This is a genomic window from Solirubrobacter phytolaccae, from assembly GCF_027587195.1.
GTDB classification, from domain to species: Bacteria; Actinomycetota; Thermoleophilia; order Solirubrobacterales; family Solirubrobacteraceae; genus Solirubrobacter; species Solirubrobacter phytolaccae.
Genome location: NZ_JAPDDP010000014.1, coordinates 57,672 through 112,768, shown reverse-complemented (window position 1 = coordinate 112,768; position 55,097 = coordinate 57,672). Strand labels below are relative to the sequence as shown.

General features: G+C 72.2%; 57 protein-coding genes (2 of these 57 cut by a window edge). 26 read left to right on the top strand and 31 right to left on the bottom strand.

Features of this window, described 5'->3' with window-relative positions:
* Positions 1–403, top strand: the end of a protein-coding gene (locus OJ997_RS10160; protein WP_270024973.1) for an extracellular solute-binding protein. 758 nt of this gene lie to the left of the window's left edge; only the last 403 of its 1,161 coding nucleotides appear in the window; its start codon lies beyond the left edge, outside the window; it ends in the stop codon at positions 401–403.
* A gap of 7 nt (positions 404–410) precedes the next feature.
* Here OJ997_RS10160 and OJ997_RS10155 read toward each other — a convergent pair whose 3' ends face one another.
* The 3 genes from OJ997_RS10155 to OJ997_RS10145 form a co-directional block, all read right to left on the bottom strand.
* Positions 411–1,079: a response regulator transcription factor gene (locus tag OJ997_RS10155; RefSeq protein ID WP_121250983.1), complete on the bottom strand. Its 669-nt coding sequence runs from the start codon at positions 1,077–1,079 to the stop codon at positions 411–413.
* Between the two features lie 92 nt (positions 1,080–1,171).
* On the bottom strand, positions 1,172–2,491 hold the full coding sequence (locus OJ997_RS10150) for a sensor histidine kinase (RefSeq protein ID WP_270024972.1): 1,320 nt from the start codon (positions 2,489–2,491) through the stop codon (positions 1,172–1,174).
* Positions 2,488–3,966 carry an HDOD domain-containing protein gene (locus OJ997_RS10145; RefSeq protein ID WP_270024971.1) on the bottom strand — a complete coding sequence of 493 codons (1,479 nt, stop codon included), beginning with the start codon at positions 3,964–3,966 and terminating at the stop codon, positions 2,488–2,490. Before OJ997_RS10145 ends, OJ997_RS10150 begins: the two co-directional genes overlap by 4 nt.
* Before the next feature lie 214 nt (positions 3,967–4,180).
* Between OJ997_RS10145 and OJ997_RS10140 the strand changes: the two genes are divergently transcribed.
* From OJ997_RS10140 to OJ997_RS10130, 3 genes are read left to right on the top strand one after another with little or no spacing between them, the layout of a single operon-like run.
* Positions 4,181–5,809 carry a putative manganese-dependent inorganic diphosphatase gene (locus tag OJ997_RS10140; protein WP_308213571.1) on the top strand — a complete coding sequence of 543 codons (1,629 nt, stop codon included), beginning with the start codon at positions 4,181–4,183 and terminating at the stop codon, positions 5,807–5,809.
* A gap of 36 nt (positions 5,810–5,845) precedes the next feature.
* Positions 5,846–6,109, top strand: coding sequence for a hypothetical protein (locus OJ997_RS10135; RefSeq protein WP_270024970.1), 264 nt, complete (start codon positions 5,846–5,848; stop codon positions 6,107–6,109).
* A gap of 8 nt (positions 6,110–6,117) precedes the next feature.
* Positions 6,118–7,371, top strand: coding sequence for a family 20 glycosylhydrolase (locus OJ997_RS10130; protein ID WP_270024969.1), 1,254 nt, complete (start codon positions 6,118–6,120; stop codon positions 7,369–7,371).
* A gap of 7 nt (positions 7,372–7,378) precedes the next feature.
* Here OJ997_RS10130 and OJ997_RS10125 read toward each other — a convergent pair whose 3' ends face one another.
* Positions 7,379–8,116 carry a Type 1 glutamine amidotransferase-like domain-containing protein gene (locus OJ997_RS10125; RefSeq protein WP_270024968.1) on the bottom strand — a complete coding sequence of 246 codons (738 nt, stop codon included), beginning with the start codon at positions 8,114–8,116 and terminating at the stop codon, positions 7,379–7,381.
* Positions 8,117–8,138: 22 nt separating this feature from the next.
* Entirely contained in the window at positions 8,139–8,936 is a 798-nt protein-coding gene (locus OJ997_RS10120) for a Type 1 glutamine amidotransferase-like domain-containing protein (protein WP_270024967.1), read from the bottom strand.
* A 67-nt stretch (positions 8,937–9,003) separates the two neighbouring features.
* On the opposite strand from OJ997_RS10120, the gene OJ997_RS10115 reads away from it, so the two are divergent.
* Positions 9,004–10,149, top strand: coding sequence for a carboxylate-amine ligase (locus tag OJ997_RS10115; RefSeq protein ID WP_270024966.1), 1,146 nt, complete (start codon positions 9,004–9,006; stop codon positions 10,147–10,149).
* A 305-nt stretch (positions 10,150–10,454) separates the two neighbouring features.
* On the opposite strand, the gene OJ997_RS10110 is transcribed toward OJ997_RS10115, so the two are convergent.
* Positions 10,455–11,372: an endonuclease/exonuclease/phosphatase family protein gene (locus OJ997_RS10110; protein WP_270024965.1), complete on the bottom strand. Its 918-nt coding sequence runs from the start codon at positions 11,370–11,372 to the stop codon at positions 10,455–10,457.
* Between the two features lie 108 nt (positions 11,373–11,480).
* Between OJ997_RS10110 and OJ997_RS10105 the strand changes: the two genes are divergently transcribed.
* The 3 genes from OJ997_RS10105 to OJ997_RS37495 are packed head-to-tail and all read left to right on the top strand — an operon-like array spanning position 11,481 to position 13,064.
* The gene (locus tag OJ997_RS10105; RefSeq protein ID WP_270024964.1) at positions 11,481–11,996 is read left to right on the top strand and encodes a FixH family protein; all 516 of its coding nucleotides are present in this window, start codon (positions 11,481–11,483) and stop codon (positions 11,994–11,996) included.
* Complete coding sequence (locus tag OJ997_RS10100) at positions 11,993–12,355, top strand: c-type cytochrome (protein ID WP_270024963.1); 363 nt, start codon at positions 11,993–11,995, stop codon at positions 12,353–12,355. Before OJ997_RS10105 ends, OJ997_RS10100 begins: the two co-directional genes overlap by 4 nt.
* A 4-nt stretch (positions 12,356–12,359) precedes the next feature.
* Positions 12,360–13,064, top strand: a complete 705-nt coding sequence (locus OJ997_RS37495) for a VOC family protein (RefSeq protein ID WP_270024962.1) — start codon at positions 12,360–12,362, stop codon at positions 13,062–13,064.
* A gap of 25 nt (positions 13,065–13,089) precedes the next feature.
* Here OJ997_RS37495 and OJ997_RS10090 read toward each other — a convergent pair whose 3' ends face one another.
* Positions 13,090–15,558, bottom strand: coding sequence for a bifunctional aminotransferase class I/II-fold pyridoxal phosphate-dependent enzyme/GNAT family N-acetyltransferase (locus tag OJ997_RS10090; protein WP_270024961.1), 2,469 nt, complete (start codon positions 15,556–15,558; stop codon positions 13,090–13,092).
* Between the two features lie 84 nt (positions 15,559–15,642).
* Here OJ997_RS10090 and OJ997_RS10085 point away from each other — a divergent pair, with 84 nt between their 5' ends.
* Positions 15,643–17,826, top strand: coding sequence for a putative bifunctional diguanylate cyclase/phosphodiesterase (locus tag OJ997_RS10085; protein ID WP_270024960.1), 2,184 nt, complete (start codon positions 15,643–15,645; stop codon positions 17,824–17,826).
* On the opposite strand, the gene OJ997_RS10080 is transcribed toward OJ997_RS10085, so the two are convergent.
* Positions 17,810–18,301: a DUF2269 family protein gene (locus tag OJ997_RS10080; protein WP_270024959.1), complete on the bottom strand. Its 492-nt coding sequence runs from the start codon at positions 18,299–18,301 to the stop codon at positions 17,810–17,812. The genes OJ997_RS10085 and OJ997_RS10080 overlap by 17 nt on opposite strands.
* The gene (locus OJ997_RS10075; protein ID WP_270024958.1) at positions 18,298–18,942 is read right to left on the bottom strand and encodes an HAD hydrolase-like protein; all 645 of its coding nucleotides are present in this window, start codon (positions 18,940–18,942) and stop codon (positions 18,298–18,300) included. The genes OJ997_RS10080 and OJ997_RS10075 overlap by 4 nt, the downstream gene beginning before the upstream one ends.
* A 61-nt stretch (positions 18,943–19,003) precedes the next feature.
* Between OJ997_RS10075 and OJ997_RS10070 the strand changes: the two genes are divergently transcribed.
* From OJ997_RS10070 to OJ997_RS10055, 4 genes are all read left to right on the top strand, one after another.
* Positions 19,004–19,285: a hypothetical protein gene (locus OJ997_RS10070; protein WP_270024957.1), complete on the top strand. Its 282-nt coding sequence runs from the start codon at positions 19,004–19,006 to the stop codon at positions 19,283–19,285.
* The gene (locus OJ997_RS10065; RefSeq protein WP_270024956.1) at positions 19,282–19,812 is read left to right on the top strand and encodes a ferric reductase-like transmembrane domain-containing protein; all 531 of its coding nucleotides are present in this window, start codon (positions 19,282–19,284) and stop codon (positions 19,810–19,812) included. Before OJ997_RS10070 ends, OJ997_RS10065 begins: the two co-directional genes overlap by 4 nt.
* A complete protein-coding gene (locus tag OJ997_RS10060; RefSeq protein WP_270024955.1) occupies positions 19,809–20,720 on the top strand; it encodes an FAD:protein FMN transferase in 912 nt (303 codons plus the stop codon). The genes OJ997_RS10065 and OJ997_RS10060 overlap by 4 nt, the downstream gene beginning before the upstream one ends.
* A gap of 175 nt (positions 20,721–20,895) precedes the next feature.
* Positions 20,896–22,188: a TolB-like translocation protein gene (locus tag OJ997_RS10055; protein ID WP_270024954.1), complete on the top strand. Its 1,293-nt coding sequence runs from the start codon at positions 20,896–20,898 to the stop codon at positions 22,186–22,188.
* On the opposite strand, the gene OJ997_RS10050 is transcribed toward OJ997_RS10055, so the two are convergent.
* Complete coding sequence (locus tag OJ997_RS10050) at positions 22,115–22,720, bottom strand: DUF2238 domain-containing protein (protein WP_270024953.1); 606 nt, start codon at positions 22,718–22,720, stop codon at positions 22,115–22,117. The two genes, OJ997_RS10055 and OJ997_RS10050, sit on opposite strands and share 74 nt — an antisense overlap.
* Before the next feature lie 21 nt (positions 22,721–22,741).
* Between OJ997_RS10050 and OJ997_RS10045 the strand changes: the two genes are divergently transcribed.
* Positions 22,742–23,491, top strand: coding sequence for an SDR family NAD(P)-dependent oxidoreductase (locus OJ997_RS10045; protein ID WP_270024952.1), 750 nt, complete (start codon positions 22,742–22,744; stop codon positions 23,489–23,491).
* Here OJ997_RS10045 and OJ997_RS10040 read toward each other — a convergent pair.
* The 7 genes from OJ997_RS10040 to OJ997_RS10010 form a co-directional block, all read right to left on the bottom strand.
* Positions 23,488–23,946 (bottom strand): CYTH domain-containing protein, encoded by a 459-nt coding sequence (locus OJ997_RS10040; protein ID WP_270024951.1) that lies wholly within the window; start codon positions 23,944–23,946, stop codon positions 23,488–23,490. The genes OJ997_RS10045 and OJ997_RS10040 overlap by 4 nt on opposite strands.
* The gene (locus tag OJ997_RS10035) at positions 23,946–24,767 is read right to left on the bottom strand and encodes a CHAD domain-containing protein (RefSeq protein ID WP_270024950.1); all 822 of its coding nucleotides are present in this window, start codon (positions 24,765–24,767) and stop codon (positions 23,946–23,948) included. The genes OJ997_RS10040 and OJ997_RS10035 overlap by 1 nt, the downstream gene beginning before the upstream one ends.
* Before the next feature lie 9 nt (positions 24,768–24,776).
* A complete protein-coding gene (locus tag OJ997_RS10030; protein WP_270024949.1) occupies positions 24,777–25,901 on the bottom strand; it encodes a GAF domain-containing sensor histidine kinase in 1,125 nt (374 codons plus the stop codon).
* Between the two features lie 14 nt (positions 25,902–25,915).
* The gene (locus tag OJ997_RS10025; RefSeq protein WP_270024948.1) at positions 25,916–27,181 is read right to left on the bottom strand and encodes a bis-aminopropyl spermidine synthase family protein; all 1,266 of its coding nucleotides are present in this window, start codon (positions 27,179–27,181) and stop codon (positions 25,916–25,918) included.
* Entirely contained in the window at positions 27,178–28,305 is a 1,128-nt protein-coding gene (locus OJ997_RS10020; RefSeq protein ID WP_270024947.1) for a coiled-coil domain-containing protein, read from the bottom strand. The genes OJ997_RS10025 and OJ997_RS10020 overlap by 4 nt, the downstream gene beginning before the upstream one ends.
* 333 nt (positions 28,306–28,638) lie before the next feature.
* A complete protein-coding gene (locus tag OJ997_RS10015; RefSeq protein WP_270024946.1) occupies positions 28,639–29,412 on the bottom strand; it encodes a class I SAM-dependent methyltransferase in 774 nt (257 codons plus the stop codon).
* A complete protein-coding gene (locus OJ997_RS10010; protein WP_270024945.1) occupies positions 29,388–30,170 on the bottom strand; it encodes an LLM class F420-dependent oxidoreductase in 783 nt (260 codons plus the stop codon). The genes OJ997_RS10015 and OJ997_RS10010 overlap by 25 nt, the downstream gene beginning before the upstream one ends.
* Positions 30,171–30,201: 31 nt before the next feature.
* Between OJ997_RS10010 and OJ997_RS10005 the strand changes: the two genes are divergently transcribed.
* The 7 genes from OJ997_RS10005 (at position 30,202) to OJ997_RS09975 (ending at position 37,752) form a co-directional block, all read left to right on the top strand.
* Positions 30,202–30,711 carry a hypothetical protein gene (locus OJ997_RS10005; RefSeq protein WP_270024944.1) on the top strand — a complete coding sequence of 170 codons (510 nt, stop codon included), beginning with the start codon at positions 30,202–30,204 and terminating at the stop codon, positions 30,709–30,711.
* Positions 30,712–30,761: 50 nt separating this feature from the next.
* A complete protein-coding gene (locus OJ997_RS10000; protein ID WP_270024943.1) occupies positions 30,762–31,457 on the top strand; it encodes an SDR family oxidoreductase in 696 nt (231 codons plus the stop codon).
* Entirely contained in the window at positions 31,454–32,314 is an 861-nt protein-coding gene (gene sigJ / locus OJ997_RS09995) for an RNA polymerase sigma factor SigJ (RefSeq protein WP_270024942.1), read from the top strand. The genes OJ997_RS10000 and sigJ overlap by 4 nt, the downstream gene beginning before the upstream one ends.
* A complete protein-coding gene (locus tag OJ997_RS09990) occupies positions 32,311–32,709 on the top strand; it encodes a hypothetical protein (protein ID WP_270024941.1) in 399 nt (132 codons plus the stop codon). The genes sigJ and OJ997_RS09990 overlap by 4 nt, the downstream gene beginning before the upstream one ends.
* A gap of 168 nt (positions 32,710–32,877) precedes the next feature.
* Positions 32,878–33,573, top strand: a complete 696-nt coding sequence (locus tag OJ997_RS09985) for a GntR family transcriptional regulator (protein WP_272599579.1) — start codon at positions 32,878–32,880, stop codon at positions 33,571–33,573.
* Between the two features lie 33 nt (positions 33,574–33,606).
* Positions 33,607–35,454 carry a S8 family serine peptidase gene (locus OJ997_RS09980; protein ID WP_270024939.1) on the top strand — a complete coding sequence of 616 codons (1,848 nt, stop codon included), beginning with the start codon at positions 33,607–33,609 and terminating at the stop codon, positions 35,452–35,454.
* 111 nt (positions 35,455–35,565) lie between these two features.
* The gene (locus tag OJ997_RS09975; RefSeq protein ID WP_270024938.1) at positions 35,566–37,752 is read left to right on the top strand and encodes a S8 family serine peptidase; all 2,187 of its coding nucleotides are present in this window, start codon (positions 35,566–35,568) and stop codon (positions 37,750–37,752) included.
* 187 nt (positions 37,753–37,939) lie between these two features.
* Here OJ997_RS09975 and OJ997_RS09970 read toward each other — a convergent pair whose 3' ends face one another.
* From OJ997_RS09970 to OJ997_RS09960, 3 genes are all read right to left on the bottom strand, one after another.
* A complete protein-coding gene (locus OJ997_RS09970) occupies positions 37,940–38,464 on the bottom strand; it encodes a CAP domain-containing protein (protein WP_270024937.1) in 525 nt (174 codons plus the stop codon).
* A gap of 85 nt (positions 38,465–38,549) precedes the next feature.
* On the bottom strand, positions 38,550–39,170 hold the full coding sequence (locus OJ997_RS09965) for a response regulator (protein WP_270024936.1): 621 nt from the start codon (positions 39,168–39,170) through the stop codon (positions 38,550–38,552).
* A gap of 74 nt (positions 39,171–39,244) precedes the next feature.
* On the bottom strand, positions 39,245–40,030 hold the full coding sequence (locus OJ997_RS09960) for a hypothetical protein (RefSeq protein ID WP_270024935.1): 786 nt from the start codon (positions 40,028–40,030) through the stop codon (positions 39,245–39,247).
* 75 nt (positions 40,031–40,105) lie between these two features.
* On the opposite strand from OJ997_RS09960, the gene OJ997_RS09955 reads away from it, so the two are divergent.
* Together OJ997_RS09955 and OJ997_RS09950 are read left to right on the top strand one after the other, a co-directional pair.
* The gene (locus tag OJ997_RS09955; protein WP_270024934.1) at positions 40,106–40,669 is read left to right on the top strand and encodes a hypothetical protein; all 564 of its coding nucleotides are present in this window, start codon (positions 40,106–40,108) and stop codon (positions 40,667–40,669) included.
* Positions 40,670–40,687: 18 nt separating this feature from the next.
* Positions 40,688–41,053 carry a response regulator transcription factor gene (locus OJ997_RS09950; protein ID WP_270024933.1) on the top strand — a complete coding sequence of 122 codons (366 nt, stop codon included), beginning with the start codon at positions 40,688–40,690 and terminating at the stop codon, positions 41,051–41,053.
* Here OJ997_RS09950 and OJ997_RS09945 read toward each other — a convergent pair.
* From OJ997_RS09945 to OJ997_RS09915, 7 genes are read right to left on the bottom strand one after another with little or no spacing between them, the layout of a single operon-like run.
* Positions 41,043–43,235 (bottom strand): PAS domain-containing sensor histidine kinase, encoded by a 2,193-nt coding sequence (locus tag OJ997_RS09945; protein ID WP_270024932.1) that lies wholly within the window; start codon positions 43,233–43,235, stop codon positions 41,043–41,045. The genes OJ997_RS09950 and OJ997_RS09945 overlap by 11 nt on opposite strands.
* A complete protein-coding gene (locus OJ997_RS09940; protein WP_270024931.1) occupies positions 43,232–43,618 on the bottom strand; it encodes a response regulator in 387 nt (128 codons plus the stop codon). Before OJ997_RS09940 ends, OJ997_RS09945 begins: the two co-directional genes overlap by 4 nt.
* Positions 43,619–43,664: 46 nt before the next feature.
* A complete protein-coding gene (locus tag OJ997_RS09935) occupies positions 43,665–44,027 on the bottom strand; it encodes a YidH family protein (protein WP_270024930.1) in 363 nt (120 codons plus the stop codon).
* Positions 44,028–44,040: 13 nt separating this feature from the next.
* A complete protein-coding gene (locus tag OJ997_RS09930) occupies positions 44,041–44,862 on the bottom strand; it encodes a hypothetical protein (protein ID WP_270024929.1) in 822 nt (273 codons plus the stop codon).
* Between the two features lie 4 nt (positions 44,863–44,866).
* The gene (locus OJ997_RS09925) at positions 44,867–45,178 is read right to left on the bottom strand and encodes a Dabb family protein (protein WP_270024928.1); all 312 of its coding nucleotides are present in this window, start codon (positions 45,176–45,178) and stop codon (positions 44,867–44,869) included.
* Between the two features lie 10 nt (positions 45,179–45,188).
* Positions 45,189–45,608, bottom strand: a complete 420-nt coding sequence (locus OJ997_RS09920) for a hypothetical protein (RefSeq protein ID WP_270024927.1) — start codon at positions 45,606–45,608, stop codon at positions 45,189–45,191.
* The gene (locus OJ997_RS09915) at positions 45,608–47,209 is read right to left on the bottom strand and encodes a GMC family oxidoreductase (RefSeq protein ID WP_270024926.1); all 1,602 of its coding nucleotides are present in this window, start codon (positions 47,207–47,209) and stop codon (positions 45,608–45,610) included. Before OJ997_RS09915 ends, OJ997_RS09920 begins: the two co-directional genes overlap by 1 nt.
* Before the next feature lie 32 nt (positions 47,210–47,241).
* Here OJ997_RS09915 and OJ997_RS09910 point away from each other — a divergent pair, with 32 nt between their 5' ends.
* Positions 47,242–48,204 (top strand): LacI family DNA-binding transcriptional regulator, encoded by a 963-nt coding sequence (locus tag OJ997_RS09910; protein ID WP_270024925.1) that lies wholly within the window; start codon positions 47,242–47,244, stop codon positions 48,202–48,204.
* Here the strand turns inward: OJ997_RS09910 and OJ997_RS09905 are convergent.
* Genes OJ997_RS09905 through OJ997_RS09895 form a run of 3 tightly spaced genes read right to left on the bottom strand, consistent with a single transcriptional unit; the run spans position 48,201 to position 51,216 of the window.
* Positions 48,201–48,992: a sugar phosphate isomerase/epimerase family protein gene (locus OJ997_RS09905; protein ID WP_270024924.1), complete on the bottom strand. Its 792-nt coding sequence runs from the start codon at positions 48,990–48,992 to the stop codon at positions 48,201–48,203. The genes OJ997_RS09910 and OJ997_RS09905 overlap by 4 nt on opposite strands.
* Positions 48,989–50,122, bottom strand: coding sequence for a dihydrodipicolinate synthase family protein (locus OJ997_RS09900; protein WP_372517886.1), 1,134 nt, complete (start codon positions 50,120–50,122; stop codon positions 48,989–48,991). The genes OJ997_RS09905 and OJ997_RS09900 overlap by 4 nt, the downstream gene beginning before the upstream one ends.
* Complete coding sequence (locus OJ997_RS09895) at positions 50,119–51,216, bottom strand: Gfo/Idh/MocA family protein (RefSeq protein WP_270024922.1); 1,098 nt, start codon at positions 51,214–51,216, stop codon at positions 50,119–50,121. Before OJ997_RS09895 ends, OJ997_RS09900 begins: the two co-directional genes overlap by 4 nt.
* A gap of 257 nt (positions 51,217–51,473) precedes the next feature.
* Here OJ997_RS09895 and OJ997_RS09890 point away from each other — a divergent pair, with 257 nt between their 5' ends.
* Positions 51,474–52,049, top strand: a complete 576-nt coding sequence (locus OJ997_RS09890) for a type IV toxin-antitoxin system AbiEi family antitoxin domain-containing protein (protein WP_270024921.1) — start codon at positions 51,474–51,476, stop codon at positions 52,047–52,049.
* Positions 52,046–52,930, top strand: a complete 885-nt coding sequence (locus tag OJ997_RS09885; protein ID WP_270024920.1) for a nucleotidyl transferase AbiEii/AbiGii toxin family protein — start codon at positions 52,046–52,048, stop codon at positions 52,928–52,930. Before OJ997_RS09890 ends, OJ997_RS09885 begins: the two co-directional genes overlap by 4 nt.
* Before the next feature lie 94 nt (positions 52,931–53,024).
* Here OJ997_RS09885 and OJ997_RS09880 read toward each other — a convergent pair whose 3' ends face one another.
* Positions 53,025–55,097 carry the 3' portion of an OmpL47-type beta-barrel domain-containing protein gene (locus tag OJ997_RS09880; RefSeq protein ID WP_270024919.1) on the bottom strand. The gene runs 3,978 nt beyond the window's last position, so 2,073 of the gene's 6,051 nt are visible here — the last part of the coding sequence; its start codon lies off the right edge, out of view; it ends in the stop codon at positions 53,025–53,027.

Below are 55,097 nucleotides of genomic sequence, written 5' to 3'. Positions count from 1 at the left end.
GCCGTTCGCCGAGCGCCGGCGCGTCAGCGTGCTCAGCGGAGCCGCGCTCGTGATCCCGACGACGACCGCCAACCGCGACGCGGCCGTCGCGCTCCTGGACTTCCTGACGAGCGACCCCGCCTACGCGGACCTCGCGCGCGACCACGGGTACGCGCCGCCCACGCGAGCCGCGTGGGCGTCCATCGACGGGCAGATCCCGAACGGCGAAGCCGTCAAGGCCGCGCTGGAGATCGCCCGGCCGTTCCCGCCGTCGCCGCAGCCCGGGCTGATCTCCGAAACCATCGCCAAGGCCGTCTACGACACGGTCTCCGGCCGCGCCGCGCCGGCCGAGGCGCTGAAGACGGCCTCGGCCGAGATCGACGCCGCGCTCGAAGACACGGCGCCGCCGGGTGACGTGAGCTGAGCCCCGCTCAGTCCTTGAGGCGGTAGCCCGCGCCGCGCACGGTCTCGAGCTGCGTGACGCCGAACGGGCGGTCGATCTTGTCGCGCAGGTAGCGGACGTAGACGTCGACGATGTTCGAGCGGTTCTCGTAGTCGTAGTCCCACGCGTGCTCGAGCAGCTGGTAGCGCGAGAGCACCTCGCCGGGGTGACGCATGAACGTCTCCAGGAGCTGGAACTCCTTGGCGCTGAGGTTGACCTCGGTCTCCTCGCGCCAGACGCGGCGGGCGGCCGGGTCCAGCTTGAGCGTGCCGACCTCGAGCACGGCCGGGCGCTCGACCGGGCCGCGCCGGGCGAGCGCGCGCAGACGCGCGAGCAGCTCGGCGAAGGAGAACGGCTTGGCGAGGTAGTCGTCGGCGCCGCCGTCGAGGCCGGCGACACGATCCTCCACGCTGTCGCGCGCGGTGAGCATGATCACCGGCGACCAGATGCCCTCTTCACGCAGACGGCGGCACGTCTCGAAGCCGTCGATCCCCGGAAGCATGACGTCGAGCACGATCGCGTCATATCCGGTGGAACCGGCCATCCACAGGGCATCCTCGCCCTTGATGGCCACGTCGGCCGCGAGCCCTTCGGAGCGCAGACCGCGCCGAATCAGGCTTGCCATCTTGATCTCGTCCTCGACCACTAGCACACGCATGAAACTGACCTCACCTTAGGGTTGGTGAGGATGGTGCCCGCTGGCCATGAGTCGAAGATGAGAAGATGAGAATCCTTTCATGAGAACGGTCTTCATGTTGACGGAAGCGAAATCCACACGTCGGCGCCGGGGTTTCCGTTGGCCGCATGAGCCGTCCCACCGTGCGCCGTGGCGATCGCCGCCGCGATCGCCAGGCCGAGCCCGGTCCCGCCGCGCGTGCGCGCCTCGTCGGCTCGGGTGAAGCGCTCGAACGCTCGCGGGAGGAACTCCTCGGGGAAGCCCGTGCCCTCGTCGCTCACGTGCACCTCGACGAACCCGTCGACCCTGCGCGCCCACAGCCGGACCGTGCCCTTGCCGTGGTGCAGCGCGTTGTCGACGAGGTTCGCCAGCGCCTGCTCGATCCGCGCCGGGTCGGCGTCCAGCGTCACGCCCGGGGAGGGATCGGGCTCCAGCGGCCGGCCCTCCGCGCGAGCCCGGGTGCGGAAGCGGACGGCGACGCGCGCGAGCAGCTCGCCCGCCTCGATCGGCTCGGGCCGGACGGGCAACCGGCCCTGGTCGGAGCGGGCGATCACGAGCAGGTCCTCGGCGAGCCGCGAGAGCCGCTCGGACTCCTCGGCCGCCGAGCGCAGCGCGTCCTCGAGCTCCTCGCGCGTGTGCTCCCCGCGCAGCGCGAGCTCGAGCTCCGTCCGCAGGATCGCGAGCGGTGTGCGCAGCTCGTGCGAGGCGTCGCTGACGAACGCCCGCTCGCGCTTGAAGGCCACCTGCAGGCGGTCGAGCATCTCGTTCAGCGTGCGGCCGAGCCGGCCGATCTCGTCGTTGGCGGGCGGGACGGGCAGGCGCTCGCTCGTCTCCGCGGCGGTGAACGCGGCCGCGTGCCGGCGCATCCGCTCGACCGGGCGCAGCGCGGCGGAGGCCAGCGCGTAGCCGACCGCCGAGGCGATCAGCAGCGCGAGCGGGCCGCCGATCAGCAGCAGCGCGTGCAGCGCGCCGAGCGCCTCCTGGCGCTGGAGCAGCGGCTCGCCCACGACGAGGATCTGCTCGCCGCCGTCGACCCGGCTCGCGAGCAGGCGCAGATCCGTGTCGTTGCGGCGCGAGGTCACGATCACGTCGCCGGCCTGGGTCCGCTGCACGTCGGCGGGCTCGAGCAGCGGCCTCCGGCCCGCCTCGCGCGTCGTGTACCGCACGCGGCCTTCGAGATCGAGCACCTGCGCGTACGGCTCGCCCGTGTCGCTGAGCGTGCGCGTCCTGACCAGGGCCGAGGCGTCACGTGCTCGCGCGCGCAGGCCTTCGTCGATCGTCTCGTCCAGGCTCCCGGCGACCAGCACGCTCAGCGCGATCCCCGCGGCCGTGAGCAGCACGGCCATCACGCCCGTGAACGCGAGCGTGAGCTTGATCCGCAGCGGCAGCTTCACGCGAGCCAGCGTCCGGTGTCGTCCGCCCAGCGCAGCGCGTCCAGGTAGGCCTCGGCGAGGTCGGCGGGGTCGGCGGCGTCCGTCGGGAAGCGGCCTTGCTCGTAGCGCAGCACCGTTCCCAGGATGCGCCCTCGGCGCCCTTCGTGACGCAGCAGCGCGCCCGTGATCTCATCTGAGAGCGGCAAAGCGGCCAGCACCTGCTCCATCGGCGCGTCCAGCAGGGCGTCCGCGACCGAGAACAGGCCGACGGTGAAGAGCCCGTCGCGGTCGTCCTCATTGGCGCCGAGCAGCTCGCACATGCGGGCGCGCAGGAGCGCGAGCGCGATGACCTGGTCAGGCACGTCCGCGGCAGCCGTGAGCGCGACCACCGTGGCCCAGCGGCGCACGGCGCGGGTGCCGAGCAGCGTCAGCGCCTCGCGCACGCTGTCGATCTTGCGCGGGAGCGCGAAGTAGGCGGAGTTCACGTGCCGGATGAGCGCCAGCGAGAGCCCGACGTCGGCGCCGATGATCCGCTCGAGGTCCTCGAAGGACGCGTCGGAGACGGTCAGCTCCCCGAGCGCCTGCAGCGACGCGAGCGCGCCCGTGCCCGGTCCCTCGCCGCCGCGGGGGCGGGCGAAGAACGCCCCCTGGAAGTGGCTGAAGCCGAGCACGCGGCAGCGCGTGAACTCGTCCGCGTCGTCGACGTCGGTGGCCACGAGCGTCAGCCCCCGCGCGGCAGGCTCGGCGATCAGCGCCTGCAGCGCCTCGTCGGACCGGCCTTCCGCGCGTACCTTCACCGTCGCGCACTCGTCGAGCAGCGGCGACGGGCCCTCGTAGCCGTCGAGCGCGAGCGTGAACCCCGCCTCGCGCAGGTGCCGCGCGTGCGCGACCGACGTGTCCGCGGTGAGCTGGAGCGTGAGCCCGTGGGCGGCGAGCGCCGGCGCGGGATCGCCGTCCAGGCTCAGCCACAGCGGACGGCCGGCCGCGAGCGCGACGAGCTCCTCCGGCGGGAACGACGACAGGACGCTGCCGTCCCCGACCAGCTCGTACCCGACCACCTCGCGGCGCCCGTCCACGACCGGCCGCCGGACGACCGCGACCCGCGCGGGCACCGCTTCGGTCATGTCGCGGTCCACGCCGAGCCAGCCGCCGTCGAGCGGCACCGACCGGGTATCGACGGTGCGCTCGCCGCGCCGGACGACGCCCGCCCGGCCCGGCTGCTCGACCGTGCTGCCGACGGGCAGCGCGGGCGTGTTCGCGTAGGTGATCGTGCCCTCGCCGTCGGCGGTCCAGATCCAGTCCGGGGCCTGCTCGACCCGCGCGCGGAACGGCTTCAGCTCCGCCAGCTCGCGCTCCTTGCGCATCAGCTCCGCGATCAGCCGCGCGTGCTCGGCCTCGGCCGCGTCGGCGCGCGCGCTCTCACGCCGCAGGCGCTCGCCGACCACGGCCAGCACCGCGGCGAGCACCCCGGCGATCACGAGCGCGGCGACGAGCACGGAACGGATGGTCCCATCCGCAGCGGCGTGAACCTAAAGAGGGACTGTCCCTCTTTATGTTCGAACCCGTGCGAGGCGGGGTGCGTATGGCGCGGCGAGGACCGGAACAGGCGCCCGCTCGGGACCCCCCTCCTGTCAAGGGCGTCACCTTCTCCCGCGGCTCGGCCAGGATGGCCGAGCCGCTCGGAGAGCCGCGCTCGTATGCTGATCGGCCATCGCCGCTCTTCCTGTCATCTACGTCACGGGTCACCGCAACCCGGACACGGACTCGATCGCCGCCGCGGTCGGCTACGCCGAGCTCATGGGCCGCGTGGATCCGCACAACGCCTACGTGCCCGTGCGCCTGGGCGACGTCAACACCCAGACGCGCTGGGTGCTGGACCGCTCGAAGGCGAAGGACCCCGAGTTCCTGCCCCACGTGATGCTGCGGGTGCGCGACGTGATGCGCCGCGACTCGCCGCTCGTGGACTCGACCGAGCCCGTGCGCGAGGTCGGCCGGCTGATGGCCCGCGAGGACCTGGACCTGGTGCCGATCGTCGGCGCCGACGGCACGCTGTCCGGCGTGATGACCGAGCGCGCGCTCGCCCGCCGCTACATCCGCGAGTCGCGCGAGCCGTCCGAGCTGGACGCGCCCACGAACGTGAGCGCGATCGTGCGGGTGCTGCAGGGCGAGCTCCTGACCGGCGACGACGCCGAGGTCTCGGGCCAGATCTGGTGCATGGCGATGGACATCGGCGCGCTCCCGTCGGAGATCGGGCCGGGCGACGTCGCCGTCGTCGGCAACCGTGAGGCGGCGCAGCGGGCGGCGATCGAGCTCGGCGTCGGCCTGCTCGTGGTCTCCAACGGCGCGCGCCCGGAGGCCGATACGATCGCGCTGGCCGACAAGCGCGGCGTGCCGATCGTCGCCTCGCCGCTGGACAGCTACGTCACGGCGCGCATGATCACCCTGTCGGCGCCGTGCCGCGCGCTGATGGACCCCGAGCCGCTGACGGTCCGCCCCGACGACCTGCTCTCCGACGTCGCCGACGAGGTCAAGGAGGTCCACTACCGGGCCGCCGTGTGCGTCGACGCCGCGCGCAAGCCGATCGGGCTCGTCACGCGCACGGACCTCGTCTCGCCCCGGCCGCGGCGCGTGCTGCTCGTCGACCACGCCGAGCAGGCGCAGAGCGTCGAGGGCGTCGAGCAGGCCGAGATCGTCGAGATCCTCGACCACCACCACATCGGCTCGATCGAGACGACGGTGCCGGTCCGCGCGACCTTCGACCCCGTGGGCTCCACGTCCACGCTCGTGATCGAGCGCTTCCGTCAGAACGGCATGGAGCCGAGCCGCTCCTCCGCGCTGCTGCTGCTCGGCGCGATCATGTCGGACACGGTCATCCTGAACTCGCCGACCACGACCGAGCGCGACTGGAGTGCCGTCGAGTACCTCGGGCGCGTGCTCGCGATCGACCCGATGCAGTTCGGGCGCGAGATGTTCGAGGCCACTTCCGACCTCGAGGGCGTCGAGGCCGACGCGATCGTCTCGCGAGATCTCAAGGAGTACGAGGTCGGCGGCGGGCACACGATCGGCATCGCGCAGGTCGAGACCGTCGGCCAGGGCCTGGACGGCCGCAAGGCCGAGCTGATGGAGGCGATGGAGCGCGTCCGCGAGCGCAACGGCTACGCGGTCTACGCGTTGATGGTCACGGACATCCTGGCCAAGGACACCGACCTCTACGTGAGTGGCGACTCCGGCCCGCTCGAGCACGCGTTCGGCCAGACGGCCGAGGACAACGTGATCCCGCTGCCCGGCGTGATGAGCCGCAAGAAGCAGGTCGCGCCGAAGGTGCTCGCTGCGCTCTAGGTGCTTGCCCGGGGGCGATCGGGGTAGTTTCTCCAGATGGCCCTCAGAAAGCAGAAGAGCCGCAAGCAGCAGGTCGCTGAGCTTGCGGTCGACTACCTGAAGATCAAGACCGCCACCAAGGCGGCGAAGGGCGGCGCCAAGGGCGCCCGGAAGGCCGCGAAGGGCACCGCCGTCTACAAGGTGGCCAAGAAGACGCCGATCGTGAAGCGGATTCCGGTCGTCGTCGGTGCCGGTGTGGCCGCGCTCGTGGCGACGAAGGTCGTCAAGGGCCGCGGCGGCAACGAGCCGTCCCCCGCCTAGGAGCCCGTGTGCTGATCCCCTCCCCGGCCGTGCTCGAGGCGCGGCCGGGCGAGCCGGTCGCCCTGCCGGTGGACGTCGAGTGCGTCCGCTCCGAAGGGCGGCCCGAGAGCTACTGGATCGAGATCGGCGCTTCCGGCGTGACCTTCGGCGCCGCCGACGCGGCCGGTGAGGCGCGCGGTCGCGCGACCCTGCTCCAGCTCGGCGAGACGTCGACGCCGCTGCGGATCGAGGACGCGCCCCGGTACGGCTGGCGCGGGCTGATGCTCGACGTCGCGCGCCACTTCTTCGGCGTGGAGGACGTGCTGCGGCTGATCGACTTCGCCGCGCTCTACAAGCTCAACGTCCTGCACCTACACCTCACCGACGACCAGGGCTGGCGGATCGAGATCCCGGGCTGGCCGAACCTGACGACCGTCGGCGCGGAGACCCAGGTCGGCGGCGGCGCGGGTGGCTGCTTCACGGCCGCCGACTACCAGCGGATCGTCGACCACGCCGCGCAACACTCGATCACGGTGGTTCCCGAGGTCGACGTGCCCGGCCACGTGAACGCCGCGCTGCGCGCGTACCCCGAGCTGTGGGGCAAGCCCGCGCCGGAGCCGTTCACGACCTGGAGCAGCCCGGGCCATTCGCTCGACGTGCGCGCCGAGGTCGTCCATCGCTTCCTCGGAGACGTCGTCGCGGCCATCCCCGGCGAGTACTTCCACCTGGGCGGCGACGAGGTCGAAGGCCTCGAGCACGAGGACTACGCGCAGTTCATGTGGGACGCGTGCTCGCTCGTGCTGTCCCACGGCAAGCGGCCGATCGTCTGGGAGGAGGCCGGTGTGGCCAAGCTCCCGGCGGGCACGATCGTCCAGCACTGGTCCGACGCGAAGCCCGCCCGCGCGGCGGCGGAGCAGGGCCTGCCGCTGATCATGTCGCCGGCGCCGCACACCTACCTGGACCAGAAGTACGACGACCAGACGCGGCTCGGCCTGACGTGGGCGGGCGCGGTCGAGGTCCGCGACGCCTACGACTGGGACCCGGACGCCGTGATCGACGGCGCCGAGGTGGTCGGCGTGGAGGCCGCGCTGTGGTCGGAGACCACCGAGACCCGCGACGACCTGGACGAGATGATCTTCCCGCGGCTGCTCGCGACCGCCGAGGTCGGCTGGTCGGGCACGCGCGACTGGGAGGACTTCCGGGGACGGCTCGCCGTGCACGGAGCGGCGCTCGACACCCTCGGCGTCAAGTTCCACCGCTCCAAGCAGGTCGACTGGTCCTAGTGCCCCGCTAGTGACGCATGGCCCGCACGGCCCGGAACTCGGCGATGTCCGCCTCGTCGCCGAACCGGTCCGGACGGGCGAGCAGGCGCGGCGTCAGCGGCTCCTCGGTCCCGTCGGCGGCGATCCGCACCGCCTGGCGGTTCGGGCGCGAGGACACGACCTCGTCGAGCGCGTCGCCGCGGAACACCAGCGCGACACCGTCGTCGGCGGCGTAGCCGGCCGGGATCGAGCCGTCCGCGATCGCCGTGCGGAAGACCGGCAGGCGCGCGGGCTCACCGTCCATGTGCACGGACAGCGACCCGCCGAGGAACCCGAGCCCGGGTGAGGGCGCGGGCGAGCCCAGCGAGGACGTCACGCCCCACTCGAACCAGCACATGGCGCCGGCGCTCAGCCCGGCGAGAATCACGCCCGACTCCCAGCACTCGCGCAGGATCTTGTCGAGCCCGAGCGCGCGCCAGACGGCGAGCAGCCCGAGCATCGAGCCGCCGCCCACGTAGACGATGTCCTGCTCGAGCAGCGTCTCGCGTAGCGGGATCGGCCGGCTGCCGAGGCGGAAGAGCGAGATGTGCATCGGCTCGCAGCCGCGCCCGCCGAAGGTGGCGTGAAACTGCCGGATCTGCGCTTCCCCATCGCCCGAGGCGGTGGGGAGCAGGCAGATCTTCGGCACTTTCGCGCTCGCCAGCCCGAGCACGTAATCGTCGAGGGCGGGGTTCTCCGGCTCCATGGTGAAGCCGCCCCCGCCCATCGCGAGGATCGTGGGCCGCCTCTCAGGCAGCTGCGACTGCGAGTTCGAGCTTGGGTCGCTCGCCGAGATAGGTGGCCTCCAGCGGATGCTCGACGACGTCCTCGCCCGCGACCTCGACCCGATAGGCGCGAGCCTTCGGGCGCGAGAGGACCACGCGATGCAGGTCGTCACCGATGAAGTGCAGGGCGGCTCCGTCCGAAGCCGCATATCCGCCGGGCATCCCGTCTCTCAGCGCCTGGTGGTAGGCCGGGCGCCGATCCGACTCCTCGTCGTAGTGCACCGCGTTCGAGTGCGAGAGGAAGCCGAGGCCTTCGTACGGCTTCGCGTCATGGTGGTAGGCGGTGAGGCCTGAGTTGAACCAACAGAGCGAGCCGGCGGACACGCCGACAAGGATGACACCCGCTTGCCAGGCAGCGCGCAGATCCTCGTCGATGCCGTGGGCGCGCCAGACGCCCATCAGCGACAGGATCGATCCGCCACCGACGTAGATGATGTCCTGCTTGAGCAGGTGCTCACGCACCGATCCCGGTCCGCAGTCGCGCCGGAAGAGCGAGATGTGCGACGGATCGCAGATCTCGCTGGAGAAGTGCCTGTAGAAGCGCACGACGTAGTGATCAGCGTCCCCACTGGCGGACGGAAAGAAGCAGACCTTCGGCTTCTTGCGTCGACTGAGCCCGAGAACGTACTCGTCGAGGAGTGGATTGTTCGGCTCCATGGAGAAGCCGCCTCCTCCATAAGCCACGATCTGTGGTGGACGTCCACGCTTCATGGCTTCGAATGTACGATCGCTCGGGCACCTCGGCCACGACCGCTCGTACAACGTTCACCCGCGAACTCTGGACCGCAGGGTGGAACACGCGGAGCCGCCCCCGCATCACCCTGCGTAGATGGCTTCGGCATCGTGGGCGAACTGGAAGACGACCGCAGCACCGTGGACGGTCGGTGTCGAAGAAGAAGTGATGCTGCTGGAGGTCGACGGGTCGCCCGCCTGGCGTTCGGAGGACGTGCTGCGCATCCTCCCGGAGGAGCTCGTCGAGCACGCGCGCGGTGAGACGCACGGTCTCGCGCTGGAGCTCGCGACCCAGCCGCACGCGCGGGTGAGCGACGCCGCCGCCGAGCTGCGCTCCATGCGCGCCGGGCTGGCCGGGGTCGTGCGGTCGCTCGGGCTGCGCGCCGCGGTCGCCGGCATGCATCCGCTCGTCACCGCCGACGAGGTCGAGGTCTCCCCGGGGGCGCGGTACCAGTTCCTGCACCAGTCGCTCCGGGAGCTCGCCCGGCGCGAGCCGACGTTCGCGCTGCACGTACACGTCGCCGTGCCCGACGCCGAGCTCGCGGTACGCGCGCTGAACGGCATGCGCGCGCACATCCCGGTGCTGCTGGCGCTGTCGGCCAACTCGCCCTTCACGCGCGGGCGCGACAGCGGGCTGGCTTCGGCGCGCACCCCGGTCTTCCAGGCCTTCCCGCGCACGGGCATCCCGCGCGAGTTCTCCTCCTACGCGGAGTACGTCGACGCGATCGACATCCTGATCCGCTGCGGCGCGATCCCCGAGCCGACGTTCATCTGGTGGGACGTGCGCCTGCAGCCCAAGCTCGGCACGCTCGAGGTGCGGGTGATGGACGCGCAGACGCGGATCCGCGACACGGCGGCTCTGGTCGCGCTCGTCCAGTGCCTCGTGCGCTGCGAGGCGCTCGGCACCTGCGCGGAGCCCGAGCTCGCGCACGCGCCCGAGGTGCTCGACGAGAACCGCTTCCTCGCCGCGCGCGACGGCATCCACGCGCAGCTGCTCGATCCGCACCGGGACCGCTGCGTCCCCGCCTCCGGGCGCCTGGCGACGCTGGTCGACGCCTGCTGGCCGCACGCGCGTGAGCTCGGCTGCGAGCGCGAGCTGCAGCTGCTCGCCCACCTGGCGGGAGACCCGGGCGCGACGCGCCAGCGCGCGATCGCCACCGAGCCGGCCGGCCTGCGCGGCCTGCTGCACACGCTGCAGGCGGAGTTCTCCCCGCCGCGCCCGCAGCTCGCGCTCGCCGCCTAGAGCGTCCCGGGGCGCTCCGCCGCTCCGGGGATGGACGGTTAAACGAAAACGGGGCCCGTCCCGGGGCCCCGTCGTCGTTGCCTTGCTGTCCACCTCGGTGTCTGTGATGCGGAGTCCCCGGCCAGGTTGTCCAGGCCTGGCCGGGGAGAGTCCGCCACCGGAATCCGAATCCCTGGGAGGAGAAGCCGGGATTCGGAGTGTGTGTGCAGCACCCTTTCTCCTGAGGAGGATTCTGCTGACCGGAGGGCCTCCGTCCTACCGACCGCGTGTCGGAAGCGAACCGACTGCGCGTCGAACGACCGTTCTCATCCGGCCGGGAGCCGCAGTACCGCGATCACCGCGCGATGGTCGCTGCGGGGGACGTCGACGACCGTGACCTTCTCGACACGCACGCGCGTGTCGACCAGGACGTGGTCGATCGTCAGCGGCAGCGCGCGGTCGGACTTGGTCCCGGCCGGCCAGGTGTGCGTCCAGCCCTCGCCGGTGGCGTCGGCGGCGTCGGTGTACCCACGGTCGAGCAGCGCGCGCAGCTCCGGGTGGTCGAGCGTGGCGTTGAAGTCGCCGGCGAGGATGCGCACGTCGCCGGCGCCGTCGGAGCTGGGCAGCGCCTCGATCGCCCGCCGCCAGTCCGGCGCGGCCGAGAACGTCACGGGCGGCCGCGGGTGGACCGCCTTGATGCGCACGGGCGGCGCGCCCTCGACGGTGAACACCGCCTCCGGCTGCAGCTCACCGCCGGACGACGCGAGCGGGTACTTCGACAGCAGCCCCGCGCCGGCCGCGCCCGCGTCGGGCAGCAGGATCCGGTGCGGGAACTGGCCGGACTCGAACTTGGGCAGCATCTTCGGCCGCAGCTCCTGGACGCTCAGCACGTCCACGTCGTGCTCGCGCGCGATCTCCAGCACGGCCGGCACGTTCGCCCGCCCGAGCCACAGGTTCGACGTCATCACCACGAGCCGCGGCCCCTTCGCCTCGGGCTGCGGCCCGGCCACGGCGCGCGGCACCATCGCGAACGCCAACGCCAGCGCCGCCACCCCGGACACGATCGCCACGCCCTTGCGCCGCAGGATCAGCGCGAGCACGACGGGCAGCGGCGAGGTCAACGCCGCGTAGGGCGTGAACGCGATCGCCGCCACCAGCGGGAACGGCACCTCGACCCCGACGGTACGCAGCAGCGCCCACCCGATCCAGGGCAGCGCGAAGAGCACGGCAATGACAGTCCGCATCCCTACGAACTTAAACGTCCAGGACGTTTAAGTTCGGGCGGATTCCGTGCAGGGAACCTCTCGGGCGCGGTGGGCGTATAGGGGGTGTTCGAGGAAAGGAGGCGCACCGTGCGCCGTCTGCTGATCGCTCTTCCCCTGCTCGCGGGGCTGCTGTTCGCGTCGACCGCGCTCGCCGGCGGGTGGGCCACGGTCGGGTTGAGCTCGACCCCCGCCGGGGTGCAGCCCGGGGCCCCGTGGAACGTGCAGCTGACCGTGCTCCAGCACGGAAGGACGCCGCTGGACGACCTGCAGCCCACGCTGACGATCCGCAACGGCGACGCGAGCAAGACGTTCGCCGCCAAGCCGACCGGCACGCCGGGCGTGTACGCCGTCAGCGTGACGTTCCCGACCGCCGGGACGTGGAGCTACGAGGTCGACGACGGGTTCATCTCCCACCTCCACACGTTCCCGCCGGTGAAGATCGGCGAGCCCGTGAGCGCGCCGGCCGCCGCGCAGACGCCCGCCGACGACGGGGGCTTCAGCGTCACCTGGCTCGTGCTCGGCGGCCTGGCCTTCGCGCTGGCCGCGCTGCTGTTGCTGGCGCGGCGCCGCAGCGAGCACTCCCGCGAACCGCAGGCGGCGTGAGAGCCACCACCCTCGCCGCCGGTGGCCTCGCCTGCGCGGGGGCGGCGATGACGATCGCCGCCTTCGCGGGCGGAGGCGAGTCCGCGACCACGACCGCCGCGAGCACGCGCCCCGCCCGGAGCGGCCTGGACGTCTGGGTCGCGAACGGCTGCGGCGGCTGCCATGCGTTCAAGTCCGCCAACTCGGAAGCGCCGATCGGGCCGGACCTCAGCCTCTCGCTGCAGGGCAAGGACCGCGCCTACGTCGTGGCCAAGATCGTCGCCCCCACGCGCGGCGGCCTGATGCCGGAGGACTTCGCGACCCGGATCAGCCCGCCCGACCTCGACCGGTTAGTGGACTTCCTGCTCAGCGCACAATAGGTGCGTGATCGATCATGTGGGAATCCGCGTCGCGGACCGCGGCGCGTCCGAGCGGTTCTACGACACCGTCCTGTCCGTCCTGGGCCTGGAGCGCTACGACGATCCCGAGTACGCCGAGTGGGGTGACTTCGCCCTGGGCACCGACGGCCCGGTGACGCGCAACCTCCACGTCGCGTTCTACGCGCCGACCCACGCGCTTGTCGACGCCTTCCATCGCGCGGGCGTCGCGGCCGGCTACGAGGACGCTGGCGCGCCCGGCCCGCGCCCGCAGTACCGCGACGACTACTACGGCGCCTTCCTGCGCGATCCCGACGGCAACAGCGTCGAGGCGGTCCACACCGGCCGGAAGCTCGAGACGGGCGCCATCGACCACCTGTGGCTGCGCACGAGCGACGTCGCCGCCGTGAAAGCCTTCTACCTGGCCACCGGGCACCAGCTCGGCGTCGACGAGCCCGACCACGTCCAGGTCCTCACCGACGGCGGGTCGGTCTCCTACGTCAGCGGCACGCCGGTGACCGAGCACGTCCACATCGCCTTCAGCGCGCCCACGAACGCCGCGGTCGACGCGTTCCACGCGGCCGCCACGGAGGCGGGCTACAAGGACAACGGCGCGCCCGGAGAGCGCGCCGTCTACCACCCCGGCTACTACGGGGCCTTCGTCTTCGATCCCGACGGCCACAACGTGGAGGCCGTCAACCACAACCGCTGAACTTAAACGTCCAGGACGTTTAAGTTCAGGCGCCGTGTGAGTCGGCGGCCAGCGCCGCCAGCACCTCGGAGGAGTAGTGGTCGCTCGCCTGCGCGAAGGCGACGCGGTCCTGCACGTGCGCGCCGAAGCGGGTCTTCTCGAACGTCGCGCCCATGCCCAGCAGCACGCGCTTGGAGCCCAGCTCCCGCGCCCGCAGGACCGCGTTGCGCAGCGCCTGGCGGTAGGCGCCGTGCGAGCGCGTGTAGTCGTAGTCGAGCCCGACGACCATCGGCGCGTAGTGGCGCGTGCCGACGAAGTGCGCGCCGAACGCGACGACCGCGCCGGTCTCCTTCAGCCGCAGCGTCATCAGCTCCCACGAGGTGTGGGTGAGCATGTCGCGCAGGAAGCCCTTGGGCAGCGGGAACGAGTTCAGGTCGCGCCCGCGTGCCTGCACGGCGAGGTAGAGCCCGTACAGGTGGTCGAGCTCGGCGTCGGTCACCTCGCGCCCGCCCGCGCGCAGCCACTCGACCTCGTAGGCGTCGTCGAACGGCAGCACGGCCTTGCGCTGGTGCACGCGCGCCTTCACGGAGAGCTTCGAGAGCCACTCCTCGTCGCCGCCGTCCACGGGCTCGTACACGAGCGACTGCGGGAGGGACGTCTTCACGTAGCCGCGCTCGCGCACCGCCTCGGCCAGCTCGATGTCGGCCGCGTAGAGGTCGCGGAACACGATCGTCCCGGCGCCGGCCACACGCGCGTCCTCCGACACCGCCGCCATCAGCAGGTCCAGCGCGCCCTTCCAGTCCGCGTTGCGGTCCAGGTACAGGTGGTCGCCCTCGGTCAGCAGCGAACCCATCGCGAACGTCGTCGAGGTCAAGTAGTACGGGTCCTCGGCGCGCCGCTGCTCGACCAGCTCCGACACGGCGGCCGAGGCCATCATGTCGTCCTTCCACAGCGCGGCGGTGAAGAACGTGGCCAGCACGGCCTTGCCGGCGCGGTCGCGCACGACGTAGTAGTGGAACGCCCACTGGTCCTCGGGCCGCTCGCCGGGGGTGCCGAAGGCGCGCTCGAGGAACTGCAGGCCGTCGACGGTGAACGTGCCGCGCTCACCCAGGAGTGCGTTCCACTCCGCCTCGTTCAGCGCGGACGCCGCGGTGTGGTGCTCGATCGCGAGCGCCGGGCCATGCTCGCCCACGATCTTCGCGTGACGGCGCTGGGCGGCCTCGCCCGCGCGCTCCAGCGCGGCCGGGACGTGCTTCGCCAACGACGCGACGAGCCCGCGGATGTCCGCCTCGGTGTGGTGCAGCGTCAGCGTGATGCGCACGCCGGCGTGCTTCATCGGCACCGCCGGGAACGTGCCCAGGTTCGTGTAGTAGCCGTCCGCGAGGATCTCCTTGATCACGTCGTGCGCGACGACCGGCAGGCCGAGCGGGACGTAGCGGATCGGCGTGATGTCGTTGGTCGCGAGCGGGATCCCGTGATCGGCGCACAGCGACGTGAACAGCGCGACGCGCTCGCGCAGCGCGGCCTGCAGCTCCGGCAGCTCGTCCGAGAGGTGGATCTTGGCCGACTCGATCGCCGCGCCCAGCAGCGGCGGCTGGATCGGGCCGGAGAACATCATCGGCCCGCCGCCGGTCTTCACGCGCCGGCGCAGCTCGGCGTCGGGGAAGACGATCGCGCCACCGGCGGCGCCGAAGGACTTGTTCAACGAGCAGGCCGCGATCACGCGCGGGTGGCCGCCGAGGACGTCGAGCGCCGGGCCGCGCCCGTGCTTGCCCGCCCAGCCGACGCCGTGCGAGTCGTCGACGTAGAGCATCAGCTGCGGGTACTTGTCCAGCAGCGCGCGCAGCTCGGTGAACGGCGCGAGGTCGGCGAACATCGAATAGACGCCGTCGGCCATGTACCAGACGCGGTCATGATCCTTGGAGAGGCGCTGGATCATCGCCTCCAGCCGCTCCATGTTGTTGTGGCGGACCAGGTCGACGGTCGTGCCCTTCACGCGCAGCTGGTTGGCCGCCATCTGCACCGAGGCGTGGACCTGGTGGTCGAGCAGTACCGCGTCGGTGGAGTCGACGAGCACCGGGAGCGTCGACAGGTGCCCGAGCGACGTCGTCGGCGTGACGAGCACGTGGCCGCCGAACAGCTCGCTCAGCAGCGCCTCCAGCTCGATGTACTGCGGCGAGGAGAGGTACCCGCGCGAGCTCGAGAACTGCGTCCCGTAGCGCAGGACGGCGTCGATCGTCGCCTGCTTCATGCGGGGATCGAGCTCCAGGCCGAGGTAGCTGCAGGAGCCGAAGCTCACGACCGAGCGACCGTCGAGCGAGATCGTGCGACCGTCCAACGGCCCGTCGTCGTCGGGCGAGAGCTGCAGCAGGCCCTTGCCCGCGGCCTCCGTCAGCACTTCATCCAAGATCGCCAGGCGCTCTTCAGCAGTCGGCATGTTCGTCCCCCACCAGTTGGTCGCGTTCACGCACCCATCGACCGACCACTGAGAGAACTTGAATGTGATTTCGGTCACGCTCGACAGAAAAGTGGACGGGACCGGTCCAAATCGCACGTTCGACTAAAGACCTCGGCCATTTGTCCGAAACCTTTGAACAAGGTGATCCGCCCGTCCGCCATCAAGCTGCCGCAAACGCCGTTCTCGCGTTTCCGGTTGCTCTTCCTCGTGTTCGCCGTGGCGGGCGCGGTCCTCGCGGCGGTCGCGATCCCCACGGGCCACGCGAGCCCCGCGGCCAAAGCCGGCGGCATCGTGCTCTCGGTCGCCCTCGGCGTGTACTGGATCATCGGCTACCGACGGCGCAGCTTCGTCCTCGCGCTGGAGCCGTTCGAGGCCTACGCGATCTTCTTGATCCTGCACGTGGCGCCGGGCGACCCGATGCTGCCGCTGCTCGGCCTCCTCTTCCGCAGCCTCTACGGCGGGTTTCCGCGCGCGATGGCGCGCTGGGCGCTGTGGATGGCCGCGCTCCTCGGCGCGCACGCCGGTCGCGGCGAAGCGCAGTTCGAGGCCGACCTGGCCCGCGTCGCCGCCGTGGCGCTCGCCCCGATCCTCGTCCAGGCCCTGCTCGTCGCGCTGCGCGCGTCCGAGACGATCCAGCGCCGCCTGAACTCGATCGTCCAGAACTCCACCGACGTCGTCACGATCGTCGGCGACGACCAGCGCGTGCGCTGGCAGGCCGAGTCGATCCGCGGCGTGCTCGGCCATGACCCGGCCGCGATCGTCGGCACCCGCGTCCACGACCTGGTGCACCCGGACGACCGTCCCGCGCTCGACAGCTACTTCGCCGACGCCGCCGGCAAGCCCGAGCACCGCCGCAGCCTGACGCTGCGCCTCGCGCACGGCGCGGGCGGGCACCGCCACTTCGACGTCGTCGCCGCCAACCGCCTGCACGACGCCAGCGTCGGCGGCTTCGTGCTCAACATGCGCGACGCGACCGACCGTCGCGAGCTCGAGGATGAGCTGCGCGCGCTCGCCGCCCAGCGCGAGCACGACGCGCTGCACGACCCGCTCACCGGCCTCGCGAACCGCCGCAAGCTGTTCGCGCGCCTCGACGAGTCGACCACCGCCGCGCGCGCCGCCAAGACCAAGCTCGCGCTGCTGCTGATCGACCTCGACCACTTCAAGGAGCTCAACGACACGCTCGGCCACCAGGCCGGCGACCGGCTTCTACGGGAGATCGGCCCGCGGCTGGAAGCGGTCGCGCCCGGCGCCGGCCTCGTGGCCCGCGTCGGCGGCGACGAGTTCGCCGTGCTGATGCCGCTCGACACCACCGTCGAGGCCGCCGAGGTGATGGCGAGCAAGCTCGGCGAGGCGATCGAAGAGCCGTTCCGCTTCCAGGGCATGACGATGCTCGTGCGCGCCAGCGTCGGCATCGCGATGTTCCCCGAGCACGGCCGCGACGTCGAGTCGCTCATGCAGCGCGCCGACATCGCGATGTACTCGGCCAAGAGCCGCGGCGTCGGCTACGAGGTCTACTCCGCTTCCCGCGACGGCCACTCGCGCGCCCGCCTCGCCCTCATCGGCGAGCTGCCGGACGCGATCGAGTCCGGCCAGATCGTCGTGCACTACCAGCCCAAGTTCGATCTTCAGAACGGTGGCGTCCGCGGTGCCGAGGCGCTCGTGCGCTGGGAGCACCCGCAGTTCGGCCTCCTCGGCCCGGGCGCGTTCCTGCCGCTCGCCGAGCAGACCGGACTCATGCGCCCGCTCACGCTCCGCGTGCTCGACGACGCGCTCGGCCAGTGCGCCCGCTGGCAGGCCGCCGGCCTCCGCCTCCCGGTCGCCGTCAACCTCGGCGCCCCGAACCTGCTCGACCTCGGCCTGCCGGTCGACGTCAAGGCCCTGCTCGAGAAGTGGGAGCTGGACCCGTCGATGCTGCTGCTGGAGATCACCGAGACGATCGTCGCCGCCGACCCGGTGCGCGTGATCGAGATCATGAGCAAGCTGGGCGAGCTCGGCATCGAGCTCTCGCTCGACGACTTCGGCACCGGCTCCTCGTCGCTCTCCTACCTGCGTGAGCTGCCGGTCCAGGAGCTCAAGATCGACAAGTCCTTCATCCTCGGCATGGACGAGGACCCCGAGGCCGCCACGATCGTGCAGACGATCGTCGACCTCGCCCACAACCTCGGCCTGCGGGCCGTCGGCGAGGGCATCGAGACCGAGGAGGCGCACCGCCTCCTCACCGAGAGCGGCTGCGACTACGGCCAGGGCTTCCTGATCGGCCGCCCGATGCCGCCTGCCGAGCTCGCCGCGCTGGCGCTCAAGTCGCCAGTTACGCGCCTGGCTTGAACACCATCACGGCGACGGTCGCAAGCACGAGCAGGCCGGTGAGCGCGCCCATGCTGCCCTCGCGCTGCGCCTCCTGCTGATACTCGGGCGAGAGCTCCGTCGCGCCGCCCGCCAGCTCGCTCTCGATCTGCGCCGCGAGCTTGCGGTCGGTCTTCGTGAAGTAGGCGCCCTGGATGCCGCCGATGATGATCACGAGCACGAACGCGATGCTGATCCACGGGTCGCCGAAGCCGATGAAGTCGCTGTCCAGGACCTGCACGATGCCGGTGATGAGGATGAGCCCGAGCGCCGGGCTGGCCAGCTTCGTGATCACCTCGAGGTTCAGCTTGTGCATGAACAGCAGGTGCCGTGGGTCCTTCATCCGCAGCGCGAGCGGGAACGCGATCGAGAGCGCGAAGGTCGCGCCGAGGCCGACGATGGCGGCGCTGATGTGGAGGAACAGCGAGACCGTGTACAGGTTGAACGTCGCAATCACGGGCGGGACATTACGCGCAGGGCCGGATCGAGCTCAAGCGGATCGTCGATGATCGCGTCGGCGCCGGCCGTCTCGAGCTCCTCCCGGGTGCCGATGCCCCAGGTCACGCCGATGCACTGGATGCCGTTGGCGTGGGCGCCCTCGACGTCGAAGCGGCGGTCGCCGATCATCACCGCGCTGGTCGTGCCGAGCAGCTCCAGCGCGCGGGTGACGGTGACGGCCTTGGGCTCGTCGCGAGCGGCGAGCTCCGGGCCGGCGATCGCCGCGAAGTGGTGGCGCAGGCCCAGTGCCTCCAGCAACGGCTCGGCGAACGCGCGCGGCTTGGAGGTGGCGACGGCGAGCGGTTCGCCGTCCAGGCGTTCCAGGGCCTCGGCGATGCCCGGCGCGACCGTGGTCTCCTCGAGCGAGGCGGTCGCGTAGCGCTCGCGGTAGCCGTCGATGAGCGCGTCGACCTGTGGATCGTCGGGCGCGACGCCGAGCAGCCCCGGGAAGGCGACCTTGAACGGCGGGCCGATGTACGGGTACAGCGCTTCGGGGTCGCGCCGCGGCAGGCCGAGCTTGTCGAAGGCGTAGTTGAGGCTCGTGAGGAAGGGCGCGCGCGAGTCGACCAGCACGCCGTCGAGGTCGAAGAGGACCGGCATCCCCAGCATCCTCTCAGGCTCTTCGCAGAGCGCTCTCGGCCGGCGTGACGAGTCTGGGTGCATGACCTCACGTGCCCAGGAGCTGCTTGCCGCCCGCGCGCGCCGCGTCAACGCGATCCGCCAACGCGTGATCGCCGCCGTCGTCGCCTCCTTCGTCCTCGCCTGGGGCGTGGTCGCGTGGAACGGCTCGATGGGCGCGGACACGTCCAGCGCGGCCCAGACGACGACGCCCGCGGAGACGACGACCCCGACGGACTCCACCGACACGTACTCCGAGGACACCTACTCGGACGACTCGACGTCGTCCGACGACGGCGCCTCGCTCTCCACGGGCCAGTCATGAGCGAGCACTTCTTCTGGATCACGAGCCGCGCGGCGGGCATCTCCGCGCTGCTGGCGGCGAGCGCCGCCGTCGCGCTCGGGTTGCTGATGGGCGGCCGGATGAGCAAGCGCAAGGACCTGCGGGTCATGCACGAGGCGCTGTCTCTGGGCACGCTCGTCGCGTTGGTGGTGCACGCGCTCGCGCTGCTGGGCGACAGCTACCTCAAGCCGTCGCTGGCGGACATCACGATCCCGTTCATGATCGACTACCGGCCGTTCTGGAGCGGGCTCGGGATCGTCGGCGGCTGGATGCTCTTCCTCCTCGGCGTGTCGTACTACTTCCGCACGAAGATCGGCGTCGCGCGCTGGCGCATGCTGCATCGCTGGACGGCGCTCGCGTGGGTGTTCGGCGTCGTGCACGCGGTCGGCGCGGGCACGGACGCGGGCGAAGCCTGGTTCCTGGTCGCGCTCGCGATGGTCGTCCTGCCGACGGCCGCGCTGCTCGTGCGCCGGATGACGCCGGCCACGCCGAAGGCGGTGACGTCGTGAGGTTCGACTGCTTCGGCTCGCGCTGCGGTGTGTGGGGCGGCGACGAGCTCGCGGCGCGCCGCCGACTCGAGGCCTGGCACCGTCAGTTCTCGCGCTTTCGCCCGGACTCCGAGCTCTCGCGCCTGAACCGCGATCCCCGCGAGGTCGTGCCGATCAGCGCCGACATGGCGCGGCTGCTGACCGCGATCCACGACGCGGCGGCCGCGACCGGCGGCCTCGTCGACGGCACACTGCTGCACGAGATCGAGGCCGCCGGCTACCGGACGGACCTCGGCACGCCCGTCCCGCTGGACGTCGCGCTCGCGCTGGCGCCGCCCCGCCAGCCCGCCCGGCCGCGGTCGGAGCGACCCGGCTTCACGCTCATCCGCTCGCTGGACTCGTTCTTCGTGCGCCGTCCACCCGGGCTCGCGTTCGACTCCGGCGGGCTCGCCAAGGGGCTGTTCGCCGACCTGCTCGCGGAGGCCGCGGACGGTCCGTTGGCCGTGGACTGCGGCGGCGACCTGCGCTTCGCCGGGCGCCGGCGCACGCTCGAGGTCACCGACCCGTTCGGCGGGCCGGGCCTGCACGTGTTCGAGGTCCACGATGGCGCGGTGGCGACGAGCGGGATCGGCACGCGGTCCTGGCTGGACGCGGCCGGCCGGCCCGCGCATCACCTGCTCGACCCGGCGACGGGATGGCCGGCGTTCACGGGCGTCGTCCAGGCGACCGCGCTCGCGCCCACGGCGGTCGAGGCCGAGTGGCGCGCGAAGGCGACGTTGCTCAGCGCGGACCCGTCGTGGCTCGTGCACGGTGGGCTGGTCGTGCTCGACGACGGCCGTCACGAGCTCGTGCCGGCACGCTCCCGGGCGGCAGGACTCGGCCCGAATGCGTCGAAGGTCCAGGCGGCTCGCGGAGCGCTCATGACCTGACGCAACCCGCCCGATAAGGGCGATGAAGCGCCGAGCGAAACGCCCTCAGGCGCCACCAGCAGCTCGTAGGAACGCACCCGATTCGCGCCGGCGGAACAACTCGCCGGCGCGGGGGTGCGGCCTCGACAAGACGCGGGCAACCTCCGGGCAAGCCTCACGCCGCACGATCGGCGCCATGTTGCGCCTTTCGCTGCTGACCGCCGCTCTGACCCTCGCCGTCGCCAGTCCCGCGTTCGCCGACTCGATCGCCTACGTGCAGGGCGGGAACGTCTTCCTCGCCACGCCCGACGGGGCGCGCACGGTCCAGGTCACGACCACCGGGCTGTACTCGTCCGTGTCGCAGGCCGACGACGGCACGATGATCGCCCTCGCGCCCGGGGAGCGCCTGCACAAGCTCTCCCGTGACGGCAAGGTCCTGGCCGACTTCCTGACGCCGATCTCGGACGGCGCCCCCACGCCCGGCCCGGTCAACAAGTTCCACGGCCCCTTCAACCCGCAGCTCTCGCCCGACGGCACGAAGGTCGCGTACGAGTACTTCAACGACAGCTACGAGAGCGCGCCAGGCTGCAACGAGACGACCGTGCCGCCGTGCGTCGCCTACAAGCTCTCGCACGGCACGCTGGTCTCCAGCAGCGACGGCTTCACGCCGTTCGAGACCTACGGCCTGCTGTCGGGCTGGATGTGGCCCAGCTGGCTCGACGACGACACGCTGCTGCGCTCGGACCCGTCGGGCATCCTCAACGACGACGCCGTGCTCACGGAGCTCGGCGGCCCGAACCCGCCCGTCGACCCGTGGTTCTACGACGACCAGCAGGGCCTCGGCGTGATCGCGATGGACCTGGGCCGCGACCTGCAGTACGCGATCGGCATCGCCGGCTTCTCCGACGAGAAGCTGCGCGTCTACCGCACCACGATGAGCCCGTTCGGCGCGCCCAACTGGGACCACACGCCGTTCACCAACCACCCGAACGTCCGCACCGCCGAGCAGTGCTGGGAGCTCACCGGCAGCAAGTTCCGCAGCACGACCATGGCCCCGAGCGGCCGCGCGTTCGCCTACGGCACCGACGACGGCGTCTACGTCACGAGCATCCCCAACAGCTGCGCGCCGGGCGCGCCCGGCGTCCTGCTCGCGGCCGGCGCCAAGCACCCGGACTGGGGCCCCGCCGACGTCCCCGTCCCGACCGCCGCGCCGCAGCCGCCGACGCACACGCAGCCCACCTCCGCCGGCGGGTCCAAGACCGCGTCCACGCTCAAGCTCAAGCTCGCCAAGCGCAAGGGCGGTCTGCGCGCGACCCTCACCACCGGCGCGTCCGGCAAGGCGACCTTCAAGCTCGGCGCCACGAAGAAGACGGCCAAGGTCGGCAGGTCCGGCAAGGTCGCCGTCGACTTCAAGGTCAAGAAGGGGAAGCGCGTGACGGTGAAGGCGACGTTCGCCGGTACGACGGTGAGCGCGAAGCTACGAGCGTGACGATCAGCGCGCCGGTGAGCGACCCGCACAGGCTGAGCGTCAGGTCGCCGAGCGTGTCGCGGTAGGCGGTCGCCTCCTCCGGCCCGCCGCGGATGAACGTGACGAACTCGCCCAGCTCCCACAGGATGTGCGTGACCGCGCCGAACCCGAGCACGACGCCGAACAGCGCCCAGCGCGGGATCGGCGGCGCGAACGTCACGAGCGCGAGCCCGAACGCCGTCACCCACGGCACCCAGTTCAGGTAGTGCATGGCGTCGTCGAACCACTCGACGGCGCCATAGAGGTCCAGCGCGTTGCCGGCCGTGTCGAGCAGGAACGGCGCGACCAGGCAGAGGTCGATGGCGTGCGGATACGGCCGCTTCGGCCGCAGCACGAGCCAGACCAGCGGCAGCAGCACGGCCGAGAAGCCGAACGTGAACAGCCGCGCGGTCATCGCCTTGCCCGCGAACTGCGGCAGGTCGGGGCGGATGACCGCGAACAGCAGCAGGCCGATCAGGGCGGCCTTCGCCGCGAGGTTCACGAGACGGAGCACGGCGCGAAGTAGAACATGGTCATGGCTCAGGCACTGCAGGGCACCGTCGCGCTCGTCACGGGCGCGAGCAGCGGGATCGGCGAGGCGACCGCGCGGGCGCTGGCGGAGCGCGGCGCGCAGGTGGCCGTCGCCGCCCGGCGCAAGGACCGGCTGGACGCGCTCGCGGACGACATCGGCGGCCTCGCGATCGAGGCCGACGTGACCGACCGCGAGCAGGCGGTCGGCGCGATCGAGACGACGGTCAAGGAGCTCGAGCGGCTCGACATCGTCATCAACAACGCCGGCGTGATGCTCCTCGGCACCATCGTCGACGCGCCCACGGAGGAGTGGGACCGGATGTTCGACCTCAACGTCAAAGGGCTGATGTACGTCGCGCACGCGGCGCTCCCGCACCTGATCAAGGCGGCGGAGAACGAGCCGCGGCGCGTCGCGGACCTCGTCAACGTCAGCTCCGTGGCCGGCCGCCGCGTCGGCGTGGGCGGCGGCGTCTATCAGGCGACCAAGCACGCAGTCGGCGTGTTCAGCGAGGCGCTACGCCAGGAGGTCACCGAGCGCCACGTGCGGGTGGCGCTGATGGAGCCCGGTGCGGTCGCGACCGAGCTCACCCACCACATGCGCCCGGAGATCCGCGACGCGCTCAGCTCCGCCGCGCTCGGCAACGAGATCCTCCAGAGCGAGGACATCGCGGACGCGATCGCCTACATGGTCACGCGCCCGCGGCACATGGGGATCAACGAGATGCTGATCCGCCCGACCGAGCAGGTGCGCTAGCTCGGCAGGCCCTCGACCGCGAGCACGCGGTTGCCGTAGCGCTTGTCCTCGGTGACGTCGCGCCCGAGCCAGTCGGGCGCGACGAACGCCTGCGCGCTCGCCTCGTCGGCGAACTCGATCTCGGCGGTCAACAGGCCTTCGAGCTCGCCCTCGTACACGTCGAGCTCCACCGTCTCGCCGTCGAGCGGGATGAAGTAGCGCGTCTTGAGCACCCGGCGACCCGCGGTGAGCGGCCACAGCGCGTCGAAGTTCGCGATCTCCCACTCCTCCTCGCCGCGCACCAGCCCGCTGCCGGTCTTGACCGTCATCACCGACTTCGCCCCGTCCTTGCGCCGCACCCGCACCTCGGCGCCCGCCGGATCAATCGCGAGGTAGCCCTGCTCGAACCGCTGCGAGCGGTGCTCCTCAAATCCGGACGGGGGCGAGTCCAACACCCACTTGCGCTCGATCTCCATCAGACGAGTTCTACATACCGCCGCAGTCGGCGTGCGAAATGCTTGGGACGTTCCGCGTACACACGGCGCCCGCGCTTGCGCGCCTGCTTGAGGAGCTGCTTGCGGCGGCGCGCGATCAGCGGCCGCAGCTCGTCCCCGTCCAGCGACGGATCGGTGCGCAGCAGCTCGTCGAGCACCGCGAGGTCGTGGTCCTCGCCCAGCGTCTTCGAGAGCTTCTTGGCCTCCTTGGCCTGCGCCTTCATCACGCCCGGCCAGACCTCCTCCAGCAGGTCCTGCTGGTACCAGAGGTCCTTCACGCGCTTGCGCCACTCGTGCAGGTGCTCGGCGGTCGGCTGCTTGTCCGCGACCTTGAAGGCGTCGCGGCCGCGCGCGTAGGTCTGCTTGAGCGAAGCCGTCAGGTCCACGTCCCGCACCACCCACGCGTCGGACAGGAGCGGGCCGAGCGTGTCGGCGCTGCCCTCGGGCTCGGTCGCCGCGGCCCGCGCCGCCAACGGCGCGCGCACGCGCTCGAACGCCACCTTCGGCAACCGGCCGGAGAAGCGGTCGGCGAGGTCCTCGACCGTCTCGGCCATCACGTCCGCGTCACGGGCGCCGGAGAGCGCCCGCCCGGCGTCGCGCAGCTTCCGGTTGTGGCGCTTGAAGCGCTCGGGGCGCGAGAGCCGCAGCAGCGAACGCGTCTTCTTCAGCCGCTTGCGGGCGTCGTGGATCGATTCGGTGGACAGCTCCTCGCGGAGGCCGTCGAACGCGGCCTCGAGCTGCTCGCGGCGAACGCGCTCGATCGCCACTTCGGGCGGATCGTCGAGGCTCAGGGTGTAGCTCACCGGAGTGACCTACCCCGCGGTGGGGATCTCGATCCGCACCGCCGTGCCGCCCGCCCGGCTCTCGACGAGGAACGTGCCGCCGAGCGCCGCCGCGCGGTCGGCGATGCCCTCCAGGCCGCCGCCGGGGCGCAGCGCCGCGCCGCCGATGCCGTCGTCGCGCACCTCGACCACGAGCACCTCGCCGCGGTCGTCGGCATGCAGCCAGCACTCGTGCGCGTGGGCGTGCTGCACCGCGTTCGCGAGCGCCTCCGCCGCCATCAGGTAGGCCGTCGTCTCGATCACCGCCGAGTGGCGCTTGCCCGGGAGCGCACGCAGGTTCACCGGCAGCTCGGAGCGCGCCGCCACGGCCTGCAGCGCGGCCGCGAGCCCGCGCTCGGAGAGCACCGCGGGATGCAGCTGGCGCGCGATCTCGGACAGCTCGCCCGACGCCTCCATCGCGTCGGCGAGCGCGTCGCGCAGCACCTCGGCCTCCGCACCGGCCGGGTCGGTGCGGCCGATCCCCACGCGCAGCTTGAGCGCGAGCGCCACGACGTGCTGCTGTGCGCCCTCGTGCAGGAGCCGCTCGAGCCGGCGGCGCGTCTCGTCGCCGGCCTCGAGGAGCCGAGTGCGGGAGGCGGCCAGCTCGGCGCGCCGCGCGTCGTTGACGATCGCCTGCGCGATCAGCTCGGCGAGCGCGACGAGGCGCAGCTCGTGCCCGGGCGGGAGCGACTCCTCGTCCGGCGCGGTCCCGACGATCGCGCCCCACGGCTCGCCGTCGACGAGGATCGGCGTGGCGATCGAGACGTTCATCCCCATCGACCGCATCACCGCCGGCAGCTCGCCGCGCGAGCGGTCATAGGAGGAGACCCGCGCGGGCGCCTTCGTGGTGCTCGCGACGCCGAGCGCGCTCTCCGCCCGGTCGAAGTCCAGCTCGGCGTTCACGGGCAGCATCCGCGCGCCGCCTTCGCGGAAGACGCCGACGACCACCGCACGTCCCTCGTCGAGGTAGTGCATCACGCCGGTGGCGTCGATGCCCAGCAGCCGCGCCGCCTCGACCGAGGTCTCCTCGAAGAACCGGTCGAGCCGCGTCTCCTGGGCGACGAGCGTCGCCACGCGCAGGAGCACCGACTGCTCGTCGACGACGTCAAGACCCATACCGGGTCAGTCTGTCACCCCGCGAGGGCGGCCAACAAGTCTTCGAGCCCGTCGCGTGGGAGCTCGATGAGCCGGCGCTCGAGCAGGTCACTCGTGCGCGCGTGCCCAGCGACCAGCGCGCGGGCCTCGTTCTTGGTCATCGGCGTCGCGGCGATGACCGCTTCGCGCCACGCGTTCCCGAGCTTGGACTTCGAGCGGTCGGCGATCGCGCGCAGCAGCGTGCCGTCACGCAGGGTGAACGTGTCGCCCTCGCGGGTGTAGAGCTGGGACAGGTCCGGCAGCTCGCCCGCGCCGCGCACGACGACCGTCCGCGCGGGCGCCGCCAGCAGCACCCGCAGCGCCAGCGCCGGGTGCCCGGTCACGTCGACTTCGAGCCGCTCACGCCGCGCACCGCCGAGGTCGGGGAGCGCGGGCGCGTCCGACTCGAGCGAGGAGGAGCCGCCGGAGTAGATGCGGGCCGACGCGCGGCCCTTCTTGTCCGCGGCCGCCCACGTGCGCCGCGTCGGGCGGGTCACGTACAGCGAAGAAGCGCCGCCGATCGCCTCAGCGCCCTCGTAGCGGTTGAAGCGCGGATAGAGCGCCTCGATCTCCAGCCGCAGGTCGTGGATCGCCTCCTGGACGCCGTAGCCGAGCGCCGACTGCGCCTCGCCGTGCCCGTACGCGATCAGCACCCGCGCGTGGTCGTCCTGGCGCAGGAGCTGCAGCCCGCGCGCCGCGAACAGCTGCACACCCTCGGGTGTGTAAGGCGGGTCGGTGAACGCGAGGTCGCCCGTCTCGCGCAGCGACGCCGGCGGGCCGAGGCGCAGGTCGGCGAACGCGGTCTGCACGTTCAGGCCGTCGGCCTTGGCGATGGCGCGGATGGTGGCCAGCACGCGCTCGTCGACGTCGACCACGGTCACGCGCACGCCCGGCGACACGGTCGCCACCGCCAGCGAGGTGAGGTCGCGATCGCCGACGCAGATCAGGTGCGCACCGTCGAGCCAGTAGACCTCGTGCAGGAACCGCGCGCGCTTGATCGCGGTCTCGGGCGTCGCGGCCACGTGGTCGAGGTTGCGGTCGGGCGCGGGGAGCTGCGCCTGCCAGGCCTTGACGGTCGCGACGTCCAGCGGGCGCGAGACGTCCGCGGGCGGCTCGTAGTTCGGCTCGCGCAGCGCTTCCTGCACGCCGCGGCGGGAGATCGAGCTCGCGGCGACGAGCTCGGCGACATTCTCAGTTCCGCGCCGGGCCAGCGCGAGCCGATCCAGCGCCCGCGCGTGGATGCCCCAGGTTTCGCGAATCACAACCCAGGAGGATGACGGGCGACGAAGCCCGCGGAGCTGCGCATCTGCGACGTCCAGCGCGTGCCGCCGCCCGAGAGCGCGCTCGTGTCGTACCGGCGGCCGTCCACGACCATGTACGCGTGGCCCGCGTTGGCGTAGATCGTCACGCGCTTGCCCGGCCCGGCCTCGCCCCAGCTCATGAAGCCGGTCGAGTCGAGCGAGCCGTTGAGCAGGCCGGCCGCGGCGAGCGCGTAGGAGATCGAGCCCGAGCAGTCGTAGCCGCCCGAGGCGCCGCCGTGGCCGCCGCCCCACACGTAGGGCGTGGTGGCGATCTCGTTCGCGGCCGCGACGATCCGGCCGACGACGTCACCGCCCGCCGTGGGGTTGGACGTGTTGCCGGTGGAGGCGAGCTTCGGCGCCTGGTTGGTCGCCGTGCGCGCGGCCTGAGCGCGACGCGCGGCGGCGCGCTGACGGCGCTGGATCGCGGCGATCCGGCCCTGCACGGAGGCGAGCTGGGAAGCGGTGCCGTTGCGACGGCGCAGCTGCGCCGCCTCGCGGTTGAGCAGCGCGGTGCGCAGCACGTCGGCCTCGTCGCGATCGTGCTCGGCGGTCTTGGCCAGCTCGGCGTACGTCGTGCGGAGCTTCTTGAGCTCGACGCTCATGCCCTTGACCTTCTCGCGCGCGTCACGCGTGTCGCCGAGCACGGACGCGTTGCGCCGCGCGATCCGGCGCACGTACTCGAACCGTGAGACGAGGTCGGCGAACCCGTCGGCATTGAGCACGACGGTCGCGAAGTTCGGCTTGCCGTCCATGTAGCTCGCGCGCAGGTTCTTCGCCAGCTGCGTCTCGGCGGTGGCCTGCTTGCGCTCGAGCCGCGTCAGCCGCACGCGCGTGCGCACGAGCTCGTCCTGCGTCTCGTCGAGCTGGGTGCGGCGCTTGCTCAGCTTGTCGTTGAGCTTGGTCAGGCGCGCGTTGGCCTCGGCGAGCCCTTCGCGCGTGTCCGCGATCCGCGCCTCCTCGGCGGCGACCGCCGCGCGGAGCTGCGCGGCCCGGTCACGGAGCGCGTCCTGGGCCTCGGCGGGAGTGCTCGCGCCGAGCACGGCGGCGAGCGCCGCGAGCGGCAGGAGACGACGAAGACGGGCCATGACCGTCATCGACACTAGCCAGCGTAAGTCCTTCTTCCTGCAATCCGCCGTGCATGGTGCGGTTCACCGCCGGGTGAGAGGCGTGAGCCACACCCTCAGACGCCTGTCACCCGCCTGGGTCTAAGGCGGCGTTAAAGCGAAGATTCCCATTGTCATGAACCCCTCGCTGATCCAGATCGTCGCCGCCACCGCACAGCAGGACGACATCAAGCGTCGTCGCCGCCCCCGCTAAGACCATGACCATCATCGCCACCCCACCCCGCCGCCCCACCTCGCACGCGTTCGCCGTCCCGGTCGTGCGCGAGATGCCGCGCCCCGCCGCGGACACGCTCGTCAACTGCTGGTAGCGACCAGCCGGAGCGACCCGACGTACTCGGGTCGCTGACGCAGGGCGCCGTATCGGGCATCCCACGCGCCGCTCGCCAGGTCATCCGCGAGCCGCCTCAGACCAGGCTCCACATCGACGCGCGTATGCGCCCAGGCGGACTGCGCCGCGCGCACGGACGGGTCCAGGAACGCTTCCGGCCTCGCGTAGTAGGCCTCGATGAAGCCGTCCACGCAGTCGTGCGGGATCGGTGGCGAGCTGACCTCCACGCTGCCGCCGGGCGCGGCGGCGATCCGCTCGATCGCCGGCATCCGGGGCCGCTCCGCCTCCAGCAGCTCGGGCACGTAGTCGGCGAGCCAGAAGTCCAGCAGCGCGTCCGGGTCGAAGGTGAGGACGAGCACCCGGTCGCGCGCGACGCGCCGCAGCTCCCGCAGGCCCGCCTCCAGGTCCTGCCACTGGTGGACGGTGATCATCGCCATCGCGGCGTCGAAGCTGCCGTCGTCGAACGGCAGGCGCTCGGCGACCGCGTCGACGGCCGGACGCCCGGCGGGCCGCTGGGCGCGCATCGCCGCCGACGGCTCGACCGCCACCACGTAGCGGTCCTCCGGCTCGTACGAGCCCGCTCCGGCGCCCACGTTCAGCACGCTCTGGGCGCCGCCCAGCGCCGCATGGACAGACCGCGCCAGCCGCGGGTCGGTCCGGCGCAGGCGTGCGTAGCCGCTCCCCTGCGCCTCGTAGTCGAAGTCCCCCGCGGGGGTCAGCCGTTGCGCGCGTCCCGCCACTTGACGAGCTCCTTCACCGGGCTGAGGTCGTAGCGGTCGCCGTCTCCGCCGATGCCGACGATCAGGTGCTGGACGCCCGCGTCGGCAAGCGCGTCGGCGTGGTCGAGGATGCTGTCGCCGTTCACGCCCCACGTGCGCTCGATCTCGGCCGGGTCACGACCCTCGCTGGCGCAGTGCTCGAGCAGGATCGCGTTCTTGCGCTTGTAGTCCTCGGCGTCACCGAACGAGTGCCACATGTCCGCGTACTTCGCCACGAGCTTGAGCGTCACCTTCGGCCCGCTGCCGCCGATCAGGATCGGGAGCTTGCCGAGCGGCTGCGGGTTGAGCTTGCCGAGCCGGTCCTTGATCCGCGGCATCGCCTGGCGCAGATCGGCGAGCCGGTCGCGCGCCTCGCCGAACTCGTAGCCGTATTCGTCGTAGTCGCGCTGGAACCAGCCCGCGCCGATGCCGAGGATCGCGCGCCCGCCCGAGACGTGGTCGATCGTCCGGTGCGCGTCCGCCAGCAGCTCCGGGTTGCGGTACGAGTTGCAGATCACGAGCGCGCCGACCTGCGCCCGCTCGGTCGACGCCGCGAGCGCCGTCAGCGACGTGATCCCCTCGAAGTGCGCGCCGTCCGCTTCTCCGTAGAGCGGGAAGAAGTGATCCCACGTGAAGATCGAGTCGACGCCCAGCGCGTCGGCCTCCTGCCAGGAACGACGCATCGCGTCGAAGCTGGCGTGCTGCGGCTGGACCTGGACACCGACACGGAGCTGGCTCATGTCCCCGAGGCTACCCAGGCACAATGGCCGGATGAGGAGGGCCTTGCTCTTGGTCGCCGCGACGGCGGCGCTGCTCGTCGGCTGCGGTGACAAGACGCCGATGACCGACGCTGAGGTACGCGCCGTCACGAGCTGGGCGGCGGCGTACAAGCCGATCGCCGCGGACATGCTCGCCGCGAGCGACGCGCTCGACAAGGACCAGCTCGACGCGGCGCAGGCCGCGCTCGACCGGCTCCCGCCGAAGCTCGACGCCGCGGAGACGCCCGTGCGCGCGTTGCGGACCGCGGACCTGCGGGCGACGCTCGCCGACTACATGCGGATCACGCGCCGCACCGTGAAGGCCTTCGACGCCTACGTCACCCAGCTGCGCACGAAGCCCGACGACCGCACCACGGTCCTGCGCAAGCAGGGTGAGCTCCGCGACGCCAACGACGAGCTGTTCGCGGCGGACTCGAAGATCCGCGACCGCGTGTTCGACCACGCGAACGAGGCGCAGGAACGGCAGCTGGACCCGGCGATCCCGCTGCCGATCGGCGGCTGACGTCACATTCGCTCGCGCTGGTTCGTCCAGCCCATATGAACATCGCAATCGTGGGCGGAACCGGAACCGTGGGCGCCGAGGCGGCGCGCGAGCTGACCGACCGTGGGCACGGCGTGCGCGTGCTCTCGCGGCACGCGGAGGCGTACCCCGTGGACCTCTCGACGGGTGAAGGGCTCGCCCGTGCGCTGGACGGGGTCGACGTCGTCGTCGACGCCGCGAACGGCAGCAAGAAGGTGCTGCTGGAGGGCACGGAGCGGCTGCTGCGCGCCGAGCTGGACGCGGGCGTCAAACATCACGTCGGCGTGTCGATCGTCGGCATCGACCGCGTGGGCGGGCCGTACTACAAGCTCAAGCTCGCGCAGGAGGCGGCGATCCGCGGCGGCGGCGTGCCGTGGACGATCGTGCGCGCGACGCAGTTCCACCCGTTCCTCGCTCAGGCCTTCACGAAGTCGGCGAAGCTCGGCATCCTCCCGTCGGTGAGCGCGCCGCTGCAGCCCGTCGACCCGCGCGAGGTCGGCCGCGCGCTCGCGGACACAGCCGAGGCCGAGCCGTCCCTGGAGATCACGCAGTTCGCCGGCCCGGAGGTGGTCTCCGCGCGCGAGCTCGCCCGCCGCTGGCGCGCCGCGACCGGCTCGCACGCCGTGCCCGTGCGGCTGCCGGCCACGCGCGCGCTGCGTGCAGGCGCCCTGACGAACCCGGGCGCGTGGAAGGGCAGCGTGACCTTCGACGCCTGGCTGGCGTCGTGAAGACGCCGCTCGCGGAGCGCTTCGAGGCGCTGCGGCCGCGGCTGCTGCGGATCGCGTACGGGCAGCTCGGCAGCCTGGCCGAGGCCGAGGACGTGCTGCAGGACGCGTGGCTGCGGCTCGAGCGCACCGACGCGGCGCAGATCCGCGACCTCGAGGGCTGGCTCATCACCACCGTGTCACGGCTCGCGCTGGACACGCTGAAGTCCGCGCGCGTGCGCCGCGAGGCGTACGTCGGGCCGTGGCTGCCCGAGCCGCTGGTGTCCGAGCCGAGCCCTGAGGAGGCGACCGTGCGCGCCGATGACGTGTCGCTGGCCCTGCTCGTCGTGCTCGAGTCGCTGTCGGCGTCCGAGCGCACGGCGTTCGTGCTGCACGACGTGTTCGGCTACTCGTTCGACGAGGTCGCCGCGACGCTCGGGACGAGCCCCGCCGCGGCGCGCCAGCAGGCGTCCCGCGCGCGCAAGGCCGTCGAGGCCCGGCGCCCGCGGTTCCCCGCGACCCCGCAGCAGCAGCGCGAGATCATCGGCGCGTTCGCCACCGCCGCGCGCGACGGCGACCTCGACGCGCTGCTCGAGGTGCTGCACCCGGACGTGGTGTTCACCGCCGACGGTGGCGGCGTGGTCACCGCGTCGCGCAAGCCGCTGCACGGCGCGGAGCGGGTCGCGAAGACCGTCAAGGCCCTCGCGAAGCACGGCGGCGCGGGCGTCACGTTCGACCTGGTCGACGTGAACGGCATGCCCGGCCTCGCCGGCCAGGGCCGCGACGGGGTCGCCTCCGTGATCAGCTTCACCGTCGACGACGGCCGGATCACGGCCATCGACATCCAGCGCAACCCCGAGAAGCTGGGGCGGCCGACGTGAGGCTCATCCTGCGGGTCTCACTGCTCTTCGTGGCCGTCTCGGCGTTGCTGCCGGGCCTTGAAGGCACGCTCGGGCCGTCGAGCTTCTACGGCTCGTTCCCGCTCGGGCGCGGCTGGGTGGAGCTGCTGCCGCCGTACAACGAGCACCTGATCCGCGACGTGGGAGGCTTCTACCTCGCGTTCGCGATCCTGTTCGCGTGGGCGGCGGTGACGCTCGCGAGCGCCTTGATCGTGCCGTTGTGCGTGGCGTGGTCGGTCGCGGCCGTGTTGCACGCGATCTTTCACGTCACGCACCTCGACGGGTTCAGCACGGGCGACGCGATCGCGCAGACCACCGGCCTGCTCGCGGTGATCGCGCTGCCCGTGCTCGCGGTCGTGGTTACGCGTCGCTGCTGATCACAAGGGACCCAACAAGCAGGGCCGTGACGCAGACGAGGAAGACGACACCGGTCATGGTGGCGGTCCTTTCAGTTGTGGAGAGCATGTGCCCGCGGCCTATTGGGGAGCGGCCGCGGACACACAGGGAGTTGGGGAGGAGAGACTTGGAGCCAACTTGCATCCAAGATGTCTCCTACCATAGCTAACTCGTTTCCCGTGTCAGTGGTCTCTTCGTCCAGTCAGGATCGACCTGCCGTCCAAAGCGCGGCCTCGCGGGCCTACGCCCACGTGAAGGAACGGCTGCTCGACGGACGCTTCCCCGGCGGCACGCTGCTGAGCGAGAACGCGCTCGCCCGCGAACTGGGAATCAGTAGAACGCCGTTGCGTCAGGCGTTCGGCCAGCTCGAGGCGGAAGGGCTCGTGGAGCTCTACCCGCGGCGCGGTGCACTCGTGGTGCCGATCTCCGCCTCCGAGGCCGACGACGTGCACGAGGCGCGCGAGCTCATTGAGTGCCATTGCGCACGCAGGGCCGCCGAGGCGGGTGCCGACCTCACCGCGCAGCTGGAGGAGGCGATCGCCGCGCAGGAGCGCGCGCTGAGCTCCGCGGGCGTCGGCTTCGCCCGCGCCGACCGCGCCTTCCACCGCGCGATCGTCGCCGCCGCCGGGAACGCGCTGCTCGCCCGCTCCTACGACGCGCTCGCCGATCGCCACCAGCGGATCGCGGCCACGACCGTCGCCCGCGACCCGTCGCGGATCGAGCGCTTCATCGCCGAGCACCGCGCGATCACCGCCGCGCTCGCGGCCGGCGAGGCCGAGCAGGCCGCCGAGCTGCTGCGCGAGCACCTGGGCGGCGCCCGCGCGCTCGCCCGTCGCCGCGCTTGATCTGACGGGCGACCGGATGCCATCGTTGTGGACGTGTCCGTCCGCAACCTCGTCGTCGCCACGCTCCTCCTGCTCGCGCTGCTGCCCGCGTCCGCGCACGCCGTCGAGCTCGAGGTCAAGCTCGCGCCGGCCACGAGCAAGAGCGCGGTCCGGGCCGCGGTCGGCGGCGGTGCGCTCACGCCGCTGGTGACCGGCGTGGACTTCGAGGCGCTGGAGGCGAAGGCCCGTCGCCGGACCGGCCGTCCGCTCCCGGACATGGCCGCCTGGCACCGGCTCACGCTGCCGCCCGGCGCGGACGCCGACGCCGCGATCCGCGCGCTGCTCACCTCCGGCCGCGCGACCGAGGCGGCCGTCGCGCCCGAGCCCGCGCCGCCGCCGCAGGTGCCGGCGACCGACGACTTCACGTCGCTGCAGGGCTACCTGCGCCCCGCGCCGGCCGGCATCGACAGCGCGTTCGCCCAGAGAGACCCGCGCACGCGTGGCAAGGGCGTGCGGATCGTCGACCTCGAGTACTACTGGACGGCCGAGCACGAGGACCTGCAGCTGGACCCGATCGCCACCGACCTGGGCAAGACGACCTACGTGCAGTACCCGAACTTCGCCGACGAGCACGGCACCGCGGTGTTCGGCGAGCTGGTCGCCAAGGACAACGGCTTCGGCGTGACCGGCGGCGTGCCCGACGCGACCATGCACGGCATCTCGCCGGTCAACGCCGCCGGCAGCTACGTGCCGGCCGCCGCGCTGACCTACGCCGGGCAGTTCCTGTCGCCCGGCGACGTCGTGCTGATCGAGCAGCAGACGCCCGGCCCGGCCGGCGGCACCAAGTACGTCCCGCTCGAGTGGAACCAGGCGAGCTTCGACGCCATCAAGGCGCTCTCGGCGCTCGGCATCGTCGTGATGGAGACCGGCGGCAACGGTGGCGAGGACCTCGACAGCGCGCCGATGCTCGGCCGCTTCGACCGGTCGGTCCGCGACAGCGGCGCGATCATCGGCGGCGCCGGCAACTCGACCAGCCGCGCCGCGCTGAGCTTCTCCTCGCACGGGACGCGCGTGGACCTGCAGGGCTGGGGCGACAGCGTCACGACCACCGGCAGCACCGGCAACCTCTTCGGACCGTCGTTGACCCGGCGCTACACGAACGCGTTCAACGGCACCTCCAGCGCCGGGCCGATCGTGGTCAACGCGATCGTCGCCGTGCAGTCCTACCTGAAGGCCACCGGCCAGGCGCCCTACACGAGCGCCCAGCTGCGCGAGCTGCTGCGCCGCACCGGCACGCCGCAGGCCGGCACCCGCCGGATCGGCCCGCTGCCGAACGTGGCCGCCGCGCTGAAGGCGATCGAGGTCGACGCGCCGACGGTGACGCTGACGATCGCCGATCAGACGGTCTCCGTCGCGGCCGAGGACGGCTGGGGCACCGCCGTGCGGTCGCTGGAGTACCGCGTGGGTGAAGGCGCGTGGACGCCCTACACGAGCCCGGTCGCGGTGCCCCAGGGCGGCGCGGTGCAGGCGCGCGCCACCGACGCCAACGGCAACGTCGGAGCCGCCTCGCTCACCGTGCCCGGGCCGCCCCCGCCGCCGCGCGCCGAGCCGCCCGCGCTCACGCTCGTGCTCGGCCCGACGGCGAGCTTCGGCACGTTCACGCCGGGCGTCGACCGCGTCTACACCGCCACGACGAGCCTGGCGGCGACGCCGGGCGCGCAGCTCACGGTCTCCGGGCCGGGCTTCCTCGCGGGCGAGGCCGGGCGGCTCGCGCGGCCCGTCCAGGTCGCGGTCGGCGACGCGGCGGTGACGTTCACGCAGGCGATCGGCGCGCGCGAGGTGCTCCGGACCGGCACCTACAGCGCCACCGCGACGTTCAGCCTCTCAACAGCGGCTCCCTAGTCCGACAGACGTCGGAGGACTCGTCCGCGAGTTCCGCACGCAGGCGCTCGCGACGCCCGCGCACCGGTGAGAGGGTGGTGAACGCACGTCATCCACAGAGGAGGGGGCCCTGTGAAGCCAGCCGTCGCGATTGCCGCGCTCGGTGCCGTTGCCGTACTCGCCGCTCCGGCGAGCGCCGACCCGATCAACCTCGCCGCACCCGGCCTGGTGGGAGTCACCGTCACCGACCCCGGCGCGTCGATCGCCGGGATCGAGCCCGAGCGGACCGGGCTGCACGAGGGCGAGGTCATCGCCCACTACGACAAGCAGAAGCTGATGCGCGCGGGCGTGCTGCACGCCTCGACGACGCGGCTCGTGGCGTCCGACGGCTCGGTCGAGCCCGTCGAGCCCAACGTCGTGCTCGAGGTCAAGCTCGCGCCGCGTTCCAGCGCGTCGAAGGTGCGGTCGGTCGCGGGCGCCGGCGACCTCGAGCCGCTGGTGGTCGGCGTCGACCTGGACGCGCTCGCCACGAAGGCCAAGGCCCGCACGGGCGAGGCCATCCCGGACATGGCCGCGTGGCACCAGCTCACGCTCCCGGCCGGGACGGACGCGGACGCAGCGATCGCCGAGCTGCTCGCCTCGGGGCAGGTCACCGACGCGTACGTCGCGCCGGACGCCGCGCCGCCGCCGCAGCAGACCGAGCCCACCCCCGACTTCACGGCGATGCAGGGCTACCTGGGCCCGGCGCCGACGGGCATCGACTCCGCCTTCTCGCTCAAGGACCCGCGCACGCGTGGCACGGGCGTGACGATCGCCGACCTCGAGTACTACTGGACGGCGAGCCACGAGGACCTGCAGCTCGATCCGATCGCGACGGACCTCGGCAAGACGACCTACGTGCAGTACCCGAACTTCGCCGACGAGCACGGCACGGCCGTGTTCGGCGAGATGGTCGCCAAGGACAACGGCTTCGGCGTGACCGGCGGCGTGCCCGACGCGACGATGCGCGGCATCTCGCCCCAGCGCAACAACAACGGGCGCCTGCAGTACTCGGTCAGCGGCGCGCTCACGTACGTCGCGCAGTTCCTCAAGCCCGGTGACGTCGTGCTGGTCGAGCAGCAGACCGTCGGCCCGGCCGGCGGCACGGCCTACGTGCCGGTGGAGTGGAACCAGGCGAACTTCGACGCGATCAAGACACTCAGCAACCTCGGCATCGTCGTGATGGAGACCGGCGGCAACGGCGGCCAGGACCTGGACGGCGCGAACATGCTCGGCCGCTTCGACCGCGCCGTGCGTGACTCGGGCGCGATCATCGGCGGTGCCGGCAGCTCGACGAACCGCTCCGCGCTGACGTTCTCCTCGCACGGCGCGCGCGTGGACCTGCAGGGCTGGGGCCAGAACATCACGACCACCGGCAGCGGCGGCAACCTGTTCGGCGGCACCGCGCCGGAGATGCTCAACCGGCGCTACACGCGCTCGTTCAGCGGCACCTCGGGCGCCGGCCCGATTGTGGTCAACGCGATCGTCGCCGTGCAGTCGTACCTGAAGGCCACGGGCCAGGCCCCGTACACGAGCGCCCAGCTGCGCGACCTGCTGCGCCGCACGGGCACGCCGCAGACCGGCACGCGCCTCGTCGGCCCGCTCCCGAACGTGGCCGCCGCGCTCAAGGACATCGAGGTCGACGCGCCGACCGTCACCGCGGCGCTCTCGCCGGCCGCCGTCAACGGCTGGCATCTGAACCCGACCGTCACGCTCACCGCCGACGACGGCTGGGGCGTGGGCGTCAAGGACGGCTCGATCGACTACCGCCTCGACGGCGGCGACTGGAAGCCCTACACGGGTCCCTTCCAGGTGCTCACGCCGAACGCGCACACGCTCGAGACCCGCGCGCAGGACACCAAGGGCAACACGAAGACCCAGTCGACGACGTTCAACGTCTACGACCTCGAGACGCCGGTCGAAAGCACGGCCGGCGGCACGGTCGCGGCCACGCTGTCGCTGGTGCTCGGCACGCCGGCCTCGTTCGGCGCGTTCACGCCCGGCACGGACAAGGAGTACACGGCGGCCACCGACGCCACGGTCATCTCCAGCGCGGGCGACGCGGCGCTCAGCGTCTCCGAGCCCGGCCACCTGACCAACGGCGCGTTCAGCCTCGCCGAGCCCCTCCGGGTGGAGCTGGCCAAGACCGCCTGGACCAACCCGGTCGCCAACGAGAAGGTGCCGATCACGTTCAAGCAGCTGGTCAAGCGGACCGACCCGCTGCGAACCGGCAGCTACTCGAAGACGCTGACCTTCACGCTGTCGACGACCAACCCGTAGCTCCCATCCGCCTTCGGCCGGCGTGCGCCGCCGGCGAACGCAAGTACGTGCGATCGCTGGTGGCCGCCGGCGCCGGCTGGGACCGCTCGGTGACTGGAAGTGGGCTGGTTGCCCATGACCGGTCGCCGGGTGGGTCCAGCCGGTGATCGGCGGTCGCCAGAATCGTGCGTACTTGCGTGAGCCGGCGTTAGCAGCGTCGGCCGAAGTGCTGGACCCACAGCTCGACGCGGCCCGTGCCCTTGAGCGTGACCACGCGACGGGCGACGCCGGTGTCGCGGTAGCGGGCGTCGAGCAGCGTCTCGCGGTGCGGAGGCGACTCGAGCCAGGTCTGCAGGACGTCCCGCGGCGTCGCGCCGCGCGAGGTCCAGGCCAGGTTCTCGCCGACGGAGAAGCAGCCACGCGCGTAGCCCGAGCGGCGCATCGGCGCGGCCATCGACTGCCCGCACGGCGTGTGGGTGAACGTGCCGCAGCGATCGACCGAGGCGGCCTTGATCGCGGCGGAGCGCGTCAGCGTGCCGGCGGCGCGGAGCGCGGGCCGGCCGGCGGCCGCGCGCGTCTCGGCGACGAGACAGCCCATCGCGGCCTCGCGGGCGTCGGCGGAACCGCCGGTGGCGTCGGCGCCGGCACAGGCGGCCTGAGACGGAGCGGCGGAGAGCAGGAGAAGGACGGCGGACAGCGCGAAGCCGGCCACCCCGGGACGGGCGGTGGTCATGTGGCGCGGCAGTCTGCCGCCGCTTCCCGCACCTCCAAAACGCGGCGTCCCCCGTTCCGGGGAGGCCACCTTAACCGTTAAAGAGTCATTCGGCCGGCGGGTCGTAGTCGAACAGCGAGTTGATCAAGCCGATCGCCACGGCCTGCGCCGAAGTGCGGGCGCCGAGCTTGCGGCGCACCTCGCTGAGGTGCGACTTGACGGTCTCCTCGCCGATGCTCATGCGCTCCGCGATCTGCTTGCGCTCCAGCCCGGCGGCGAGCAGCCGCAGCGCGGTGAGCTGCTTCGGCGAGAGCTCCTCGAAGTCACGCCCGTCGGCCTGGGCGGCGAACACGGGCGACGTGTAGGTCCGCCCGCGTGAGGCCAGCAGCACGGCCCGGAGCAGGTCCCCGGCGGAGTCGCCCTTGGAGACGATGCCCTGCGCGCCCGACGCGAACGCCCGCTCGGCGATGCCGATGTCGTCCATGCCGGTGTAGAAGACGACCTCGACCTCGGGGAGCTCGCCGCGCAGCCGGCGGCAGAGCTCGAAGCCGTCGACGTCCGAGCCGTCCAGCGTGACGTCCAGGACCGCCACGCGCGGGTGCTTGACCCGGCAGGCGGCGATCGCCTCGTCCGCGTCGTGCGCGACGGCGATGACGTCGACTTCCGGTCGATTGTGGAAAAGGGTGCGCAGGCCGAGCAGGACCATCCGATGGTCATCGACGAGCACCACGGGAACAGACAGCGCTGACAACTGGGCCTCCGGCGGTCAATCCTAGTGAAGCGAACGAGGCTTCCCGATGCTCAGGATGCCGGTGCGGTAGGGGGAAGCACGAGGTCCGTGTCAGCAAAGCCACCCGCTGCCACCACCAGATGGGCCGCGGAGGTCAGGGAACCGTCCGCGTGGACCCGCCAGCCATGCTCGTCGGGGGTGATCGTGAACGCCGTGAGCTGCTCGTCGGCCGCCAGTCGCCGAGCGCACGCCGCCCACCCCGGGCCGGGGACGAGCGTGAACGGCTCTTCCTCCGCGTCGACGGTCACCGTCGCCTCCCGTCCCGCCCCCTCGAGCTCCGCGCGCAACGTCGCCGCGATCGCCTCAGGGGCACGTGGCTTGACCGGCGCGAGCACGCCCATGACCTCGCGCGCGGCGGTCAGGCGCCGCTGCGCCTCGGCCGCGGTCGCCGTCACCTGGGCGGTGATCTCCGCCTCTTCCGCCGCGCCGAACGCGCCGAGCAGCGCACCGTCGGCCACCGCCTGCAGCGTGGTCACGTCCGTCCGCAGGCGGTGCGTGAGCCGCTCCAGCAGCTCGGCGTCGAGCGCGGTGAGCTGCTCCAGCCGCTGCGCCAGCACGCGCGCCGTGCGTCGCTCGACCTCGCGCTGGAGCCGTGCGCGCTCGCGCTCCGGGTTCTCCGGCGCGCGGTCCGCGAGCAGCCAGCCGATCGCGCCGGCGCAGCGCGCCTCGACGCACCATGGCGCGGTGAGCGGCAGCGGCTCGACATGGCGCGTCAGCACTCGCGCGCCGCCACCGATCCGGACCGCGCAGCGCCCGTGGATGTCATAGCGCAGCTCGAACGCGTCCCAATCGGGCATTCGTCAAAGCAAAGCACCCCCGTGCGGGGGAGTCGCCCGTCGCGCGCCCTTTCCGAGCGAGGATGCTTGGGGGCGATGATCTGGCAGCTCGTCACGGTCGGCAACCTGCTGACCGCGCTCACCTACTCCGTGATCGCCGTGATGCTCGCGGTGCGCCTGCGACGCACGGGGCAGCTCTCGCTGCGCGCGAACCCGCTCGGCGTCGCGATGATGCTCGTGTTCGGGACGGTCGCGGTGCGCTCCGCGTGGACCGGGGCGCAGATGCTGCTGCCGCTGATCGGCGTCGAGCACCAGGCCGCGCTGGCCCTGCGCGACGCGTACACGGTGGCCTCGGTCCCGCTCCCGTTCATCGCCGCCGCGGCCGGGCTGATGTTCCTGTGGCTGCGCCGCCGGGCGGACGAGGAGACGGGTCCCGCGTCCCTGTATCCCGACCACGCGCTCCAGCGCCATCGCGCGCTCGAGATCAACGACAACATCGTCCAGGGTCTGCTCGCGGCCCGGGAGCTCGACGCGCTCGGCCAAGAGGCCGAGGCGCGCGAAGTGCTCGCCGACACGCTCGCGCACGCGCAGCGGATGATGGGCGAGCTCCTCGACGGCGACGTCCGGCCCGGCGCACTGCGCCGCACGGCCGCCGCCTAGGCCATAATCGGACGCGCCGTGGCCCGGGTCATACTCGCCGACGATCACGACCTGATGCGCAGGCTGCTGCGCGCGGTCCTGTCCGCGCGGCCGGGCCTCGAGGTGGTCGGAGAAGCCGCCGACGGCAACGAGGCGATCGTGCTCGCCGACACGCTGGCGCCCGACCTCGTCGTGCTCGACCTCGCGATGCCCGGGATGGACGGGCTCCAGGTCGCCGGCGCCGTGCGCGCCGCCCACCCCGAGTGCGCAATCCTCGTGCTCTCGGCGTTCGAGGCCGAGCACGTCGCGGAGGCCGCGCTCGCCGCGGGCGCCGATCGCTACGTCGAGAAGGCCGCCGGGCTCCACGCCGCCGCGGAGGCCGCGGCCGCGCTCGTCAGCGTGTGAGCGGCAGCCAGACCGTGAACTCGGAGCCCTGATCGGGACCGGCCGAGGCGGCCGTGATCGTCCCGCCGTGGCGCTCCACCATCCGCTGCGCGCCGGCCAGCCCGAGCCCGGTGCCGGGCACGCTCGGCTCAGCGCGCTCGAACAGGTCGAACACGCGCGCTCGATCGGCCTCACCCAGACCGATGCCGTTGTCGGCCACGCGCAGCTCCAGCGCGTCGTCGCCGATCACGCCGGACACGTCGATCTTCGGCGTGACGCCGGGACGGCAGAACTTGATGCCGTTCGCGATCAGGTTCTGGAGCACGAGCGCGAGCTCGGCGCGCGGGACGACGGCGTCCGGCAGCGGCCGGCGCACCTCGATCTCGGCGCCGGCGTGGTGCGCGGCGGCGCGCAGCGCGTCGAGCGCGTCCTGCACCGCCACGTCGACGGCGACCAGCTCGCTCGGCGCCTCCCCGAGCGCGACGCGCGCGATCTGCAGCAGGCCGCGGATCTGGCCGCTGAGCCGGCTCGCGGCGGTGTCGATGTGGGCGAGCAGCTCGCGCTCGTCCTCGTCGAGGCGCTCGGCGGCGGCGTCGATGACCGCGCCCGCGCTGAGCTTGATCGACTGCAGCGGCTCCTGCAGGTCGTGGCTCGCGGCGTACGCGAAGCGCTCGAGGTCGGCGTTGGAGCGCTCGAGCTGCGCGGCCCGCGCCTCCAACTCGGCCTCGGCCGCGACCAGCTCGGTGATGTCGCGGACCATCGACAGCGTGCCCGACCAGGCGCCGTCGAGCATCCGCACGGGCGCGGCCGACACGCGCACCGGGAAGACGGACCCGTCGGCGCGCAGGCGCGTGCAGCGCTTGGTCAGCGTGCGGCCGTTGCTCACCTCCGCGAAGTCGGCCCAGAAGCGCTCGCGCTCGCACGTGGGGACGACCAGCTCCGCGAGGTCACGCCCGATCGCCTCCTCGGCGGACAGCCCGAACATCGTCTCGGCGCCGGGGTTCCACGTCGCGATCCGGCCGTCGCGGTCCTGGGCGACGATCGCGTCGGGAGCCGACTGCACCAGCGCGGCCAGGCGCGCGCGGTCGGACTCGGCCTGGCGGATCTCCGTCACGTCCGCGGCGACGATGCCGACGCCGTCGACCGCGCCCGCGGCGTCGAGCAGCGGGAACTTCGTGGTCACGAAGTGGCGCATCCCGACCGGGACCTCGACGTCCTCCTGGACGGTGAGCGTCTCGCCGCTCTCCATCACCTCACGGTCACCGGCCGTGAAGCGCGCCGCGACCTCGGGGTCGAAGACCTCCGCGTCGGTGCGGCCCACGATCGACTGCTCGTCCAGCCCGAGCGACTGGGCGCCCACGCGGTTGAAGAGCCGGTAGCGGCCGGAGCGATCCTTGACGGCGATCACCATCGGGGCGTGCTCGACGACGAGGTCCAGCAGCCGCTGCGTGCTGCGGCGCTCGGAGATGTCCAGCACCGTGATCACGTAGCCGCGGATCGTGTCCGTCGAGTCGAGCATCGCGCCGGCGCTGATCATGATCTCCAGGTGTGACCCGTCCTTGCGGCGCCCGACGCTGAGCCGCCGCACCGACTCCCCGGCGCGGACCTGGGCGCTGATCGCGGGGAGGAACTGGAGCCGATGCTCGGCCACCAGCATCCGGATCGACCGGCCCACGACCTCGTCCGCGGTGTAGCCGTAGATCCGCTCCGCGGACGGGCTGAAGAACTCGACCATCCCCTGCTGGTCGATCCCGATGATGCCCTCGGAGGCCGACTCGACGACGGCCCGCAGCGCGGCCGACTCGGCCTCGGCGGCCACCCGGGCGGTGACGTCGCGGACGATCGCCGCCAGCGCCATGATCGTGCCGTCGCCGTCGCGGACCAGGAACGCGTTGAGCTCACCCTCGAACGCGGTGCCGTCGGCGCGGCGCAGCCGCAGGTGCAGGTCGGTCGGCATCGTGTCGCCCTGATAGAGCCGGCGCGAGAACTCCCGTGCGCGGTCCTGGTCGGCGGCGTCGACGAACGTGCGGATCGTGCTCTGGCCGAGGACGTCGTCAGCGCGTACGCCGAACAGCTGCTCGGCGGCGACGTTCATGTAGGTGATCGCGGCGTGCTCGTCCGTCGTGATGACAGCGTCGGACACGCTGGCCACGACGGCGGCGAGCAACTCGGTCTCGGTGGCGGCAGTCCGGCGGTCGGTCACGAACCCGGCCCACGATACGGACCTCCGTCGGTGAGCCGTTCCAGTGCCGCCAGCACCGCCGGGACGTCGGACTTGAGCGTGACCGCGTCCACGAGCCCTCGCACCGCCTCCACGTCCGCCGTCTCGTCGGCCGCCGAGTGCAGGATCAGCGGGGTGTCCGGCGCGGCGGCGCGGAAGGCCCGGACGAGCTCGACGCCGCTCAGGTCCGGAAGGTGCAGATCCAGCAGCACCGCGTCGAACGGGCGCGACTCGAGCGCCCGCAACCCGTCCGTCGCCGTGCCGGCGCTCGCGGCCACGGCGAACCGTCCGAGGCGTCGGAAGTACAACCTGAGCGCCAGCGCCACCGCGGGGTGGTCGTCGACGACCAGCACGGCAAGGGACATCCTGCGCATCATCTCCGCCCGGCGAGCGGCGTTGCGCCCGGAATGCCTAGATCTGGGCGATCACCAGCACGACGGTGAGCGCCGCGAGCACGATGCCGCCACCGCTGAACACCGCCACCGTCCGGAACGTCAGCGGCGTGTGCTTGCCGGTCCGCAGCGCGGTCTCCAGGTCCTTCTGGCGCATCGCGCCGATCACGAGCAGGCCGATCGAGAGGGCCGCGTAGGCGCAGCCCAGCAGCACGTACGGCCACGGCGCGACGTCGAGCACCTCCGGGGCGAGCCGGCCCACGCCGAGCGCGCCGACGCTCGCCGCGAGCGCGGACCGCCACCACGCGAGCCAGGTGCGCTCGGCGGCCATCGACGTCCGGCGCGCCTGGTCGAGATCCTGGGCTGGAAGCTCCTCGGCCATCCGTTGAAGCTTGTCAGAGCGCGCACCGGGCGACCGTCGCGCACACGAGATAGTCAGTGCCCGACGTGAACGGCCAGCGCCAGAACGCGCGGTCGACGACCTGCGCGCGCGCCGCCGTGAGCGCGATCCGGCCGTCCGCGCCGCGTGCCGTGCGTCCGCGCGCGACGAGCGCCAGCGCCTCGTCCGGGTCGGTCAGGGCGAGGACCTCGTCGAGCGTGAAGGGCTGCGGGTGGCCGTCCCACCAGCCGAGCACGTCCTCGACCAGGATGAGCACGCCGCCGGGTGCGGCCGCCGCGAGGTCGGCGACGACGGCGTTCGTGAGCGACTGGCCGTACGTGCGCAGCGCGGCGTTGACCGCGCGGGTCGGCAGGTCCGAGTCCGACAGCGCGGGATAGAGGAGCTGGCTGAGGAACTGGTCGGCGATCACGACGTCGTACGGCGGCTGGCCGACACGGCCCCCGGACGGCGTCGCGCCGCGTGGACGGCCGCTGAGGATCTGGCGCAGGACCGCGTCGGCCGCGCCGTGCGTCACGTCCTGGGTGAAGGTGTTCGCGCGCACGCCGCTGAGCCGCAGCCGTCGGCGGGTGCGGGAGAGCGCGTGCTCGTCGAGGTCGATCAGGTCCAGCCGCCCGGCGCGGTGGGCGAGCCGGCGCAACGGCAGGTCCTGGCCGTTGCCGGCGCCCACCACGGCGACGGTGGCGCCGGGCGGGACGTGCCGATCGAGCAACGCCCACGCGGCGGCGCGCGTGCTGCGCCAGCGCCACAGCCGGCCGAAGCCGCCGGCCGCGTTGCGACGCGCGTTCGCCTTCAGCGCGCGCCGCGCCGGCCCGTCCATCGAGTTACAGCGCTTCGGAGTCGAGCTCCAAAAAGTCGGCGACCTCGGGGACCCAGCGGCCCTCGACGAACGACGTGTGGTCCGGGTGCGCGCTGTAGGCGTCGTACGCCGCGCGGTCGACGAACTCCATCGTCAGCGCGAACCGGTACGGGTTCTTCGGGCTGACCTCGCGCATGAGCTCGAAGGCCTCGACGCCGGGGATCGACGCGAGCTCGGCGTTCGCGCGCAGGAAGTCCGCCTCTTCAGGCGAGCCTTCCGCGTGCTTGAGGGTGAACACGACGCCGTGGCGGACACGACCGGGAGTCAGGGTTGGCATGGGGCGGCAGTCAATCAGTCGGCGTGGGTCGGTAGACGGGTCCCCGGGCGACCACGGAGTCGAGCAGGCCGTCGGCGAGGTAGTCGGGTGCCGCGGTCGCGTCGATCGGGCGGCGTTCGAGGCCCGGATAGCCGATCGCCTCGCGGATCGCGGGGTTCATGAAGTAGCCCGCCGGGACGACCGCGGTGAGCACGCCCCAGGCGGCGGGATCGTCGCGCAGGACCGCGAGCGCGGCCTCCGGCTCGAGGCCGTCGACGGCGGCCAGCGCCGTCTCCAGCGGGGCCTTCAGGTCCGGGAGCGACGTGAGCACCTCGTCCAGGTACCGGCCGGCGACACCGGCCTCCGACGCGCTCGGCATGCCGCCGCCGGCCGGGATGAGCTGGTCGGCGAGCGCGCCGAGTTGCGCGCGCTGTGCGTCGGTCAGTGCCATCAGGCCGCCACCTTCTGCTCGCGCCGGGACTCGATCAGCTGCTCCGCGAACCGCAGCGCGAGCGCCGCGATCGTCGCGGTCGGGTTCATGCCCGCGGACGTCGGCCACACGCTGCCGTCGAACACGAACAGGTTGGGCACGTCGTGGCAGCGGCCCTGCGCGTCGACGACCGACGTCGCCGGGTCGGTGCCCATCACCGTCGTCCCGAGCAGGTGCCAGCCCGTCGAGCGGATGAAGGGCGCGACGACCACGTCGCGCGCGCCGGCCGCGAGCAGCGACTCCTTCGCGCGCGCCTGGTGGAACTCGACCAGCCGCCGCGAGTTCTCGCTCAGCCGGTACTCGATCTTCGCGCCCGGCACGCCGTCGGCGTCGCGGTTCACGCGGTCGAGCACGACGCGGTTGGACTCCTCCGGCAGGTCCTCGGCGATGATCCCCCACATCGTCGAGTGCCCGAGCCGCCCGCGCACCGCGTCCTGGAAGCCCGGCCCCCAGATCTCGTTCTCGGCGCCCCACGGGTACGCGCTCGTCATCGAGAACGGCCCGCCCGTCGGCTGCAGCCCCCACTTCGCGCCGCGCACGAACCCTCGCGACTCGTCGGTCTCGTAGAACTCGAGCGAGTGGATGAACTGGCCCCACGGGCCCTGCCAGGCGCGGAAGTCCTCGTCGAAGACGCCGACGACCGTGCCGAACGGGTGCATCATCAGCCGCTTGCCGACCATGCCGGAGGAGTTGGCGAGCCCGTCGGGTGAATCGCCGGAGAGCAGCAGCAGGCGCGGCGTGCCGACGCCGTTGGCCGCGAGCACGGTGACGCCCGCGCGGGCCTCGTGCTCGTTCCCGTCCGCGTCGACGTAGCGGGCACCCGCGACGAGCCCGTCGGGCCGGACGATCAGCTCGCTCACACGGGCGCGGGTGCGCAGCTCGACGCCGAGCTCGAGCGCCCGCGGCCAGTGCGTGAGGTCCGCCGTGCCCTTGGCGCCGTACGCGCAGGCCTGCAGGCACGTGCCGACCTGCTGGCAGGCGTGCAGCCGGCCGTACTCGCGCGTCGCGATCGCGTTCGGCGCCGGCCACCAGTGCCAGCCGAGGTCGTTGTGGGCCTTGGCGACGCGCCGGCCCGCCGGACCGAGCGGGACGGGGGGCAGCGGCGGCCCTTCACCGGGCGGGAACGCGGTGTCGTTCGCCAGGCCGGAGATGCCGAAGTCGCGCTCCACGCGCACGTAGTAGGGCTCGAGGTCCTCGTAGGTCAGCGGCCAGTCGTCGGCGATCCCGTCGAGCGTCTTCACGCGGAAGTCCGACGGCATGTTCCGCTGCCACTGCGCCGCGTAGACGACGGTGCCGCCGCCGACGCCGTTCCACATCAGCGCCGTGATGTCGGAGTCGGCGTCGTCGATCGGGTAGTCGCCCGGCGCCTGGCGCAGGTTCGGGTCCCAGCCCCAGTCGCGCCCGGCGGTGAGCGGGAAGTCCTCCCGGTGGACGGTCGCCTTCGAGTAGTCGGGCCAGTCGCCCTGCTCGAGCACGAGCACGCGCAGGCCCTCCTCGGCCAACCGCTTCGCCGTGATCGCCCCCGAGGGTCCGGCCCCCACGATCAGGACGTCATGTTCCATGAGTCTCTCTCCTCACTAACGTTCCGCGCCAAGTGGCGTCCCTCAGCGACATCAGCCGTCACGCGGGCGTCTCCATCGCCACGTGCTCGCGCGTCCTCAACGGCTCCGCGCATCCGGTCTCGGAAGCGACGCGCACGCGCGTGCTCCAGGCCGCCGAGGAGCTGGGGTACGCGCCGTCCGCGCTCGCCCGCGCGCTCGTCACCCGCAGCTCGCGGATCATCGGCGTGATCGTCGGCGACATCGTCGACCCGTACTTCGCCGAGATCGCGCGCGGCGTCGAGGCGGCCGCGGCCGGCCTCGGCTACCTGACGATGGTCTGCAGCGCCGAGCTCGGCAGCGAGGCGGAGCTCGGCCACCTGCACCAGCTGCGCGACTACCACGCCGCGGGGATCGTCTTCGCGGGCAGCGGGCGTGCCGGCGACCCGAGCGCGCCGGACGTCGCCGTCGCCGTGCGCGAGGCGCGCGAGCGCGGCACGGTGGTCGTCGCGCTCGCCCAGCGCGACTTCGACGCGCCCGCGATCGTGTTCGACAACGAGGCCGCCGCGCACGACATCACGGCCTACGTGAAGGGTCTCGGCCACGAGCGGGTCACGTTCGTCGAAGGGCCGGCCGGGCTGCACACGAGCGCGCAGCGCCTGGCGGGCTTCACCCGCGCCGGCGGCATCGACTCGATCCCCGGCGGCTTCGCCTACGAGGACGGGATCGAGGCCGCGTCGCGACTGCTCGAACGTGACGCGCTGCCGCAGGCGCTGATCGCCGCCAACGACGAGGCCGCGATCGGCCTGCTCACGCGGCTGCGCGACGCGGGCGTCGACGTGCCCGGCGACGTCGCCGTGGCGGGCATCGACGACACACGCCCGGCGCACTTCGTCGGCCTGACGACTGTGAGCGTCCCGCTGCACGAGATGGGTCGCCGCGCCGCGCAGGCGGTGCTCGATCAGCAGGCCGAGGACGTCCTGCTCCCGCACGCGCTCGCGATCCGCACCACCACTTAGAAGACGCATCGCTCGAAGCGCTCCACCGTCGTCCGCATCAGCGCCTCGCGGGGAAGGTCCCAGATCGCCGGGTTGAGGATCTCGACCTCGATCGGGCCGTCGTAGCCGGCGGCGTCGATCAGCGCGCTGAAGGCGGGCAGGTCGATGATCCCGTCGCCCATCATCCCGCGCTCGAGCAGCGTGTGGCTCGTCTCGGTCAGCCAGTCGTTGACGTGGTAGCCGACGATCTTCCCGGCCGCGCGCGCGACCTGCTCGGGCAGCGCCGGGTCCCAGAACGTGTGGTAGACGTCGATCACGACGCCGACGCCGGGGTCACCGATCCGCTCGGCGATGTCCAGTGCGCTCGCGAGCGTGTTGATCGCCGAGCGCTCGCCGATCATCATCGGGTGCAGGGGCTCGATCCCGAGCCGCACGCCGTGCTCGTTGGCGTGCGGGAGCAGCCGCTCGATCCCGGCCTCGATCACCGCGCGCGCGGCCACGAGGTCCTTGGTGGCCGGCGGCCCGCACACGAGCACGAGCGCGTCCGTGCCCAGCGCCGCCGCCTCCTCGACCGCCCGGCGGTTGTCCTCGTCGGCGCCTTCCGCCGCGAAGAAGCCGCCGCGGCAGAGGCTGGAGACCTTCAGCCCGGCCGCGTCGATCCGCCGCCGCGCCTCCTCCACGCCGAGCTCGGCGAGCTTGTGCCGCCACGGCCCGATCCACCCGATGCCGTGCTCGGCGCAGGCGTCGATCACCTCGGCCAGCGACCAGCGGTCGGCGGTCATCGAGTTGAACGACAGCCGCCCCGTCATGACACGCCCGCGAGCTCCAGCACCAGCTCCATGCGTGCGGTCGCGAGGTCCGGCTCACGCAGCAGGCCGGCCTCGTCGGCGAGCACGAACAGCTCGGACAGGTGCACGACGGAGCGCCCGCTCTCGAGCCCGCCCACCATCCGGAAGTGGTCCTGGTGGCCGTTGAGGTAGGCGAGGAAGACGACGCCGGTCTTGTAGTAGGGCGTGGGCGTTTTGAAGATGTGGCGCGAGAGCGGGACGGTCGGCGCGAGCAACGCGTCGTAGCGCGCCTCGTCGCCGTCGTCGAGCGCGTGCATCGCCGCGGCGGCCACCGGGGCGATCGCGTCGAAGATGCCGAGCAGGGCGTCGCTGCCGCTCTTGATCAGCGACGGGTAGTTGAAGTCGTCGCCGGTGTACATGCGCACGCCGTCCGGCAGGCGCTCGCGCAGCGCGATCTCCTTGTCCGCGTCCAGCAGCGAGACCTTGATCCCGTCGACCTTGTCGGTGTGCGCCGCGATGATGTCGAGCACGACGTCCGCGGCCTCGCCCAGATCGCGCGAGCCCCAGTAGCCGGCCAGCAGCGGGTCGAACATGTCCCCGAGCCAGTGCAGGATCACCGGCGACGAGGCCTGCGCGAGCAGGTGCCCGTAGACGGAGCGATAGTCGTCGGGGCCTTCGGCCGCCGCCGCGAGCGCGCGCGAGGCCATCAGGATCACCGGCGCGCCCTCGCCCTCGATGAACGCGAGCTGCTCCTCGTAGGCCGCGCGCACCTGCGCCAGCGTCGCCGGGCCGCTCAGCTGGTCCGTGCCCGCGCCGCACGCGAGCTTGCCGCCGACGGCCACGGCCTCGGCGACCGACCGCCGGATCAGCTCCTGCGTCGCCGCCCAGTCCAGCCCCATGCCGCGCTGTGCCGTGTCCATCGCCTCGGCGACGCGCAGCCCGTGCGCCCACAGGTGCCGCCGGAAGGCCAGCGTGGCCTCCCAGTCCAGCCGCGCCGGGCCGGTCGGGTCGCCGTCGGCCAGGGGGTCGGCGACCACGTGCGCGGCGGCGAAGCACACGCGCGAGCGCGGCTCCGTTCCGTACACCGGCAGCGGCTCGCGCAGCGTCGGCGTGTACTCCGCCAGCGAGCCGTCCGCGCGCGGCAACTTCACAACGTCAGCTCCGGCACGTCGATCCACCGCCGCTCGCGCCACGACTGCTCCGCCAGCTCGTAGAGCTGCACGCCGCGCGCGCCCTCCACGAAGTCCCACGGGAACGGCTCGTCGAGCACGACGTGGCGCAGGAACGCCTCCCATTGGAGCTTGAAGCCGTTCTCGGGCGGCTCGGTGGCGGGCACCTCCAGCCACGCCTCGCGGTGGGCGACGGGGTCGGGCAGGTCGGGGTTCCAGACCGACTTGGGCGTCGCAATCGCGGGCTGGACCTTGCACCCGCGCAGGCCCGCCACGGCGCTGCCCTCGGTGCCGTCGACCTGCAGCTCGAACAGCTCGTCGCGGTTCACGCGCACGCACCAGGACGAGTTCATCTGCACGACGAGCCCACCATCGAACTCGAAGATCGCGTACGCCGCGTCCTCGGCCGTCGCCTCGTAGGGCTGCCCGTCCTCGCCGATGCGCGTCGGGATGTGCGTCGCGCCGGTCGCCAGCACGGAGCGCACGGGCCCGAACACGTTGTCGAGCACGTAGCGCCAGTGGGCGAACATGTCGCTGATGATCCCGCCGCCGTCCTCGCGGCGGTAGTTCCACGACGGGCGCTGCGGCACCGGGTCCGGGCCGGGATAGACCCAGTAGCCGAACTCCCCGCGCGCGGCGATGATCCGGCCGAAGTACCCCGACTCGACGAGCCGGCGGAGCTTCAGCAGCCCGGGCAGGAAGAGCTTGTCCTGGACGACGCCGGCCTTCACGCCCGCGGCGCGCGCGGCCCGTCCGAGCGCGAGCGCGGTCTCGACGTCCGGCGTGACCGGCTTCTCGCAGTAGATGTGCTTGCCCGCCGCGATCGCCTGCTCGACCGCCGGCGGCCGCGCGGACGTCAGCTGCGCGTCGAAGTAGACCTCGTATGCGGGATCGGCCAGCGCCGCGCCGAGGTCCGTCGACCAGCGCTCGAGCCCGTGTTGCGCCGCCAGCGCGGCGAGCTTGCCCTCGCTGCGGCCGACGAGCAGCGGCTCGGGCCAGATGACGTCCCCGCCGCCGATCGGCAGGCCGCCCTGCTCGCGGATGGCGAGGATCGAGCGGATGAGATGTTGGTTCATCCCCATCCGGCCGGTGACCCCGTTCATGATGATTCCGACGACGCGCTGTCCCACTGGTCTCCTCACGGAAAGCGTTTGCCACGACGGAGCGTAACGGGTTTGGAGGACAGCGCGCAAGCATGCCGCCGCCGTCCAGTCAGTATCAAACTGCGACTTCTAGGTCGCAATGACCTAGAAGTCGCGCAAGATTGCGAATCGCGCGGTATTGTGGGCGCTGCGAGTTCTAGGTCGAAATGACCTTAAAATCGCGCTCGTCGATGCCAGGACAGCTCTACACCCTTTTGCGTGAGCTCGCTGCCGAGCAGTTCGGTTACATCACGACGCGCGACGCGGAGGATCTGGGTGTACACCCAGACCGTCTGCCGAAGATGAAGGAGCGCGGAACCCTGATGCACGTCAGCCGCGGCGTCTTCCGGTTCCGGGACATTCCGGCCAGCCCGCTCGACCAGTACACGGAAGCGACGTTGTGGCCACTTGAGGTTCGAGGTGTGCTCAGCCACGCCACCGCGCTGGATCTCCACGCGCTCTGCGACATCAATCCCAGCCACATCGATATCACCGTTCCGCGAAAGTTCCGCACGACCCGTACGCCACCAGACGTGTTGCGCGTGCATCGCGAGGAGCTACCAGCACAGGACATGACCTGGCATCAAGGCCTTCCGATCGTGACAGTCCGCCGTGCCATCCTCGGAGGCATCGAACAGCACGTCGGATGGAACCTGCTTGAGCAGGCGATTGACACCGCCCGCCGTACCGGCAGACTCACTATCGGGCAGGCTGTCGAGCTTCGAGCGCAGCGCAACGCCGATGCCCCGTCGGCGGTCGACGGGTGAGCGCCAAGCCCCGCAAACCGCCGGGAAACCTCTCTCACCTGCAGCGACTGGCCAACGTCGCGGCGGCCGAGGCCAGCCTGCCCGCCGGCCGCTACCAGCGCTGGGTCAATACCCACATCATCAGCGCTGTACTGGACCGGGTACGCGACGAGGACGGCGAACCGCTGTTCACGCTCAAGGGCGGCGCTGCGATGGAGCTACGGCTGGGAGTCAATGCACGCGCGTCCAAGGACTACGACGCAGCGTTCCGCGACCGCGCTGAAGGCATGCTAGACGCGCTTGATCGCGCGCTCGCCGAGGACTGGGGCGGCTTTCAGCTTCAGCGAACAGAACCCGAGCCCATTCGCGACACCCACGCGATGCGCATGGACATCAAACTCTCCTATAAGGGCAAGCCATGGGGCACCGTGCAGCTCGAAGTAGCGCCCGCCGAAGGGCAGGCCGGCCAAGAGATCGACCGCGTCGCCGCGCGCCCACTTGACCCTGTGCAGATCGAGGGCCCCGAGCGAATCGCGTGTGTGTCTGTGCGCTACCAGATCGCCCAGAAGATCCACGCCTGCACAGAGATCTACACCGACGGCCGTGAGAACGACCGCTTCCGCGACCTGATCGATCTTCAGCTCCTCAGAGAGCTCATCGAGGATGGCGGTTGGTTTGCGGTCCGTGAAGCGTGCATCGAGATCTTCGAGCTGCGAGACAAGCACATCTGGCCGCCTCAGGTCACCGTGCACCTCTCCTGGCCAACCGGGTTCGCCGCCATGGCCGCCGACATCGCCTTCTACACGGACGACGTCAGCATCGCCGCTGACGACCTGCGCCAGTTCATCTCCGAGATCGAGACCGCCAGGCGAAGCCCTACGCATTCGCCAGGCTCGCCGTAGCCGCCGCATCCCGTCTGGCAACAGCACCTGTGACAAGCAAAGCGGCCGCCCTGACCAGGGGCGGCCGCTCGGGACCCGGCGTGCCTCGGGTCGGCTATCCGCGCGTGAACGTCACGGTGCGCGACGACCGTTGGGTCGCCTCACCCCGTGCCCGCAGCGAGACGCCCAGCGTGACCTTCACGGCGCCCTTCGCCTTGCCCAGCGCCCGCTTGACCGCGGCCGAGGGCTTCAGCGTCACGGCCTTGGCGCCGGCCGCGCACCGCACGGGCGCGCTCACGAGCGTGGTCTTCTTCAGGCCCAGGGCCTTGGCGACCTTGCTCGAGACGGTCAGCTGCGCGGAGCCGGTCATCGCCTCCGTGCACGTGACCCGGACCGTGAGCCCGCGCTTGGCGAAGCCGCTGACCGACGTCTTCACCGGCTCGCTGACGCCGAACCACGGCGCCTGCGCGGGCGCGACGTCCGCGTACTTGGGCGCCGACGGCGAGCTCGGCAGGGCGGCCGAGACCGTGATCTGGACCGACTTGGTGGTCTTGCCGCCGCGCTCGTCGGTCACCGTCAGCGTCGCCGTGTGGACGCCGGGCGTCGTGTACGTGTGGACCGCGGTCTCGCCGGCCGCGAAGCCGCCGTCGCCGAACGCCCAGACCGTCAGGGCGTTCTTGACGTCCCCGTCCGCGTCCTCGATCCGCGAGCTGAACGTGACCGGCAGCGGTGCCGTGCCGCGGACCGGGTCGGCCGCGAGCGTGACCGCCGGCGGGACGTTGGCCGCGCCGCCGACCGTGACCTTGACGGTCCGCGTGGTCGCGGCGCCGAGGCCGTCGAACACGCGCACCTTCGCGTCGTAGGTCCCGGGCCGCGGGTACGCGTGCAGGACGTCCGGGCCGGCGCCCTTCTCGGAGCCGTCGTCGAAGTCCCACTCGTACGTGATCCGGTCGCCGTCCGGGTCGGTAGCGTGCGCGGTGAAGCGCACCTGGAGCGGGTCGCCGCTCGGCCCGGGCACGCTGGCCGCGTCCTCGATCGTCGGCGCGCCGTTGCCGGGCGCGTCGAGGACCGTGATCGTCACCGTCTTGGTCGCCGTGGCGCCGCCCGGGTCGGTGACCGTGACCTTGGCGCCGTAGACGCCCGGCGTGCCGTAGACGTGCGTCGGGTTCTGCTCGAACGACGTGGCCCCGTCACCGAAGTCCCACGCGTACGTGAGCCGGGCGGGATCGCCGTCCGGATCGGCGCCGGCCGCCGTGAACGCCACGCTCAGCCGCGCGGCGCCGCCCGTCACGTTCGAGCTCGCCTCGACGGTCGGCGGGAGCACGCCCGGCCCGGTCACCGTGACCGTGACCTCGCGCTCGGTGGTGTCGCCCTCGTCGTCGGTGGCCGTGACGGTCGCGGTGTAGGTGCCGGGCTTGGTGTACGTGCGCGAGGCGGTCTTCCCGAACACGACGCCGTCGGCGAACGCCCACTTGTAGGTGAGGGTGCCGTCGTCGGGGTCATAGCCCGAGGCCGAGTAGCGCACCGGCAGCGGCGCCGCGCCCGTCGCCGGGTCGGCGAACGCCTCGATCACCGGGAAGCCCGGCGCCGGCGCCTTGATCGCGAAGGCCACGGACTTGGTGGCCTCGACGTTGCCCGCCTTGTCGGTCGAGCGGAACTCGACGTTGTGGTCGCCCTCGGCGGTGACCGCCAGCTGCGACGCGAACGGGCTCGCGCCCGCCGTGTTCGTGGCCTTCGCCCACGTGCCGCCGTCGACCCGGGACTCGGTGAAGTCGACGCCGCTGCCGGCGCCCGTGGCCACCGCCGCGGTGCCGACCATGCCGGTCCACGCGCCGCCGCTGAACGCGGCGTGCAGGCGGCACACGAACGTGTACGTGCCGGTCTGCGTGAGCGCGCGCGAGACGGGCTCGCCGCCCGGGAACACGATCTCCGAGAGCTTGAGCAGGTCCGGGCCCGTCGGGCTCGGGTTGCCGCCCGGCGGGACCAGCCACACGTCGTGCGCGGAGCCCGCCGTGGCGCCGAAGCGCCAGGTGACCGTGTCGCCCGCGCTCAGGTTGACCGCCGACGGCGTCCACACCGTGCCGTTCGCGTTGACGTCGACGTTGCTCGCCGGCGCCGCGTCGAGCGCGGAGAACTTCACCGTGACCGGGCCCGGGTACGTGCGGCCGGGGCCGGGCTGCGCCGGGTC

Coding starts and splice junctions, on each gene's coding strand:
- OJ997_RS09940 (WP_270024931.1), bottom strand. CDS start 43,618: ATGTCCCTTGCCGTGCTGGTCGTCGACGACCACCCCGCGGTGGCGCTG.
- OJ997_RS10055 (WP_270024954.1), top strand. CDS start 20,896: ATGTTGCGCCTTTCGCTGCTGACCGCCGCTCTGACCCTCGCCGTCGCC.
- OJ997_RS09970 (WP_270024937.1), bottom strand. CDS start 38,464: ATGACCACCGCCCGTCCCGGGGTGGCCGGCTTCGCGCTGTCCGCCGTC.
- OJ997_RS10045 (WP_270024952.1), top strand. CDS start 22,742: ATGGCTCAGGCACTGCAGGGCACCGTCGCGCTCGTCACGGGCGCGAGC.
- OJ997_RS10020 (WP_270024947.1), bottom strand. CDS start 28,305: ATGGCCCGTCTTCGTCGTCTCCTGCCGCTCGCGGCGCTCGCCGCCGTG.
- OJ997_RS09920 (WP_270024927.1), bottom strand. CDS start 45,608: ATGGCACTGACCGACGCACAGCGCGCGCAACTCGGCGCGCTCGCCGAC.
- OJ997_RS10010 (WP_270024945.1), bottom strand. CDS start 30,170: ATGAGCCAGCTCCGTGTCGGTGTCCAGGTCCAGCCGCAGCACGCCAGC.
- OJ997_RS10070 (WP_270024957.1), top strand. CDS start 19,004: ATGACCTCACGTGCCCAGGAGCTGCTTGCCGCCCGCGCGCGCCGCGTC.
- OJ997_RS09985 (WP_272599579.1), top strand. CDS start 32,878: ATGTCTCCTACCATAGCTAACTCGTTTCCCGTGTCAGTGGTCTCTTCG.
- OJ997_RS09895 (WP_270024922.1), bottom strand. CDS start 51,216: ATGAACCAACATCTCATCCGCTCGATCCTCGCCATCCGCGAGCAGGGC.
- OJ997_RS10110 (WP_270024965.1), bottom strand. CDS start 11,372: ATGCGGACTGTCATTGCCGTGCTCTTCGCGCTGCCCTGGATCGGGTGG.
- OJ997_RS09915 (WP_270024926.1), bottom strand. CDS start 47,209: ATGGAACATGACGTCCTGATCGTGGGGGCCGGACCCTCGGGGGCGATC.
- OJ997_RS09935 (WP_270024930.1), bottom strand. CDS start 44,027: ATGGCCGAGGAGCTTCCAGCCCAGGATCTCGACCAGGCGCGCCGGACG.
- OJ997_RS10125 (WP_270024968.1), bottom strand. CDS start 8,116: ATGGGCGGGGGCGGCTTCACCATGGAGCCGGAGAACCCCGCCCTCGAC.
- OJ997_RS10075 (WP_270024958.1), bottom strand. CDS start 18,942: ATGCCGGTCCTCTTCGACCTCGACGGCGTGCTGGTCGACTCGCGCGCG.
- OJ997_RS09930 (WP_270024929.1), bottom strand. CDS start 44,862: ATGGACGGGCCGGCGCGGCGCGCGCTGAAGGCGAACGCGCGTCGCAAC.
- OJ997_RS09960 (WP_270024935.1), bottom strand. CDS start 40,030: ATGCCCGATTGGGACGCGTTCGAGCTGCGCTATGACATCCACGGGCGC.
- OJ997_RS09955 (WP_270024934.1), top strand. CDS start 40,106: ATGATCTGGCAGCTCGTCACGGTCGGCAACCTGCTGACCGCGCTCACC.
- OJ997_RS10040 (WP_270024951.1), bottom strand. CDS start 23,946: ATGGAGATCGAGCGCAAGTGGGTGTTGGACTCGCCCCCGTCCGGATTT.
- OJ997_RS10065 (WP_270024956.1), top strand. CDS start 19,282: ATGAGCGAGCACTTCTTCTGGATCACGAGCCGCGCGGCGGGCATCTCC.
- OJ997_RS10005 (WP_270024944.1), top strand. CDS start 30,202: ATGAGGAGGGCCTTGCTCTTGGTCGCCGCGACGGCGGCGCTGCTCGTC.
- OJ997_RS10155 (WP_121250983.1), bottom strand. CDS start 1,079: ATGCGTGTGCTAGTGGTCGAGGACGAGATCAAGATGGCAAGCCTGATT.
- OJ997_RS09905 (WP_270024924.1), bottom strand. CDS start 48,992: ATGACGGGGCGGCTGTCGTTCAACTCGATGACCGCCGACCGCTGGTCG.
- OJ997_RS09890 (WP_270024921.1), top strand. CDS start 51,474: ATGCCAGGACAGCTCTACACCCTTTTGCGTGAGCTCGCTGCCGAGCAG.
- OJ997_RS10115 (WP_270024966.1), top strand. CDS start 9,004: ATGGCTTCGGCATCGTGGGCGAACTGGAAGACGACCGCAGCACCGTGG.
- OJ997_RS10030 (WP_270024949.1), bottom strand. CDS start 25,901: ATGGGTCTTGACGTCGTCGACGAGCAGTCGGTGCTCCTGCGCGTGGCG.
- OJ997_RS09925 (WP_270024928.1), bottom strand. CDS start 45,178: ATGCCAACCCTGACTCCCGGTCGTGTCCGCCACGGCGTCGTGTTCACC.
- OJ997_RS10135 (WP_270024970.1), top strand. CDS start 5,846: ATGGCCCTCAGAAAGCAGAAGAGCCGCAAGCAGCAGGTCGCTGAGCTT.